51 protein-coding genes, 3 tRNA genes and 3 pseudogenes (1 of these 57 running past the window's edge) are annotated in these 57,671 nt (G+C 27.2%); 28 read left to right on the forward strand and 29 right to left on the reverse strand.

All coding sequences use genetic code 11. The features are described 5' to 3' along the window. Positions 1–202 (forward strand): annotated as a pseudogene (locus EPJ72_RS13040) (hypothetical protein); the annotation flags it as partial. A gap of 51 nt (positions 203–253) precedes the next feature. Here EPJ72_RS13040 and EPJ72_RS07130 read toward each other — a convergent pair. Then, positions 254–1,108 (reverse strand): DUF368 domain-containing protein, encoded by an 855-nt coding sequence (locus tag EPJ72_RS07130; protein WP_147731506.1) that lies wholly within the window; start codon positions 1,106–1,108, stop codon positions 254–256. Between the two features lie 453 nt (positions 1,109–1,561). On the opposite strand from EPJ72_RS07130, the gene EPJ72_RS07135 reads away from it, so the two are divergent. From EPJ72_RS07135 to EPJ72_RS07155, 6 genes and pseudogenes are all read left to right on the forward strand, one after another. Next, positions 1,562–2,071 (forward strand): hypothetical protein, encoded by a 510-nt coding sequence (locus EPJ72_RS07135; protein ID WP_147731507.1) that lies wholly within the window; start codon positions 1,562–1,564, stop codon positions 2,069–2,071. 46 nt (positions 2,072–2,117) lie between these two features. Beyond that, positions 2,118–2,576: pseudogene (locus EPJ72_RS13760) on the forward strand (efflux RND transporter permease subunit); the annotation flags it as partial. Positions 2,577–2,597: 21 nt separating this feature from the next. Continuing rightward, entirely contained in the window at positions 2,598–2,981 is a 384-nt protein-coding gene (locus tag EPJ72_RS13765; protein ID WP_439897266.1) for an efflux RND transporter permease subunit, read from the forward strand. Between the two features lie 96 nt (positions 2,982–3,077). Then, a complete protein-coding gene (locus EPJ72_RS07145) occupies positions 3,078–4,001 on the forward strand; it encodes a tyrosine-type recombinase/integrase (protein WP_147731508.1) in 924 nt (307 codons plus the stop codon). A 95-nt stretch (positions 4,002–4,096) separates the two neighbouring features. Continuing rightward, positions 4,097–5,560 carry a SurA N-terminal domain-containing protein gene (locus EPJ72_RS07150; protein WP_147731509.1) on the forward strand — a complete coding sequence of 488 codons (1,464 nt, stop codon included), beginning with the start codon at positions 4,097–4,099 and terminating at the stop codon, positions 5,558–5,560. Between the two features lie 15 nt (positions 5,561–5,575). Next, a complete protein-coding gene (locus EPJ72_RS07155) occupies positions 5,576–5,896 on the forward strand; it encodes a hypothetical protein (protein ID WP_147731510.1) in 321 nt (106 codons plus the stop codon). A gap of 339 nt (positions 5,897–6,235) precedes the next feature. Here the strand turns inward: EPJ72_RS07155 and EPJ72_RS07160 are convergent, their stop codons facing one another. Further along, a complete protein-coding gene (locus EPJ72_RS07160; RefSeq protein WP_147731511.1) occupies positions 6,236–8,773 on the reverse strand; it encodes a helicase C-terminal domain-containing protein in 2,538 nt (845 codons plus the stop codon). Between the two features lie 114 nt (positions 8,774–8,887). Here EPJ72_RS07160 and EPJ72_RS07165 point away from each other — a divergent pair, with 114 nt between their 5' ends. Beyond that, on the forward strand, positions 8,888–9,841 hold the full coding sequence (locus tag EPJ72_RS07165; RefSeq protein ID WP_147731512.1) for a dipeptidase: 954 nt from the start codon (positions 8,888–8,890) through the stop codon (positions 9,839–9,841). 272 nt (positions 9,842–10,113) lie between these two features. On the opposite strand, the gene mnmE is transcribed toward EPJ72_RS07165, so the two are convergent. The 3 genes from mnmE to tsaE are packed head-to-tail and all read right to left on the reverse strand — an operon-like array spanning position 10,114 to position 12,930. Beyond that, positions 10,114–11,502 carry a tRNA uridine-5-carboxymethylaminomethyl(34) synthesis GTPase MnmE gene (gene mnmE / locus EPJ72_RS07170; RefSeq protein WP_147731513.1) on the reverse strand — a complete coding sequence of 463 codons (1,389 nt, stop codon included), beginning with the start codon at positions 11,500–11,502 and terminating at the stop codon, positions 10,114–10,116. Between the two features lie 19 nt (positions 11,503–11,521). Next, on the reverse strand, positions 11,522–12,487 hold the full coding sequence (locus EPJ72_RS07175) for a hypothetical protein (RefSeq protein WP_147731514.1): 966 nt from the start codon (positions 12,485–12,487) through the stop codon (positions 11,522–11,524). Beyond that, on the reverse strand, positions 12,484–12,930 hold the full coding sequence (gene tsaE / locus EPJ72_RS07180) for a tRNA (adenosine(37)-N6)-threonylcarbamoyltransferase complex ATPase subunit type 1 TsaE (RefSeq protein ID WP_147731515.1): 447 nt from the start codon (positions 12,928–12,930) through the stop codon (positions 12,484–12,486). The genes EPJ72_RS07175 and tsaE overlap by 4 nt, the downstream gene beginning before the upstream one ends. 150 nt (positions 12,931–13,080) lie before the next feature. On the opposite strand from tsaE, the gene EPJ72_RS07185 reads away from it, so the two are divergent. After that, a complete protein-coding gene (locus EPJ72_RS07185; RefSeq protein WP_147731516.1) occupies positions 13,081–13,767 on the forward strand; it encodes a YggS family pyridoxal phosphate-dependent enzyme in 687 nt (228 codons plus the stop codon). Between the two features lie 2 nt (positions 13,768–13,769). Here EPJ72_RS07185 and EPJ72_RS07190 read toward each other — a convergent pair whose 3' ends face one another. The 4 genes from EPJ72_RS07190 to EPJ72_RS07205 all read right to left on the reverse strand — a co-directional run bounded on the left by EPJ72_RS07190 (position 13,770) and on the right by EPJ72_RS07205 (position 16,654). Beyond that, positions 13,770–14,303 (reverse strand): hypothetical protein, encoded by a 534-nt coding sequence (locus EPJ72_RS07190; protein ID WP_147731517.1) that lies wholly within the window; start codon positions 14,301–14,303, stop codon positions 13,770–13,772. Positions 14,304–14,730: 427 nt separating this feature from the next. Beyond that, positions 14,731–15,783, reverse strand: coding sequence for an S-methyl-5-thioribose-1-phosphate isomerase (locus EPJ72_RS07195; protein WP_147731518.1), 1,053 nt, complete (start codon positions 15,781–15,783; stop codon positions 14,731–14,733). 55 nt (positions 15,784–15,838) lie between these two features. Then, positions 15,839–16,555, reverse strand: coding sequence for an RluA family pseudouridine synthase (locus EPJ72_RS07200; RefSeq protein ID WP_147731519.1), 717 nt, complete (start codon positions 16,553–16,555; stop codon positions 15,839–15,841). A gap of 26 nt (positions 16,556–16,581) precedes the next feature. Continuing rightward, positions 16,582–16,654 (reverse strand) — tRNA-Phe (locus EPJ72_RS07205). Positions 16,655–17,032: 378 nt separating this feature from the next. On the opposite strand from EPJ72_RS07205, the gene rpmH reads away from it, so the two are divergent. The 6 genes from rpmH to EPJ72_RS07235 all read left to right on the forward strand — a co-directional run bounded on the left by rpmH (position 17,033) and on the right by EPJ72_RS07235 (position 20,994). Continuing rightward, positions 17,033–17,176, forward strand: a complete 144-nt coding sequence (gene rpmH, locus EPJ72_RS07210) for a 50S ribosomal protein L34 (RefSeq protein WP_014933193.1) — start codon at positions 17,033–17,035, stop codon at positions 17,174–17,176. Next, positions 17,169–17,579 carry a ribonuclease P protein component gene (gene rnpA, locus EPJ72_RS07215; protein WP_147731520.1) on the forward strand — a complete coding sequence of 137 codons (411 nt, stop codon included), beginning with the start codon at positions 17,169–17,171 and terminating at the stop codon, positions 17,577–17,579. Before rpmH ends, rnpA begins: the two co-directional genes overlap by 8 nt. Before the next feature lie 15 nt (positions 17,580–17,594). After that, positions 17,595–17,807, forward strand: coding sequence for a membrane protein insertion efficiency factor YidD (gene yidD / locus EPJ72_RS07220; protein WP_147731521.1), 213 nt, complete (start codon positions 17,595–17,597; stop codon positions 17,805–17,807). A gap of 26 nt (positions 17,808–17,833) precedes the next feature. Continuing rightward, positions 17,834–19,693, forward strand: a complete 1,860-nt coding sequence (gene yidC, locus EPJ72_RS07225; protein WP_199749272.1) for a membrane protein insertase YidC — start codon at positions 17,834–17,836, stop codon at positions 19,691–19,693. 26 nt (positions 19,694–19,719) lie between these two features. Further along, positions 19,720–20,424, forward strand: coding sequence for an RNA-binding cell elongation regulator Jag/EloR (gene jag / locus EPJ72_RS07230; protein WP_147731522.1), 705 nt, complete (start codon positions 19,720–19,722; stop codon positions 20,422–20,424). Positions 20,425–20,529: 105 nt separating this feature from the next. Then, positions 20,530–20,994 carry a hypothetical protein gene (locus tag EPJ72_RS07235; RefSeq protein WP_242004957.1) on the forward strand — a complete coding sequence of 155 codons (465 nt, stop codon included), beginning with the start codon at positions 20,530–20,532 and terminating at the stop codon, positions 20,992–20,994. Here the strand turns inward: EPJ72_RS07235 and EPJ72_RS07240 are convergent. Beyond that, positions 20,978–22,816, reverse strand: coding sequence for a GerMN domain-containing protein (locus tag EPJ72_RS07240; protein WP_147731523.1), 1,839 nt, complete (start codon positions 22,814–22,816; stop codon positions 20,978–20,980). The genes EPJ72_RS07235 and EPJ72_RS07240 overlap by 17 nt on opposite strands. Before the next feature lie 145 nt (positions 22,817–22,961). Here EPJ72_RS07240 and EPJ72_RS07245 point away from each other — a divergent pair, with 145 nt between their 5' ends. From EPJ72_RS07245 to mnmH, 5 genes are all read left to right on the forward strand, one after another. After that, positions 22,962–24,560 carry a peptide ABC transporter substrate-binding protein gene (locus EPJ72_RS07245; protein WP_147731524.1) on the forward strand — a complete coding sequence of 533 codons (1,599 nt, stop codon included), beginning with the start codon at positions 22,962–22,964 and terminating at the stop codon, positions 24,558–24,560. Between the two features lie 148 nt (positions 24,561–24,708). Further along, positions 24,709–25,119, forward strand: coding sequence for an META domain-containing protein (locus EPJ72_RS07250; protein ID WP_147731525.1), 411 nt, complete (start codon positions 24,709–24,711; stop codon positions 25,117–25,119). Continuing rightward, positions 25,116–25,538, forward strand: coding sequence for an META domain-containing protein (locus EPJ72_RS07255; protein ID WP_147731526.1), 423 nt, complete (start codon positions 25,116–25,118; stop codon positions 25,536–25,538). The genes EPJ72_RS07250 and EPJ72_RS07255 overlap by 4 nt, the downstream gene beginning before the upstream one ends. A 441-nt stretch (positions 25,539–25,979) precedes the next feature. Further along, positions 25,980–26,762 carry a class I SAM-dependent methyltransferase gene (locus tag EPJ72_RS07260; protein ID WP_147731527.1) on the forward strand — a complete coding sequence of 261 codons (783 nt, stop codon included), beginning with the start codon at positions 25,980–25,982 and terminating at the stop codon, positions 26,760–26,762. A gap of 21 nt (positions 26,763–26,783) precedes the next feature. After that, positions 26,784–27,803 carry a tRNA 2-selenouridine(34) synthase MnmH gene (mnmH, locus tag EPJ72_RS07265; RefSeq protein ID WP_147731528.1) on the forward strand — a complete coding sequence of 340 codons (1,020 nt, stop codon included), beginning with the start codon at positions 26,784–26,786 and terminating at the stop codon, positions 27,801–27,803. A 75-nt stretch (positions 27,804–27,878) separates the two neighbouring features. Here mnmH and EPJ72_RS07270 read toward each other — a convergent pair whose 3' ends face one another. The 3 genes from EPJ72_RS07270 to EPJ72_RS07280 all read right to left on the reverse strand — a co-directional run bounded on the left by EPJ72_RS07270 (position 27,879) and on the right by EPJ72_RS07280 (position 31,286). Continuing rightward, complete coding sequence (locus EPJ72_RS07270) at positions 27,879–30,041, reverse strand: methyl-accepting chemotaxis protein (RefSeq protein WP_199749273.1); 2,163 nt, start codon at positions 30,039–30,041, stop codon at positions 27,879–27,881. Positions 30,042–30,132: 91 nt separating this feature from the next. Continuing rightward, complete coding sequence (gene tsaB / locus EPJ72_RS07275) at positions 30,133–30,843, reverse strand: tRNA (adenosine(37)-N6)-threonylcarbamoyltransferase complex dimerization subunit type 1 TsaB (protein WP_147731530.1); 711 nt, start codon at positions 30,841–30,843, stop codon at positions 30,133–30,135. Further along, a complete protein-coding gene (locus tag EPJ72_RS07280; RefSeq protein ID WP_147731531.1) occupies positions 30,840–31,286 on the reverse strand; it encodes a YaaR family protein in 447 nt (148 codons plus the stop codon). Before EPJ72_RS07280 ends, tsaB begins: the two co-directional genes overlap by 4 nt. A gap of 207 nt (positions 31,287–31,493) precedes the next feature. Here EPJ72_RS07280 and EPJ72_RS07285 point away from each other — a divergent pair, with 207 nt between their 5' ends. The 4 genes from EPJ72_RS07285 (at position 31,494) to EPJ72_RS07300 (ending at position 36,491) form a co-directional block, all read left to right on the forward strand. Continuing rightward, positions 31,494–32,876 (forward strand): sodium-dependent transporter, encoded by a 1,383-nt coding sequence (locus EPJ72_RS07285; protein WP_147731532.1) that lies wholly within the window; start codon positions 31,494–31,496, stop codon positions 32,874–32,876. A gap of 159 nt (positions 32,877–33,035) precedes the next feature. Continuing rightward, entirely contained in the window at positions 33,036–33,428 is a 393-nt protein-coding gene (locus tag EPJ72_RS07290; RefSeq protein WP_147731533.1) for an ArsR/SmtB family transcription factor, read from the forward strand. Beyond that, positions 33,415–35,358 (forward strand): heavy metal translocating P-type ATPase, encoded by a 1,944-nt coding sequence (locus tag EPJ72_RS07295; RefSeq protein ID WP_147731534.1) that lies wholly within the window; start codon positions 33,415–33,417, stop codon positions 35,356–35,358. Before EPJ72_RS07290 ends, EPJ72_RS07295 begins: the two co-directional genes overlap by 14 nt. Positions 35,359–35,453: 95 nt before the next feature. Next, complete coding sequence (locus EPJ72_RS07300) at positions 35,454–36,491, forward strand: mechanosensitive ion channel family protein (protein WP_147731535.1); 1,038 nt, start codon at positions 35,454–35,456, stop codon at positions 36,489–36,491. Between the two features lie 3 nt (positions 36,492–36,494). Here EPJ72_RS07300 and EPJ72_RS07305 read toward each other — a convergent pair. The 5 genes and pseudogenes from EPJ72_RS07305 to EPJ72_RS07325 form a co-directional block, all read right to left on the reverse strand. Then, positions 36,495–37,849: pseudogene (locus EPJ72_RS07305) on the reverse strand (methyl-accepting chemotaxis protein). 61 nt (positions 37,850–37,910) lie between these two features. Continuing rightward, the gene (locus EPJ72_RS07310) at positions 37,911–39,104 is read right to left on the reverse strand and encodes a DUF4384 domain-containing protein (protein ID WP_147731536.1); all 1,194 of its coding nucleotides are present in this window, start codon (positions 39,102–39,104) and stop codon (positions 37,911–37,913) included. A gap of 10 nt (positions 39,105–39,114) precedes the next feature. Then, complete coding sequence (locus EPJ72_RS07315; protein WP_147731537.1) at positions 39,115–40,065, reverse strand: ParB/RepB/Spo0J family partition protein; 951 nt, start codon at positions 40,063–40,065, stop codon at positions 39,115–39,117. A gap of 37 nt (positions 40,066–40,102) precedes the next feature. Further along, positions 40,103–40,609 (reverse strand): GNAT family N-acetyltransferase, encoded by a 507-nt coding sequence (locus tag EPJ72_RS07320; RefSeq protein WP_147731538.1) that lies wholly within the window; start codon positions 40,607–40,609, stop codon positions 40,103–40,105. A 29-nt stretch (positions 40,610–40,638) separates the two neighbouring features. Next, positions 40,639–41,403 (reverse strand): ParA family protein, encoded by a 765-nt coding sequence (locus tag EPJ72_RS07325; RefSeq protein ID WP_147731539.1) that lies wholly within the window; start codon positions 41,401–41,403, stop codon positions 40,639–40,641. 157 nt (positions 41,404–41,560) lie between these two features. Here EPJ72_RS07325 and EPJ72_RS07330 point away from each other — a divergent pair, with 157 nt between their 5' ends. The 3 genes from EPJ72_RS07330 (at position 41,561) to EPJ72_RS07340 (ending at position 46,178) form a co-directional block, all read left to right on the forward strand. Then, entirely contained in the window at positions 41,561–42,127 is a 567-nt protein-coding gene (locus EPJ72_RS07330; protein ID WP_147731540.1) for a hypothetical protein, read from the forward strand. Positions 42,128–42,386: 259 nt separating this feature from the next. Further along, complete coding sequence (glmM, locus tag EPJ72_RS07335) at positions 42,387–43,751, forward strand: phosphoglucosamine mutase (RefSeq protein WP_147731541.1); 1,365 nt, start codon at positions 42,387–42,389, stop codon at positions 43,749–43,751. A gap of 192 nt (positions 43,752–43,943) precedes the next feature. After that, positions 43,944–46,178 carry a transglycosylase SLT domain-containing protein gene (locus EPJ72_RS07340; RefSeq protein WP_147731542.1) on the forward strand — a complete coding sequence of 745 codons (2,235 nt, stop codon included), beginning with the start codon at positions 43,944–43,946 and terminating at the stop codon, positions 46,176–46,178. Here the strand turns inward: EPJ72_RS07340 and EPJ72_RS07345 are convergent, their stop codons facing one another. From EPJ72_RS07345 to trpB, 7 genes are all read right to left on the reverse strand, one after another. Further along, positions 46,179–47,198 (reverse strand): hypothetical protein, encoded by a 1,020-nt coding sequence (locus EPJ72_RS07345; RefSeq protein ID WP_147731543.1) that lies wholly within the window; start codon positions 47,196–47,198, stop codon positions 46,179–46,181. It abuts the gene before it with no gap. A gap of 9 nt (positions 47,199–47,207) precedes the next feature. Next, positions 47,208–48,491 (reverse strand): LptA/OstA family protein, encoded by a 1,284-nt coding sequence (locus EPJ72_RS07350; RefSeq protein WP_147731566.1) that lies wholly within the window; start codon positions 48,489–48,491, stop codon positions 47,208–47,210. 46 nt (positions 48,492–48,537) lie between these two features. Beyond that, entirely contained in the window at positions 48,538–49,104 is a 567-nt protein-coding gene (gene lptC / locus EPJ72_RS07355) for an LPS export ABC transporter periplasmic protein LptC (RefSeq protein WP_147731544.1), read from the reverse strand. Further along, entirely contained in the window at positions 49,070–49,630 is a 561-nt protein-coding gene (locus EPJ72_RS07360) for a KdsC family phosphatase (protein WP_147731545.1), read from the reverse strand. Before EPJ72_RS07360 ends, lptC begins: the two co-directional genes overlap by 35 nt. Positions 49,631–49,644: 14 nt before the next feature. Then, positions 49,645–49,717 (reverse strand) — tRNA-Arg (locus EPJ72_RS07365). Positions 49,718–49,742: 25 nt separating this feature from the next. After that, a tRNA-Ser gene (locus EPJ72_RS07370) sits at positions 49,743–49,825 on the reverse strand. Between the two features lie 204 nt (positions 49,826–50,029). Continuing rightward, positions 50,030–51,286: a tryptophan synthase subunit beta gene (gene trpB / locus EPJ72_RS07375; protein ID WP_147731546.1), complete on the reverse strand. Its 1,257-nt coding sequence runs from the start codon at positions 51,284–51,286 to the stop codon at positions 50,030–50,032. Positions 51,287–51,449: 163 nt separating this feature from the next. Between trpB and EPJ72_RS07380 the strand changes: the two genes are divergently transcribed. Next, positions 51,450–52,826, forward strand: coding sequence for an MATE family efflux transporter (locus EPJ72_RS07380; protein WP_147731547.1), 1,377 nt, complete (start codon positions 51,450–51,452; stop codon positions 52,824–52,826). 198 nt (positions 52,827–53,024) lie between these two features. Here the strand turns inward: EPJ72_RS07380 and nhaC are convergent, their stop codons facing one another. From nhaC to EPJ72_RS07400, 4 genes are all read right to left on the reverse strand, one after another. Then, complete coding sequence (gene nhaC / locus EPJ72_RS07385; RefSeq protein WP_147731548.1) at positions 53,025–54,458, reverse strand: Na+/H+ antiporter NhaC; 1,434 nt, start codon at positions 54,456–54,458, stop codon at positions 53,025–53,027. Positions 54,459–54,479: 21 nt separating this feature from the next. Beyond that, entirely contained in the window at positions 54,480–55,658 is a 1,179-nt protein-coding gene (locus tag EPJ72_RS07390; protein WP_147731549.1) for a trans-sulfuration enzyme family protein, read from the reverse strand. 60 nt (positions 55,659–55,718) lie between these two features. Then, on the reverse strand, positions 55,719–57,032 hold the full coding sequence (gene xylA, locus EPJ72_RS07395) for a xylose isomerase (protein WP_147731550.1): 1,314 nt from the start codon (positions 57,030–57,032) through the stop codon (positions 55,719–55,721). Positions 57,033–57,192: 160 nt separating this feature from the next. Further along, on the reverse strand, positions 57,193–57,671 hold the final stretch of the coding sequence (locus EPJ72_RS07400) for an ROK family protein (RefSeq protein ID WP_147731551.1). The gene runs 667 nt beyond the window's last position; 479 of the gene's 1,146 nt are visible here — the last part of the coding sequence; its start codon lies off the right edge, out of view — the gene reads right to left on this strand; it ends in the stop codon at positions 57,193–57,195.

A 57,671-nucleotide genomic window follows, 5' to 3' on the forward strand; every position in this document is an offset into this window, starting at 1 on the left:
AAGAGTACACGGCATAGACGAAAGAGAATTTTATTCACGATTAAATAAAAATATCACAGTAGAATTATTGAGAGAAAAATTAAAAGAATATACACATTTTTATAACAATCAAAGATTGATTTCTTCGTTATTGTATATTACAATCAAAGAAAGAATCAAAAATATTATAGCAAGTAAAAGTACAATATCTATGGCTCCATGACAATATATATACGACAAAAATAAAAACAACAAAAAAGAATAGTTATAAAAATTATCTATTATCAGGGTCAAATCTCTGTAAAAGCCTTATTAAAAAGTATGCTGCCAAAAACATTATAGTACATAAAGCCCATTCAATGCCTTTTGGCATACCGGGAAAGACCTGTATAATAGAGCCTAATACAAAACCTGATATTATCAAATAAGAAGATTTCACATAATGCTCCATCCAATATTCAAGCAGTTTTGTAGTAAGCACAACCCCTAAAATGCTTCCTATAGCTAAGGGAATTAAATATGGAAAATACAGATTATGAACGGCGTCAATAGTCTCTTTATATATTCCCAAAAGCAAAAACATATATGACACGCTTATACCCGGAAGTATCATCGCAATTGCTGCAATTAACCCTGCAACTACAAGTATAAAATACATAAATGTTTCACTTCTATTGCCGTTTCCACTAAAAAAGCCTTCTGGTATTATGGATATTAAATATACTACAAGAGCCCCTAATAAAATATATACAATGCTTAAAAAATCGAATTTATAAGATTTGGTTTTGTTATATACTGTATTAAAGCCGCCAAGTGCCGCCCCCATAAAAAAGAAAGAAGAAACTGTATAATATTTTTCGATTAAGTTTGATAAAGGCTTTGAAATTATAACCATTCCCAAAAGAGAACCAACACAAAAAAATATTAAAAATAAAAAGTTGAGTTTATTTTTTGAAAGATAGTTTTCATTCTTTGAAAAAGTTAGTATGCCGCTTAAAGAAGCTATTAATTTATCGTATATTCCAAGTATCATAGCCATAGTGCCGCCGCTGAAACCCGGTACAAGCATTGAAGCCCCTATTATAAAGCCTTTAATAATTGTGTATATATAATTGCCTATAATTTTCATAATTTTTAATAAACCTCTCATCAATTTCTAAATACATAATTTTTATACTTTATTTTGGAAAGTGATAATATATTAACAAACAATTTTAATCAAGTATTTTTATGTAGAGGTGTTGACATAAAATTATAGATTTGCTATAATTTCCTATATGATTAAGATTAAATTATTTAGTATTTCATCAATGAGCTTAACTCTCACAGCTCACAGCTCACAGCTCACAGCTCACAGCTCACAGCTCACAGCTCACAGCTCACAGCTCACAGCATAATTCTCTAAAAAAATATTATCAATTATTAAATACACTTTTATATTTTGTATTGCAATCTTTTGCTAGGTTAATCAATTCTATTAAAACAATTATTCACACTAAAGCATATCACTTTACTTTTTAGTTTCGCAATTAAGCATTAGCAATAATGTTTAAATACACAAATTATTAAAAAGGAGTTCAACATGAACAAAAAGATTTTATCAATATTTGTAATGATAATGGCTTTATCATTATTCGGCGTAAGTTGTAGTAATGAGGATTCTACAGGAACAGGAGGAAACAACTCAGACGGATCAGGTACACCTACACCTACCCCTACACCTACACCGCTAACAAAAGAAGAAGTAGTTAAGTTTCAAGGAAGATGCTCGACGAAGGAAGGAGCAAATAAAGTAAGCGGTGATGCTAGTATGCCAAAATCAACTGGATCAGATTTTACAATTAATGCAGACGGCAGTATCAAAGATAAAGTTACTCAGCAAACAATAAGTTTAGATAAAATTAATAAAGTATCTGATAATGTATTTGAATTTACTTTTGAAGTTACACAAGAAGGAGTAAAAAAGACTTTAAAACATAAAGTTGATTTTACAGATAATAATGCTCCTAAATGTACTTTAGTATTGACTAGGGAAGGTCAAGGGCAATCAGCTTCGGCTACTTATGAAGGAACATTAACGAAAATGAAATAATATATTAATAAAAGCCTGTCTTAATATTTATTAGGGAGGGCTTAAAAAAACTATTTATGTAGATATAAACCTAAACAGATTAAATGCATATTTTATAAATATTAATGATATAATAAAAACTCTCTCTTTAGAAAATCAAAACATAGTTGGGGGCGAAACTTATGAAGGAGTTTATAAATATGGAATAAGAACTAAGGGAGAGTTTAAAAATATAAATGATATAGAAAATGTAGTAGTAGCTTTAAAAAATAATATATATCCTGTAAAAATAAGAGATATAGCAAATGTGTATGAATATTATGATGATGAAGCTGAGATAGTTAGAATTAATGGTCAAAAGGCAGTAAGTGTAGCTATAACTAAAGAATCTGGTGCTAATATCATACAAATATCAAGAGATGTTAATAAAAGATTAGAAACAATGGATTTGCCTTATGGAGTATATTATAAAATATTATTCAATAGCTCTGATACAATAAATAACTCAATAAAAAATGTAATAAGTACAATATGGCAAGGGGCTTTAATATTCCTTTATATCAGTGGGGAAACTTTAAACGTATATAGTGCAATAGGTATTATAATGCTTATTGGTATAGTTGTAAACAATGGAATAGTTTTAATAGATTATATGAATAAAGTTGTACTAGAAGAAAATATTTCTTGGAATGAATCAGCTTTAAGAGCCTGTAAGAGAAGATTAAAACCTGTGCTTATGACTTCTTTAACTACTATTTTGGGTATGCTTCCTATGATGCTAAAAATAGGAAACGGCACAGAGATGTATAAACCATTGGCTACTGCAGTTTGCGGAGGGCTTTTATTTTCTACAGTGTTTACTCTTATAATAATACCAACTGTATATTCAAGTTTTAGAAATAGATTTGATATAAAAAGAAAATACGATTAATAAAAATAAAATTCACTCTAGTTAACATACTTCATCAATTTATAAATAAAACTTTCGATAATTATTAAACTACTATATTATTAAAAGGGTTTGTTTATGGAAAATCAATTAAAAAGAGTAGAGGCTAATGAGCTAGAAAATATATTAGAAGAGTTTGCTGATTATTTACAAACTTTGAATTATGCTGCTCATACAATCAATAGTTATACTAAAGACTTAAAAGAATATATCAAATTTTTGGAAGATAATGATATAGACTTTAATGATGCTACTCACTACACTATAAGAGATTATTTTGCATCATTAAAAAATAAAAAATTAAAAAATGCAACAACTTCAAGACATCTTTCATCTATAAAAAAGTTCTATAAATATTTAATAAGAAACGGCTACTCCGATAAAACAAGAATAATAAATATGAAAAGTCCAAAAAGAGAAGAACATATAGCTAAGTTTTTATCGCTTAATGATATAGATAAAATATTAGAAATAGATGATGATAATGATTTTACTATTATAAGAGATAAAATGATGGCCATATTTATGTATGCTATAGGTTTAAGGGCATCAGAATTAATATCTATTAAACTTAATATGATGCATAAGGGTTCTACAACTTTAAGAATACTTGGTAAAGGTTCGAAGGTGAGAGAGATACCATTAATTCCCATGATATATGATAATTGGGATTTATATATGCAAAAAAGGGCAATTATACAAAGAGAATATGGTTCTGATAATAATTATTTATTTGTAAATAGATTTGGAAAACCTATAAGCGATAGAAGCGTTAGAAATTCAATGAAAAGACTTATGAGAATGGCTAATATTAGTATAGATTTCTCTCCTCACACTTTAAGGCATACATTTGCCACACATCTTTTAAATAATGATGCCGAAATTAGAGGTGTTCAAGAATTACTAGGTCATGAAAGCATATCAACAACTCAAAGATATACTCATGTTACAAATGATAGGCTTTTTGAAGTATACAATAGAGCACATCCGCATTCAAAATAAAATATACAAATATAAAATTACTTGATTTTTTGGAATCTTTTTTATATAATTAACATATTAAAGTTAATTAATAAAAAATCTTTGAGGATAAATAAATGTCATCTAATAAAAAAATAGTAATCAAAAAAAAGAGTCCTGTAGTTAAAACTTTGCAATGGCTTGGAGTATCTGCTGTATCCATTTTACTTATAGTATATTTTTTGGTAATAGATACTAGAGGAAGTCAGAAAACGCCTACTATAGGTTCTGTTAATGGTACTCCTATATACTATACTTCTACAAGTCCTTATGGTAAAGCTTTTAGAGAGATAGAAAATTATTATCAGCAATTTGGAATACCAATGAATGCTGATATATATGCCAATATAGAAGATTTAGCTTTTAGAAGAGCTGTTACTACTATACTTTTAGATGATTTAGCAGCAAAAAATATAACTGTAAGCGATAAAATAATACTTCAATATATGCAAAGCCAATTTATAGACAGCAATGGTAATTATAACCAAATGGCTTATGATGCTTTTATTAAAAATACTCCTCAATCAGAAAAAATTAGAATAGAAAAAGATTTAAAAGAAACTGTTATGGCTCAAACTATAGCTTTAGAGTTATTTAATAGTGTAAAAATTAATTCTTTAGAACTAGAAAGAGAATATATAAAAAATTATACCAAAAGAGATATTGAAATGCTTTATATAGATGCTTCTGAAATAGCAAAAAATGCTGATATACTTGAAGCGGATATTGACAAATATTTTACTGATAATAAAACTAATTTTGTACAGGCTGATATATCTTGGATACTTCTTGCTAATGCTAAAGAAGCAGAAAATGTTTATAAGACACTTAAAAATGACATTAGTTTATTTGATAAAACTGTAGCAGAAAAAAGTATTTATACAAATGACTATCATTTAGGATATGTTACAAGAATGGAAATTGATAAAAATATAGCAGATAGAGTATTTACAAACACACAAACTAATATTTTACTTTCTCCTATTAATGTTAATGGCGTTTATTATGTTGTATTAGTTAATGATATAAGACTTCCTGAAAAATATACAGATGTTAATTCTGGTGTTTTAAGAGACAGTTATTTAAATGACAATCTTAAAATATTAGTTGAAGCAGAAAAATCTAAACAAGTAGAAGTATTAAAAAATGCTGTTTCAAACAACAATAATTTTGCTGCTTTAAATAATAATGGTAATATTAAATACTATAAATCTTCAGCACCATTTTCTTATGCTCAAGGTTTAGTAAATGCGACTGATGGAAATATTATACCGGATTCATCTACTCCTATATTTAATAGTACAGTATTTTCTTTGAATGTTGGCGATAAAAGTGAGGTTATAAAATTAAATAATGGCGCTGCTGTTATAAAAGTTTTATCAGAAGAGAAGGCAGATTTAAATAGGCTAGCATCATTAGATACAGCTCAAAAAAATACTGCCAAAAGAGAATTATTAAATGCAACTGTTGCTAATATTTCAATAGAATGGGAAAATAGAAGTATAGAAGATGCAAGAATAAAAAGGCACAAAATAAGATAAAATAGGGGGGATTTTATGTTTGATAATAACGTTCATTATATAAGAAAAGAATTAGAATCTATATACAATGTTGTAGTAGAGAATTTGGGCAAAGAGTTATTAAGCAAAGAGATAAAAAAACTTGAATACGAGCCAAAATTAGACAGAATTAATATAAATGATTTTATTTTTATAAGACTTACATTTGAAAATAAAGAAGACCATAAAGAATTATTTTATGAGATATATATAGAAGATGAAAACGGCAATGCCTTAGAAAACTCAATGATAAATGTAGAGCGTCCTTTCTCTAATCTTGTAGATAAAATTGATTATCTTATAAAACTAGATTATTAATTATTTTAAGTATAGATTTTCAAATATTGTACTTGTTTCAATAGTATATTAATAAACATTTATAGTATTTTTATTTATAATTATAGCTAGTTAGTTAAGTAAGTAATAAAAAATATTTTTAATTGAAAGTTAAGTCTTTTGCTTCTTTGCGGCATAAAAAGAAGTGAGTGAAAATCCATTCAAATATTTCAAATTAAAAAAATTAATAGAATATAGTTGTTTAGATATCTAATAATACGATTAATTATTTAATATATAAAAAATTATTTATATAATTAAAAGTAATAAAACATTTCTTAATAATTTAATCTATATGTTTTAGTGTAGTATCAATAGCTTTTATTGCTCAAAGAAATTATTCATATCTTTAAAAATTTCTTTTATGCTTGCTCTTAATATGCTTGCATTCGGAAGTGAGTTTATAAATTGCATGCCGTAATTTTTGGTATATAGTCTTTTATCTAATACAAATACTATGCCTCTGTCTTCTTTGCTTCTTATAAGCCTTCCAAAACCTTGTTTAAACTTTATAACAGCAAAAGGCAGAGCATAATCCAAAAATGCATTTCCTCCATTTTCTTCAATATATTTGTACCTTCCTTCACTTATTGGGTCTGTAGGAACGGCAAATGGAAGTTTTGGTATAATTACAGCTTCAAGATTCTTTCCTGCAACATCAACACCCTCCCAAAAAGAATCCACTCCAAATAAAACATTATTTTCTGATGCCTTAAACATATCAAGTAAAGTATGCCTATGTATTGAAGAAGTTTGTGCGAGGGCATTAATATTTTTTTCTTTTAGCTTTTCAACAGTAGTTTCATAAACTTTCATTAAAGAAGAGAATGCCGTAAAAAGTATAAATGCACGCCCACCTGTAATGTCGCATACATTAAGAAGAACTTTTGATGTATAATCATTAAAACTATCACTTGCTGGGTCTGGTGAATCGGTTGATATATAGAGCCTTGCATTGTTTCTATAATTAAAAGGAGACTCTAAATATATTTCTATCTTTTTGTTTTTTTCTATATAGTCAAAGCCAAGTCTATTAGAAAAGAAATTAAAACTCTTTGAAACTGTGAGTGTGGCAGAATACATAGCAACAGTATCAAACCTTAAATATAAATAATCATTTAAGTTTTTAGCTACTGTAACAGGAGTAAGATGCCAATTAAGTATAAGATTGCCTTTTTTAGTCATTCTTGCTTCAACCCATCTTATATATTCATCTTTTTTATAATCTATTGCGGCATTGAGTGAGATTAATTGTCTTTTAAGTCTTTCAAGATAGGCATTACTCATCTGTGCTATCTCTTCATAATCGAACCCTTTATCTATTGCTATATCAAAGAATTTTTTATAAAGTTTATCGCATGCATTAACTAACGAAGTAATAACTAAAACCATCTCTCTTAAAGGTTTAATTCCTTCTTCTTTCCATTTATTATTAATTATTATTTCTGGGCATATTCTAAATTTAAATCCTAAGCCTTCTTTTGTTTGTATATTTTTGTGGCAGTAGTTTAAAAATTGTTTTGAAGATTCATCTACCACATTTCTTACTCTTGAAGTTGTTTCATGTACACTATTAATTAGCTCTAATAATTCTCTATAATCATCTATTTCTATAGAAGATTTATTTTGATTAACCATATTATTAATAGTTTCTATTACACCAAGCCTTTTATTTTTCTTTATTCTTGATATATAAAAAAGTGCCTTTAATATTCCGTTTTTACTTCCCTCATCTCCAAAATAACTAGAAGCCGAATTTTCAAAATTATGAGCCTCATCAATTATAACTTTTGTATATTTTGGGAGTAGGCTATATCTGCCTGAAGTTTCTGCATGTAAAGACAAATCTGCACATAGTATATGATGATTAACTATTAATAATTGTGCTGCATTAAGCTGTTTACGCATTTTATAAAAATAACAATCTTCTAAATATTCGCATTTTCTATGAGTGCAAGTGTCAGTATCACAGGCAACCATTTCCCATAATTCAGATTTTGGTTTGTAGCCTAAATCTGTAATAGAGCCGTCTTTTGTAATATTAAGCCAATTGTCAATATCTGCAAAAAACTCAATTTGGTCTTCAAAATCTAATTTATCAGTATCATTCAAAGTATCTTTTACTTTTTTAATGCATACATAATTATTACGCCCCTTTACTAAAGCATATTTAACATTTGGAGCTATGGCATCTATTATAGATGGTAAATCTTTATTTATAATTTGTTCCTGCAGATTTATTGTATTTGTTGAAACTACTATTCTTGTTTTATTTTCTTTAAGCCATAATAAAGCAGGTATTAAATATGCAAATGATTTACCTATTCCAGTGCCTGCTTCGGATATTAAATGTTTATTTGTATTAAAGGCTTCTATTGTAGCTTCTACAAGTTCTGTTTGCTCTTGTCTGTATTCATACTTTTTTAATATTTTGCTTAAAAGCCCATTTTCGGTGAACATAAATAATGCATCAGGAGCATCTATATTTTTTACATTTTCTTTTCTAATTGGTCTTACAACTTCATAAAAATCATCAACATCATTATTAACTATATAAAAACCAACTCCAGCATTATTGCCCAATTCGCTTGCTATAGCTAAATCTGCCCTTGAAGGAGTAAGCTGACCTGATGGATGATTATGTATTACAGCATCAAACTCTAATGAAAGCGATATTATAGCAGGTACAGAATCTTTATTTCCCCTTGCCATTACTTCTATATAATCTAATATGCCGAAAGAATTAAAATTGATTCCAAAATATACTTCATTGCCGTAGGAATCAACTATAGATTTCCTCATAAAATTTATTGCTTCTAAAGAAAAGACATTATTTATTTCAACATCATATTCACTCATTATTGAATGATAGTATATTATATTAAAATCTTTGTCAAATTGTTTTTGCTTCTATTGTAAAATAGCTTTTATTGATATATTATTCTTGCAAATTTAATTTTTAAGGAAAATACTATGATTTTTGATGCTCATTCTGATGTTTTATCTGATGTTGCTGTAAAGACTTTGAAAGGCGAGAGTAATATATTAAAAAAGTATCATTATGATAATTTAGTTAAAGGAAAAGTTGGAGGAAGTATATTTGTTGTATGGGTTGAGAGAAAAAATTACGAGAGAGCTTTTGAGAGGGCTAACGAGATACTTGAGTGCTTTAAAAAAGAGCTTAATTATTGCAGCGATATTATAGAAGTTGTAAAAAGTTATGATGAGATGATTAATGCACAAAATAAAAATAAGTTTTATGTTTTTTTAGGTTTTGAGGGTTTAATGCCTATTGAAGATAATATAGATATTCTTGATAGTTATTATAATGATTATGGTATTAGGCATGCTAGTTTAACTTGGAATGAAGAGAATAAGCTTGCTACTGGAGCAAAGGGGGACAGCAGCAGAGGATTAACAGAGCTTGGAAAAAAAGTAATAAAAAAGATGAATGATAAGGGAATGATAGTTGACGTTTCTCATTTGAATGATAAATCTTTTTATGATGTAGCTAATATTACAGACTCTCCTATAATAGCATCGCATTCAAATAGCAGAAAGTTATGCGGCAGTATGAGGAACCTTACAGATGAGCAGTTAAAAGTAATAAGAGATTTAAATGGGGTAGTTGGGTTTAATTCTTATAAAGATTTTGTAGATGAAGATAAAGATAAACAAACAATAGATAGGGCAGTTGATCATATAAAATATATTGCAGACACTATAGGAGTTGATTATATAGGGCTTGGCTTTGACTATAATGAATATTTTGAAGATGAGGGTATTACAGGAGTTAAGGGACTTGAAGATGCTTCAAAGTCTTATACTATATTAGAAAAGCTAAAAGAAGCTGGTTTTAACAGTGATGATATAGAGAAAATAGAATATAAAAACTTTCATAGAATAATAAAAACTGTAATAAAATAAAAAAATATTAAAGTTATTATTGCAACAGACGATATTATATTTAGGTTGATTGGACTACCCCCCAATAACTATATTTGTAATAAGCCGCTTTGTTCATCCCACAAAAGCGGTTTATTTTTTTATATATCTATAAGTTTTTGTTCTATTCAACTTTTTCCCGCCGCAAAAAGTTGCAAAAAGTGCAATTTATTTAATTTATATATCAAAAAACTAGTCCCCGAAAATAATAAAAATATAAAATTAACTTTTAGTATATAATTCTTTTTATATTTCTATTTACCTATACAGAAATTCTCAAATATCTCGTTTATTATCTCTTCTGCTTCAATCTTGCCGCTTACATTGTCTAATATGTTATTTAATATATTTATCTCTTCTGCCACTTCATCTAATAAATGATTATTATTTGACTTTTCTATACACACATTTAACTGCTCTATTGCTCTCTCTAAATATCCTCTCTCTCTGTTGTTTACATAGCTCTCTTTATTAAAAATTGTTATATCAGAATCTTTTATATGATTTTTTAATGCTTCTATTAATTTATCTTTTCCTTGTTTTGTTTTGGTGCTTATCTCTACTGCATCATCTATTTTTTTGTCAAACTTCTTCTCTAAATCTATTTTGTTCAACACATAAATTATATTTTTATTTTTTAATTGTTGTAAAAACTCTATTAAATTAATATCATCATCATTGGCCTTGTCATTATAATCAAAAGCAGCAATTATAATATCAGCCTCATTAGCACATTTTTTAGCCCTCTCAATTCCCTCAAGTTCTATATCGTTATCAGCTTCTTTGTGAAAACCAGCAGTATCCATAAAATAAAATGGTATATTATCTATATAAATATTTTCGCTCAAAAAATCCCTCGTAGTGCCAGCCACATTTGAAACTATTGCACGCTCTCTGTCTAATATCATATTAAATATACTGCTCTTTCCTGCATTAACTCTTCCAAGTATTGACACTTTTATTCCGTTAATGAGATTTTCTGCTCTCTTAGAATTATTTAAAATATTTTCTATATCTTTTTTTATAGTGTAAAAGTTTTCTATTAGTTTGTCATAAGAAAAAGTTTCTGTATCATCTTCTGGAAAATCTAATTCACCATAAATAAGCATAAGAGTATTTTTCACATTCTCTCTAAGTTTATCTATTTCCCTTGTAAGCCTTCCTCTAATTTTGTAAATACTTGCTTCAGCCATCAATCTATTATTAGAATCTATTAAATCATGTATAGCTTCAGCTTCACTTATGCCAATTCTTCCATTAATATAAGCCCTATATGTAAACTCGCCTCTATTTGCTTGTCTTGCTCCGTTTCTTATTATAAGGTTTAATAATGATTCTATAACAACTATACTTCCATGACATATAAACTCCACAGTATCTTCTGAAGTAAATGTGTTTGGAGATAATGTTGTAAGTACTATAAGTTCATCTATAGGAGTATTATCTTCATCTTTAATTAAAGCATAATAACTTTTTCTATGTTCAAATTTTGTAATGTTTTTATTTTCATTGTTGGCATAATAGCATATTTTTGAGGCTATGTTTAGAGAATCTTTTCCAGACATTCTTATTAATGCCAATGCACTTTTTGAATAGGGTGTTGCTAATGCTACTATAGTATCATCTAAATTATAATTAGACATAAATTAATTTCCTGATATATTAATTTTTTACTCTTTTTTTCTTTAATTTTTTATTTAGCTTTTTCTTTTCTTCTTTTTTTAAAGCCGTATATAAGTTTCCATTTGCTATAATATAGTCTTTACAGAAATTATAATCTCTCTCCATTAATTCTATATCTGCAGAAGCCTTTGCAAATTTTATTAAATCTCCTTCAGTAAACATTTTTATTATAGTATCGCTTTCTGTAAACTTATTTTCTTCAAATAACTTTGATATTTCACTGGTTGTCATGTCTTCAATATTAAATCTAAATCTTTTTGTTAAATATCTTTTAAATATAAATGTTAATTCAAAATAATATTCAGCAAATTTATTTTCGTTATAGTAAATGTTATAATCTATATTTTTTAAAGCATTAAGAGCTTCAGTATCTTCTTTTATTGTTAGTCTTTCATTAAACTTCTTCTCAACATATTTTGCCAAAAATAATACAGAGAATATTATTAAAACTATAACTATTAAAAATGCTATTATAATAATCCACACGTATAAAGGCATAGGTATACTAATAGCTTTTTTCATTGGAGGAAGAACATCTCCATCAGAAAAAGGATTAACCAATACATTAATATCTTCACCGTAAAGTTCTCTATATTCATTATTATAATTATAAGATATTTTAAAAGTAGATATTACAAACTGCCCAACATCATAAAATCCTATATTGTATTTAATTATTCTCTCTTTAAAATTTCCTTTATTTTTATTTATATTCTCTACGCTTATTATTCTTGATTGTGAAACTCTATCATCAAAAGAAATATCCTGATAATTATAATCTATATCTTTTTTTGAAATTATATGTACTTCATAAGTAATGCTGTCGCCTATAAATATATTTACAGATGATACACTAGTTTTTGTATAAACAATAGTGTCGCTGTCTATCGTTTTTGAACATGATAAGATTAATGTTGATATAAACAATAATAATATTTTTTTCATTTAATTAAACTAATCCTATATAATCTGCTGTCATTATTAATCATTTCTATTTCAAATAAATAATACGGTTTATCAAAATACTCTATAAACTTCTCTCCCCATTCTATCATAGTAATGCCATCTTCTTTTATTTTGTCTTTAAATCCTATATCATCAAGTTCAGCAACAGAAGAAAGCCTATAAAGGTCAACATGACGAAGTATGGTTTCTTTGTTGTTTAATATAATATCATACTCATTTATTAAAGTAAAAGACGGACTGCTTACTATGTCATCACTTTGAAGCAGTCTTGAAAGAAGTCTTACAAAAGTGGTTTTGCCAAAGCCCAAATCGCCATTCATTATAATTAAATCACCGTCTTTTAGTAATTTATATATATATTGAGCTACTTCTTCTATATTATCTATTGTAATATTATTATATTCTTTTAATATTTCTTTCATACATAGTTTTTTTATTTGTTTGTATTTTTAAAAAAAATATATATTATAGATTATTATTTGTCAAATATAAATTAATTGATTATATATGTAAATATTATTTTTTAGTTGAAAGATTTTTTATTGATTTTATAATATTTAAGAGGTGTAGTGATGGATAGAGATACTATTAAAAATAAATATGATTCTATAACAGAAAATATAGATTCACTTAAAGAGAAATATAAAATAGATTATAATATAGATATTATAGCAGTTAGTAAATATTCTTCAATAGAAACCATAAAAGAGTTTTTGTCTTTGAATATTAATTTGCCGTTAGGAGAATCTAAAGCTCAGAGTTTAAGGGATAGGGCAGAGGAGCTTAATAAAGATTATGATAATATAATATGGCACTTTATAGGAAGAATACAATCAAACAAAGTAAAATATATAGTAAAATATTCTGATTTAATACAAAGCGTAGACAGTATTGAAATTGCTGAATATATAAACAAAGAAGCCATAAAAAATAACAAAATTCAAGACATATTGCTTCAATTTAATATAAGCAATGAAGAGCAAAAAGGCGGATTTAATTTATCTGATTATAATATGGTGTATGATAAAATAAAAAATTTATCGAATGTAAATATAAAAGGACTTATGGGAATATCTTTAAAAGTAAATAATGATTTTGAGATAGAAAAAGAGTTTGAAACTTTAAATGAAGTTTTTATGAAGTTAAAAGATAAAAATATTTCAATACTTTCAATGGGCATGACCAACGATTATCATTTAGCTATAAAGCATGGTTCTAATATGATTAGAATAGGAAGCGGTTTTCTAGGATATTCTTAATTTTATTGGAATCTTCTATCTCTATTTATTGTAATTAAATAATTCCAAACATAATAAAATATAGTATCTTCTGTATTGAAATGAGTAACTGCTTCATCCTGTTTTAACTTGTACATAGAGTTTGAAAATGCTTCTTCTTGTTCAAGTTCTTTTATTTTTAATGACAAATTGTCTGTATGAGTTTTTACTTTTGACATTAATTCTACAGGCAATGCTCTTTCATAATTTCTGCTTGTTAGAGTTTCTAATGCATATTCGATTCTATCTGGAGTTAATCTTGAAGCTATTTCTTTTTCATCTTCAATTTCTTTATTTATAGTATTGCTAGCCCAAGTGTTGAACTCATTAATCCACATCTTGTATTCATTGGAATATTTTGATGAGGTTAAGAGATAATCATCTTTTACTTCTTTAGGCAATATGTTTAAAAAGTTTTTATATCTTTGCTCCATAGCATATATAGAACCGCCCTCATTTTTACAAGAGATAGCGAATATTGATATTAAAGTTATTATACAAAAAATTATTTTTTTCATTTAGAAATCCATTTTATTTTAAGGTTGCTTTATTATAATATAGTTAAACAAAAAATTCAAATATTTAATAAATATACTGAAATAAATATGTTTTGTCAATGTATACTAAAAATTTTTGAGTTTGTCAAAAATTATATTTTTAAGTTTAAAATATTTGCAGGGCTTTGCCACCTGCGAAGCGTGCCCGTAGGGTAGCACCACAGTTCTTTTATTGGCACAAAGAACCAAAAAGACTGCTTTTTAAACTAAAATTTAGGTTTTATGCTATAATTTGATATATATTCCAACATATAGGATAAAATATTTGTACTTTTTGCGGCGGGAAAAAGTTGATGGTACAGTTGTAAAAATTATTTTATTTTAATAAAAGCAAATACGCAACAAATAAAAAATTAAAAAAATCTTTTTGACAAATTTTTAAATTACATCAATAAAAATCTCTAGTCTCTGTTTCAAAATATTCTTCTAAGTTATATGGAGAATATATTCCCTTATCTGTAACAACGGCACTTATTAGTTTTGGAGGAGTAACATCAAAAGATGGGTATATTCCTTTAACGCCTTTTAATGTATTATGTATTCCTCTGTATGATAAAACGAGTTCAGGGTCTCTCTCTTCTATCACTATATCAGAGCCTTTGTTTTTATCCTTATCTGGTATGCCTGTAACATAATAAGGAATTTCAAATTTGTCTGCCAATATTGCAGCTTGAAGAGTTCCTATTTTGTTTGCAATATATCCGTCTCTTGTGATAGTGTCAGCAGCCGAAGTAAATATATTTATAGCACCCTTTTGCATAACATACGCTGCCATATTATCAGTAATAACTGTTACATCTATACCGCTTTCATAAAAACAAGAAGAGGTAAGTCTTGCCCCTTGAAAATATGGACGAGTTTCTAAACAATATGCTCTAAAAGTTTTATTTTCTTTTTTAGCAGCCCTACACATCATTCCTACTATAGTTTCTCCAAAGCATTGTGTTAATATGGAAGCATTATTTTCTACAAGTTTTATTAAATATGTTCCAACCTCTTCCATGATGGAATATCTTCTGTTTAGAGATTCTATTGCATTATTGAAAATAGCTTTTACTGGATTTTTGCATTCTTTTAATGCTTTTTTAGCAGCCTCTAATGCAGATTCTGTTATAATTCTATATCTGTTTGCAGTTGTAGGTCTAGAGTTAGCTAATACATTGGAAGCTTCAGTTAAAAACTCAATTTGTTCTTTTTCTGTTTTCTTTTCAACTTCACTAGCAGCCAAAGCCATACCCATAGCACAAGCTGTATAAGGACCAGCACTCTGAGTAACCATATTATATATAGCCTCAGCCACTTCTTTATAACTATAACATTCCACAAAACTAATTTCTGTAGGGTATATTCTTCTGTCTAATATTCTTACTTTTTTGTTTTCATACCAAGCAACATTTTCGTATCTCAACAAAAAAGGCAAATCATAATCTTTTCTTTCCATTTGTTGTAGTCCATAATATTTAATATATATATTTTATCGTAAAATATAAAAATTATCAATTATTAAAAATATCCCAGGGATTATAATTTGGTATATCAGCCTCAATAAATATTTCTTTATCTTTTGTAGGGTGGGGAAACTTAACACTTTTTGCAAACAAAGCTAAAGGCACATCATCTCTGTCATATTTTATGTATGAGCCATATTTTCTGTCGCCATATATAGCATGTCCAAGATTTGAAAGCTGTACTCTTATCTGATGAAACCTTCCCGTTTCAAGCTCTATTTTTAAAAGACTTAAATTTTTTATATTATCCTCTTTCAATACTTTATAATGAAGAATAGCTTTTTTGGCATTCTTAGTATTTTCAAAAACAACCATTGCAATATTTCCAAGTTTATTTGTTTTTTTTATCAAATAATTTTCTAGAGTATTTTCTTTTTCTAATAATATTCCTTTCACTACGCAATAATAAGTCTTTTGAAAATTTCTATTTCTTATAGCCTCACTTAATCTAGATGCTGCCTTAGAAGTTTTAGCAAACACCATAACACCAGATACAGGTCTGTCAAGTCTATGAACTAATCCTAAAAAAACATTCCCTTGTTTACTATATTTTAATTTGATGTAGTCTTTTATATTTTCAAAAAAAGATGTATCGCCTGTATTATCTGCTTGAGTTGGAATGTTTGGCGGTTTTACAGCTACTATAATGTGATTGTCTTCGTATAGGGGATTTATGAAGTTTGTAATTTGTTCTAAGTTGTTCATATGGATTTTTATGAGAGTAAGAAATGTGCCGAGTCAGGGAATCGAACCCTAGACACAAGGATTTTCAGTCCTTTGCTCTACCTACTGAGCTAACTCGGCAAGTGAAAATTAGTATAACATGTCGTAAAAAAAAGTCAATAGTTATTTTTTTATTTTATTGTTTAATAGTGTAAAATTTTATATTTTTTTGATGTTTTTTTATAAATTATAGTGTTGTATTTTGATTTAATATTAATACAAAAATAGCTATATAATATTTATTGTTTAAAATTAATTATAATAAAATAAGATTTCTATGTCTTAAGATAAAAAAATTACTTTTAAAACTAAAGACTATGTAATATCAATACCTGTAAATAAGTAATAAATGTTTTATGCTTGACAAAAAAATAATTATAAAGTATATTTAAGTATTATAATTTAAATTGCTATTAACTTAATAAATTAATATAAATATAATCTTTTGAAGGAGAAAAAATGAAACGTACTTATCAGCCAAGTAAGTTGCGTCGTGCTAGGAAATTTGGTTTTTTTAAACGTATGGCAACAAAACACGGTAGAGATGTGTTAAAACGTAGAAGAAGAAAAGGTAGATATCGTTTAACTTCTGCCGATGAGTAATCAATCATTAAATGATAATTCTAATCTAATTAATGATCGGGAAAAAAATAAAAGAATATCATTCAAATTATATCGTAAAGAAAAACTTAAAAGTAAAAAAGATATAATTTGTTTTTTTAAAAAGAATGATAATTCTAATTTAATTAAGTATAGTAATTATTTTTTTACTATACTTGCTATAAAAAATAATCGTTCTTATTCTAGGTTTGTTGTAACAATAAAAAAAAACAAAGTTAATGCTGTAAAAAGAAATAGAGCGAAAAGAATTGTTAGAGAAATCTATAGAATAGAAAGAAATAATATTCCTGTAGGGTATGATTATTTTATTATTATTAATAGATATATTTCCCGTTCATTTTTGGATTATAAAAAAGAGTTAATGAAGTTGTTTTATAGGATTTGATGGATTTAGTTTTTTATGCTTAAGAAAATATTATTGTTTTTAATTTTTATATATCAAAAAGCAATATCACCATACATTAGACCTTCTTGCAGGTATATTCCTTCTTGTTCTGAATATGCTAAACAAGCTGTTATAAAATATGGTGCTTTTAAAGGCAGTTTTCTCGCTATAGCAAGAGTACTTAGATGTAATCCGCTTGCCAAAAAAATATATGATCCTGTTCCATAATTATTTTTAAGGAGCTTTTTTGTTTTATGAGTAATAACAAGAGAATGATTTTAGCCGTTGCTCTCTCGGGAGTAATCTTGTTTGCGTATATGTTCTATCAGGCTAAGACAATTAAACCTATACCAAATGAAAATATACAAACTAATAATACAAATCAAATTAATACTGAAAATCAAAACACATTATTAAATACTTCAGAAATACAAAAAATTGATTATATAACTAATGATAATTTGTTACCTACTAATGATACTACTGAAACATTAGAAAATGATTATGTTATAGCTACATTTAAAAACGGTTCTTTGTTTTCATATAAACTTAAAAATTATTATAAACAAGATTCTGAAATAACAAATGAAATAGTTGATATGGTAGAGCAAGTTTATGAAGGTATATATCCTTTTACTTTAACTTTTCAAAACTTATCTAACTCTATAGCTTTACCTAATATTTTTAATTATTATTCTGTAAAAGAAAATAATACTATTATATATGTGGCAGATGCTGCTATAGAAGGTAATCCTATAAGAATAAAAAAGACTTTTGCTTTTGGAGAAGACCCTTATCAATTAACTAATACTGTAACTATAGAAAATCTCGGTGAAAAAGATTTGTCTATGTATTATTCTTATTTTTTAGGTACAGGTATTGGTCCTTATAGAACTGATAAAAATGCTGTAAGAGAGGATGCTACAAAGGCACAATATTTAATAAAGGGTAATGGTAAGTCAAAAGTTTTTCTCACTGGAGATATTGTTAAAGAAAATATATTTTCAAAATTATTTGGTTTTGGCGGAGGAGCTAAAACTAATAATCTTAGATATAATATTTATGAAGGGCAAGATAAATGGGTTGCTTTAAATAACAGATATTTTGCTATTATTTCTAGTCCTGCACAGTCTAATGCTAAATTTGAAACTATGACTTTTTCTAAACCTGTTACTAATGAATATAGAAATGATTTTCATATTGCTAATTTAATATCTGAGCATAATATAAAATCTGGTTCTTCTGTTGTAGATACTTATTCTGTTTATATAGGACCAAAGGTAAGAAGAATATTCTCTAAATATTATCTTGAAGAATCGTATGAATCAATATTCCAAGAATCTTTCTTAGGACTTAACTTAAGACCTTTAACTTATATATTAGATATTATTTTGAATGCTTTATATGGATTTACAAAAAGTTATGCTTGGGCAATAATATTATTTACTTTACTATTTAAAATTGTTACTTATCCGCTTAACCATGCTTCATACAAATCTATGAGAAAGATGCAGCTGGTTAATCCTAAAATAGAACGTATTAGAGAGCAGTATAAAGATAATCCTGAAAAGTTAAATGCTGAAATCATGAATATTTATAAAAGGGAGAAAATTAATCCTTTAGGTGGATGTTTGCCTATGCTTTTACCATTCCCACTTCTTATAGCATTTTTCTATTTGATGCAGTCTATGGTGGAACTAAGAAACACTCCTTTCCTATGGATTACAGATTTATCTTCTCCAGATAGGTTATTTGTATTTCCAGCAGCTATACCTATTTTAGGCGGTTTTAATTTTAATTTATTCCCTATACTTATGGCTATTACAAGTTATGTTAGTATGAAGATACAGCCTTCTTCTTCTGCTGGTGCTTCTGGACAGGCCGCTATGCAGATGAAAATGATGACTACTATATTCCCGCTTATGATGCTTCTTATGTTCTATAATTTTGCTAGTGGTTTGGCTTTGTATTGGACTGCACAAAACGTTTTTGGGGTAATTCAGCAATTTATAACTTCAAGACTTTTAAATAAAAATGATTCTAATAATAATAATGAAACTGTTATTGAGAATAAATATACTAAAAAAGGAAATGCAAAAAAGAAAAGAAAATAGATTTATTCTTTTTTAAGGAGGAAATTATGTTAGTAAAAGAGTTTAGCGGTAAATCTGAGAGGGACGCTATTAATAATGCCCTTACAGAACTTAATCTTACAGAGGACCAAGTTAGAGTAGAAGTAATAGATAAAGGTAAAAGGAGTATTCTTGGTATAGGAGAAGATTCTCCAACTATTATAAGAGTTTTTTATGAAGAGTTAGCTAATGATTTGAATGAATTTCAAGAAATCATGACTACTGTTTTAAAATATATGGGTATCAATGCTGAAGTAACTGTAAAAGAAGAAACTGAGAAAAGAATATATATAGATATTTCTACAGAAGATTCTGGAGTTTTAATTGGTAAGAAAGGAAATACTTTAGAGGCTTTACAATTTGTAATATCATTAATAGCTTCTAAGAAATTTGGCGATAATAATGAAAGACATATTATATTAGATGTTGATGGATATAGAGATAGACGTGAAGAAACTTTAAAGCATATGGCTCGTCAAGCTGCACAGCAAGCTAAAAGAACTAGAAGAACTGTTTCGCTTGAACCTATGTCGCCTTATGAAAGAAGAATAATACACTTAGAATTACAAAACGACCAAGATGTAGAAACAAAAAGTGATGGAGAGGCTCCATATAGAAGTGTTAGAGTTTATTCTAAAAAGAAAGGCGGATACAATAATAAAAGATATAATGATAAAGGTGGATACAATAAGTCTTATTATAGAAATAGATAATAAAAAATATAGGCTGCATTAAGAAAATGCGGCCTTTTTTATTATTGTAAAATATTAAAATTGTTATATTATTATAATCAAGTAATTTATTGGAGGTAGGATAAAATGATAAAAAAGCTGCTATACTTTATTTTTGTTATTTTATTTATTGGCTGTTCCAATAAAGATAAAACTAGTAGTGATACATTTAGTGTTGATTATTCGAAGGGCTTAGAACAATTTAATAAAAGCAGTTATGTTTCTTTTGATAGTTTTGATGCTTCAAGTGTTGATGCTAATTTAAAAAATGCATATTTATGGGTGTCTATAAAATATAATAAATTATCTTCTTCTGTTAACAGCAATAATACTGATGAGCCTGATTATTTATTATATTATGAAGTTGAAGGAAAGGAATTGGATTATACTTTTTCTATACCAAAAGCAAATCAAAAATTCATAGAAGGTTCTTTAACTTTTTCTGAAGATGCATCATCTCTTACAATTAAGTTTACAAAAAATATATTATATCCTGCCCTTGTAGGAAAAGTTTTATATGTAATAAAAAGTAATATTATTCAAATCTTTTAAATGGCATGTTTTCTATAGATCCTTCTGCCCCTATAGTTTCATTTAAATTGCCATCTATTAAAAATATAACATTATCTATACCTTCAAATTGTGTTGCTGTGTATACTAATTGATATATTTGAAGCATAGTGCCTTCATTTCCAAGAGGATTAAATTCAAAGCTTTCATTGAAATTCAAATATACTGTATTACCTTCTACAAATATGTCTAATAATTCTGTATCTTTAGGTATGCAGCTTATGATATTATTTTTGTTTTCATTATCAGTAGCACCCCTTAATAGAGTTTTTATTGTTTCTTCTATTGAATTATTATTTTCTATATTTCTCTTTCTAAATATTAATGTAATAGAGCCTGTATTTTCATCATATTCTACTAAATATACTCCTTCATTGCTTGTGTTTTTTAAGTTTCTTTCATTAGAATAATCTCTTTTTACACTATTATTTGCTTTTGAAGTTTTATATTTTGCTATGTCTTTTTGTGCTTTTTGTATAATTTCTTTTTTATTTGCATTTTCTTTTGTGTTTATTATTTTATTTTCTTCTCTTATTATATTATTATTTATTTGTCTTTCAGTATTGTTAATTATTCTTTCATTGTTATTAATTACTCTATCAGTATTATTAGGATTTACTAAATCATTTATCACTCTATTATAATCATTATTGTTTTTTATTATGTTATTATTGTTTGGGATTACACTTGTTTGAGAGTTTATTATTAAATCTCTTTTTGATGTTGTTTCTTCTCTTATAATGTTATTTTTATTTTCTGTTATATTATTATTAACTAAACTATCTGCTAATCTTTCATAATCTTGTTGAGTGTTATTTTTTATAGTAGTTTTTTCAACTGAATCATTTCCTGAATTTATTACTCTTTCTCTAGAATTATAATCATTCTCTTCTTTTTTATCTCCTCTAAAATAATAATTATAATTGTTCGTATTATATTTTTCTTTAGGTTCATTATTATTTCTCATATAGCTTGGAGGAGTTGAACTATATGTTGTAGTTGCAGGACGCATTGTTTTTATATCTCTTGTGGTATTTTCTTTGGGTTTTAGTATATCATAAAATATACTTGAAGAGATGTTGCTATTATTTGTTGCAGCAGTATTTTTATTTTCTTGAGTGGTTTTATTATTTATTGAATTAGTTACTTTTTCTAGATAGTTCTTTTCTTCTACTTGGGTTTTATTTTCTAAATTATTATTTTCGTTTATTGGGTTATTGTTATTCAAATTTCTGTTTTGCTGTATCATCTCTTGTATGTAATTATATGAATCATTAACTATATTATTTTGATTTTCTTCTTCTATTGTATTTTCTATGTTATTTTTTTTCTCTTCCATATAATTTTGATTAGCATCCTGATTATTTTTATTATTATTGAAAAATACAGATAAAGATTCTCTTGTAATTGTAGAGTTATTCTGGAGCATATTTGTATTTATAGAAGTTTCAAGCATAGAATTTGTTTCGTATGCCATAATAGATAAAGTTTCATTTGTATTAGATTTTATAAAGAAATTAAATAGAGGCACATTATCCAAGAAACTTATTTTATTTTCATTTTCACTTCCTGTTGTTTCTAATGTGAGAGCTTCTCTATGATTAATACTAAAAAAGTCTTTTACGGCAATATCAACCATAGGTGAATATTTTTTTATAACAGTAAATAGTATAGATACAAGTAATATAAATGAAACTGATATAATTATAGGTTTTTTAAAATTGAATTCTTTATCTTCATTTCTTGTTCTTCTTGTATATGATATACCTTTAGATTTAGCTTTTAATTGCTCATATCTTGGCACTTTACAACTCCAATTTTTAGTGTATCGTTATAATTATCGAAAAAATATAAAATAGTGTTAGAATTTTATCATATATATAAGTAATTAATTGCATTATATTTCTAAATATAGTATTATTAAATAATTATTATAGAAGGGGAGAATTATGTTAAAAAGAATATTACTATTTTTTTGTATTTTTGTTTTAATTTTTTCATGTAATAATAATCTAAATCGTTCTTCAAAAGAGTTATTTATTAATGCGGGTGAAGAACCTAAAACTATAGACCCTACATTATCTGGAAATGACTTTGTTTATCCAAGGCATGTGTTTGAAACTTTGATAATTAAGGATAAAAATGGAAATTTACAAGGCGGTGCTTGTGAGAATTGGGATGTTTCAGATGATGGTCTTACATATACTTTTCATTTGAGAGAGAATGCTAAGTGGTCTGATGGATTCAATGTAACGGCAAATGATTTTGTTTATGCTTTGCAAAGAGCTGCTAACCCTGATAGTGCAGCAGAGTATACTTCATTTGTAGAATATATAAAAAATGCTATAAAGATACTTTCTAGTGAACTTCCTGTAGAAGAGCTTGGAGTAAAAGCTATAGATGATTATACTTTAGAAATAACTTTAGAAGCTCCTACGGGGTATTTTTTAGATATACTTACTTATCCTATATTTGCTCCTGTTAGAAAAGATATAATAGAAAAATACGGAGATAAATGGTCATTAAGCCCAGAAAGTTATATTGGTAATGGGGCATTTGTTATGACAGAGAGAAATCCTGATGAAAAAATAGTTGTAGTAAAAAATACTAACTATTGGAATAAAGATAATATTGTTCCTGAGAAGATTACATTTGTGATGATGAAAGATGCCACTTTAGCACTTGCTGGTATAAAAGATGGTTCATTAGATTTTTCTGTTAATATTGTGGAGCAGGATTTAGAGAAATTTAAAGAAGAGGGCATAATTAATATAGCTCCATATTTTTCTACTGTTGCTTTCGGTATAAATGCTACAAATGAGGTTTTAAAAGATGTAAGAATAAGAAAGTCATTATCTTTAGCAATAGATAGAAATTACATAGTTGAAAATGTTGTACCTACTGCAAAATCACCTACTAGTGCTTGGGTTCCTGTGGGAGCTTATGATGTTAGCGGAGATTTTAGAGAAAATGGTGGGGAGTATATTGATTTATCTAAAGAGGCTTATTCTAATAATGTTGAAATGGCTAAAAAATTATTGGCTGAAGCTGGTTATCCTAATGGTGAAAATTTCCCTGTATTAGAATATAAAACTACTTCAGATTTAGTTTATATGCAGGTAGCAGAGGCTGTGCAGCAGATGTGGAAAGAAAATTTAGGTATTGATTTACAGATAACTTCTTTAGAATGGGCTGCTTATCAGCAAATGAGAAGCGAAAAAGATTATCAGCTTATAAGAACTTTATGGATTGGTGATTATAGTGACCCTATGACTTTTTTAGAAAATTATTTAAGTTATAGAAGCCAAAACTCTACAGGATACAGCAATATTATGTTTGATAAATATATAGAAACTGCTAGGTCTACTGCTAATCAAAATATAAGAATGGATGCTATGCATAAGGCTGAAAAATTATTAGTAGCAGAAGATAATTTGCTTATTCCGATATATAATCCATCAAATCCAACTTTAGTAAGTAAAAGATTAAAAGATTATGTTTTAACTCCATTGCAAGAATATCAATTCCATTATGCTTATTTAGAATAAATTATTAAATTGTATTTTATAATCCCTTATCTTTTTTTGATAAGGGATTTTTATTTTTAATAACATCTATTATTATAAAAAATAATTCTATTAATACCGATAATTATAACAATTTAATTATTTAAAATAATTTATTATTGGGACGTTTATGAAAAAATTGTTAGTTTTTATATTATTATTAATATGTTCATGTTCTACTATAGATAAAAATAAAATTGTAGAAAACAATATAACAGACAAAAAAGATATATTAGACGGCAGAAAGTTCAAATTGATTAGCATATATCCAGATATGAATATTACAATAGAATTTAATGAAAATAAAATAAATGGTTTTTCGGCAGTGAATAGATATTCATCTTTATATGAAATAGATGGAGATATCTTTAATGTTTATAATTTAATAACAACATTAATGTCTGGTCCAAAAGATAAGATGAAAGCAGAAGATGAATATTTAACCCTTTTAAAAGATGTTACATCATATAGAATTGAAAATAGAAAATTAACTTTGTATACAGTGCTTTCTAGCAATCATTTAATTTTTGAAGAGATATGATAAGAAATAATTTAAAAAAAAGACTTATAATATTATCTATTATATTTTTGATAGTATTTTCTTGTTCTTCTACTAAAAAGTCATTATCTGTATCAACTAGTACACTTACAGGTAAAACTTATAAACTTATGAATATGTTTGAAGATTATGGCATTACAATATCTTTTTATAATACGGAGTTTTATGGTTATGGAGGAGCTAATACCTATTTTGGAGAATATGAGCTTAGAAGGGGAAATATTTTGTTTATAAAAAATATAGAAGTAACTAAAATATCTGAAGAAGAAGATGCTTTAACAAAAGAAAAAGAGTATTTAAAATATCTAAATACTGCTTCCTCTATAGAGTTTAATGGTGAAGAATTAATTATAAACACTTTAGATAAAGATATTAAACTTATTTTTAAGAGACTTTATTAAAAATAATATATTAAAAAATTGTTTATAAATCCCGCCCTTTCTTTCTTTTTGTTATATTTTGATAATTTAATTTTTATTATATTTATTGCATGATTAGAAATTATAGTACCCGCCCTAAATTTCTTAAAATTTAAAATCTATGTACCGCACGGTAAATTTAATAAAAAATCTAAATTAATTTGAAATACAATTTAAATTATAATATAAGCTTATTTAACGTGCGGAAAACAGGGTTTATAATATTATTAAAGCTTGGGTGGGAGTGCTTCTTTTAATTTGTTTTAAATATATGTAAAAACAAAAATTCCATATAAAAGCATAAAGCCTAATAGGGTGGGGGATTAAAAAAGATTAAAAACTTAGTAAAATAATGTATTGACAATTTATAATATAAAAAATAAAATACAATGGATAAAAATGGAGGGTTAAAGAAATTATATAATGAAGCTTAAAGTTGATAAAAAGACAATTAGCATAAGAGATAATGATGATAACAATAGAGAAGTTTTAAGAGATATTTTAATTAATGATGATAATAAAGAAAAGTCGGATTTACATAAGTATTTTATAGAGAATAGAGAAGAAGCCGTTTATAAGCATTTATCTTACTTTGATGTTTATGAGAGATATTTTTCAAAGTTTAGAGGAAGAGATATTAATTTGCTTGAAATAGGGGTAGGATATGGCGGCTCTTTAAAGATGTGGAAAAATTATTTTTCTATAGATGGTGCTAAAGTAAATATTTATGGTATTGATAAAAAGGAGAAATGCAAACGTTTTGAAGATGATAATATAAAAATATATATAGGCTCTCAAAATGATAGAGATTTTTTAAGAGAGGTAAAAAAAGAAATACCAAAATTGGATATACTAATTGATGATGGCAGTCATATAATGGAAGATCAGATAATTAGTTTTGAAGAGATGTATGATCATATTAAAGATGATGGTATTTATTTATGTGAAGATGTTTATACTTCTTATTGGACTAATTGTAATGGCGGATATAAAAATCCTAATTCATTTATAGAATATACAAAAAACTTGATTGATTATTTGAATGCATATTCTGCTATAGAAGGAGACAGTTTAGAGGCTAATAATTTTACTAATACTGCTTATTCTATCTCTTATTATGAGAGTTTAATTGTAATTGAAAAACGCATAAGAGATAGTAGGTATAATAGTTTTTGTCAGCAGGCTTCTATAGGAAAGACGATGTAATTATTTTGGAGTTATAATTGTATGGTAAAAAGAATAAATATAGAAGAGTTTTTAAGATTACAAAAAGAAGAGAAATTGCCTGTTATAGATGTTCGTTCACCTTCAGAATTTAATCATGCTCATATACCAAATGCTAAAAATGTTTATTTATTTGATGATGAAGAGAGAAGGGTAGTTGGTACTATATATAAAAAAGAGGGTAGAGAAGCTGCTATATTGAAGGGACTTGAATATGTTGGAAGCAGAATGGCTGATATATTACGAAAAGTTGAAAAAATCGCTAAGGATAATATTATATTAATGCATTGTTTTAGAGGTGGAATGAGAAGTGAATCAGTTGCTTGGCTGTGTTCTAATTATAAATATGATGTTTATGTATTAGATAAGGGATATAAGAGTTATAGACGATATGTTTTAGAATCATTTAATAATAAGAAGTATAAAATTAACTTGGTTACAGGAAGAACAGGAAGCAAAAAAACTTTGATATTAAATAGATTAAAAGAATTAGAGTATAATGTTTTAGATTTGGAATGTATTGCTAAGCATAAAGGATCTGCTTTTGGTTGGATTAATGAAGGCGAGCAGCCTAGTCAGGAGCAATTTGAAAATAATTTATGCTATGAATTGTGTAAATATAATAATGGTTGTTCTTTATGGGTTGAAGATGAAAGTTTATTAATAGGAAAAAGAGCTATACCAAGAGGTTTTTTTGATAATATGAAAAAGCCTGAGAATATCATATATTTAAATGTTCCTATAGAAGAGAGAGCTAAATATATAACTGACACCTATGGAAAATATAGCATTGATGATTTAAAAGAATCTATAATAAAAATAAAAAAACGTCTTGGTGATGAGCGAATGAGAGAGGCTTTATCTTTACTAGAAGAAGGTAAAATATATGAATGTGTTTTAGTTTTATTATACTATTATGATAAGGCTTATAGATTAAGTATTCAAAAAGAAGATAAAATAATTAATGTAGAATGCGGTGCTTTAAGTATAGATGATATAGTATCTGTAATTTCAAAAATTTAATTTTATTATTATTTTATATAAAAAAAGGATTAACCATTTTGGCTAATCCTTTTATTTTTCTTATTCTATTATTTATTAGAATGATTCAAACTCGTCATCGTCATTTGCAGGAGCATTAAAAGTAGAACCAAATTCTTTATCAGAAGAAACACTTGCAGGTTTAGTTTCCTCATAAGGTTTTTTAGCAGGTTCTGATGATTTTTTTAACGGGCTTTTTAATTCTGGTTTTTTATACATAGTATAGTCTTTTTTAGGTTCTTCTTTTTTTACTATAGTATTAGACTTTTTATCTTCTTTCTTTTCTTGATTATTTGCTTTTACAGGTATTTCACACTCTGCATTTCTCAACTTAAAGAATGCCATAGCAGTTAATAACTCTTTAGATTGAGAGAATAAAGTTTCAGAAGAAGCACTAACTTGTTCTACTAAAGCAGCATTTTGCTGAGTAGCCGTATCCATTTGAGCTATAGCTATATTAACCTGATCAACTCCAGCCTGCTGTTCCATAGCAGTAGAGCTTAAATCCTGCATAATCTTAGCAGTCTCTTCAATTTGTTCTTTTAAGTTTTTGAATATCTCTGTTGATTCTCTAGCTGTTTCTGTAGCAGTAGCAATTTTCTCTTCAGAGTCAGAAACTAAAGTAGTAATATCTTTAACAGAAGCCTGAGTAGTTTGAGCTAAGTTTCTAACCTCAGAAGCAACAACTGCAAATCCTCTTCCCTGTTCACCCGCACGAGCAGCCTCAACAGCAGCATTCAAAGCAAGTATGTTTGTTTGGAATGCAATAGATTCAATTATTTTTGTAATAGCACTGATTTTTGAGCTTGATTCATAAACAGCTTCAATGTTTTTAGTAGTCTCTTCAATAATTCTTCCAGCCTCATCTATAGCATTACGGGAATTAATCATCATGTTATTTCCTTCAACAGTATGTTCTGCGGAAGTTTTTATTGTAGAAGCAATCTCTTCCATAGAAGAAGCAGTTTCCTCAAGACCAGAAGCCTGATTTTCTGTTCTATTTGATAATTCTATGTTTTGCTGAGCTACTTCCTGAGCAGAAGCTTTTACTATGTCAGCACTGCAATATACAGTTTTTACTTTTTCATTAAGAGTATTTAATGTACTTGCTATAGAACCTGCTACTATAGCAAATTCATCTTTTCTATTAAGCACAGGTTCTGGTACATACCAGTCTAAATCACCCTCAGATAATCTTGTCAAATCTTTAGCTAATAATTTTAATGTAGTTGTAATGCCTCTTATATACATAAATATTATGAAACATGTAATTATTAATATAACGACAGTACCAATTCTTGAATAAAGCCTCATAGAATAAGTATGGGCAAATAATTCTTTTGATGCTATACTCATTACTATAGACCAACCAGAAATAGGCTCTCTATAGAAAGCTGAGAAAGAATCTTCGCCATTAAATGGAGATTTGAACTCATAAGTACCAGACTCATTTTCAGAAGCATAAATAATATAATCAGCATTTTTAAGAGTTTCATTTCTAACATGTTCAGGAATAGGGTCTGCTATAACATTTCTGTCTGTATCTATAACAAAAGGGTGTCCAGTATTTCCAAACTTAACTAACTCTAATTCATCATCTATAAACCCTAACCAATCTACTAATATAGCAACACTTCCTATTATAGTTCCTAATGAGTTTTTTATAGGACTAAATACTACTACTAAATATAGCCCATCAGTAATAGAAGAAGGTATTACAGTTTTATACATAGCTGTTTGTCCGGCTTTTACTTTTCCCCATGCTTCTGTAGTATTTAACCTAACCATAGTAGGAGAATTAATGATTTTTCCATCAGCACTGTCTAATACTATGTTGCCATTAACATCATATAAAGCTAATCCCTTTAATTGGTAATTATTGTTAGCGAGTTTTTTTAATACATTTTGAGCTGCAAGAGCAGTTTCAGGAGTGTTTAAAGCTAAATATTTAGTTAATTCTGTATGACTTTTAGATATTGAATCAGCTAAAACCATAGCCTGTTTTAACCACACGTTAACCATTCTTGAATATATCTTAGTAGATGACTCTAAACCAAATATAGCCCCTTGCCTTATCCCTTGAGTACCTATATTTAAAATTATAACAACTAATATTGTTGTCATTATTGTTATAATAGCTGTAACAAATAAAGGTACTTTTACCGACAAAGATTGCAACTTTTTCACTTTTAAACTCCATTTTCTATTTATTAACTGCATAATAATAACTACTATTTTTAATCAAGTCAAGTAGTTTCAACTTGTTTTTTATACTTTTTTATGCTATTTAATATTATCGTAAAATATGTATTTAATTTTTAATATGGAGTTTATTTTCTGCTTCACTTTTTCTTATATATAGAGGATTTAATGAAAATATGTTATCGAATTGTTTTTTATTGTAACGTTCTTCTGATATTAAAATTGATTTTGATGCTTTTATAATATTATAAGAATTATCTAATATATTTAATTTGTATTCTTGCAAATTCTCTTTAAAATAAGTTTCATTTTTTGAAAAACCATCTCCGCATAATGTGATAGAATTATCTTTTGTTGATATATCTTTTATTAAATTTATTACTTCTTTATAAGTTAAATCTAGATTTTCTCTTATTTTTGTATTATCTTTGTATATATTAGCATAAATACTTCCTTTTCTTGCATCTATCATGGATAATTTTATACCATTAAATGAGGCTATATTTTGATATAATGTATCTAAACTTGATACCCCTATAATCGGTATGTTTTTTGCGTAACATATTGTCTTTATTGTAGAAAATGCTATTCTAATTGCTGTAAATGAGCCTGGACCTATGCCCATTACTATACAATTAATTTCGTTTAGAGATGTTTTATTATCTTCTAAAAAATTGCTTAATATTGGAAGTAATTCTTCATTATGATTCTTTATATTTTCTTTATTTATTTCTACTATATCATTTATATCATTATCTTTTTTTAATGCTATAGAAAAGCTTGATGATACTGTGTCGAATGATAATATATTATTACTCATGACATTAAATTTATTACTAAACCTTTAAGTCTCATCATTTTATTTGCTATTGCTATATGATTTTTTTGTTCTTTCATAATTTCTCTGTATAGAGAATCTAATTCTTCATTTATTTTTGATACTACTTGGAATTTCTTTAGGTTTGAGAATACAGTTCTTATCTTATATGCATCTTTTATTACTTTTTCTGTTAGCGATGTTATTAAATCTCTGAATTTCTGAAAATCTTTAATATTAGCACTTTTTTCCAACACATTTCCAGCATCATAAATTTGTCTTTTTAATTCATCTAATTCTAATGAATATTTTCTAATTTCTCTTTCTTCTTCGAGCATTGCCGCAAAAGAAGAAGATGATGTTGCAACTTTCATAGATGTGGTTTCAGGATGCATTAATATATTATTTAAGTTTATATCAGTATTTCTTCTTTCTTGTACTCTCATAGCGGAATCCTTTGAGTTATGTTAACTAGAATAATATTATGTTAACCTAACATATATCGCAAAAAATAGCAACATAATAAATGTCGTATTTTTAAAAAAATGCTTTATTTATTTTTAATTTTCGTTAAAAATGTTATATTACTACTTGAAGTAATTATATAATATTGTATAATAGCACTCAATATTTTATTAAAAAGGAGTTTTTTTATGGATATTAAAAGGGAGAGATTATCAAGTAGATTAGGTTTTTTACTTGTATCAGCTGGATGTGCTATAGGGCTTGGCAACATATGGCGATTTCCCTACATTACTGGAAAATACGGCGGAGCTGCTTTTGTTATAATATATATAATATCATTATTAGTAGTAGGCATACCAATACTTATAATGGAGTTTAGCATAGGACGTGCTGGGCAAAGAGATATTGCGGGTTCTTATAAAGTATTAGAAAAGAAGGGGTATAAATGGCATATAATTGGTTATGTGCAAATAATTGGCTGTTTGATACTTATGATGTTTTATACTACGGTTGCGGGTTGGAGTATAATATATGCTTTTTATATGTTAGTTGGAAAGGTAGATAATCTTAGTGCTGAAGGGGTAGGTGAGCTTTTTGGAGCTACTCTTGCTAGTCCTTATATTAGTGTTATTGGTTTATTTGTTACGGTTTTATTAGCCACTATAATATGTTTTATTGGACTTCAGAAGGGGGTTGAGAAATACTCTAAGTTTATGATGTCTTCTTTATTTGTAATAGTAGTTATACTTATAATAAGGTCTGTTACTTTGCCTAATGCTATTGAGGGAGTTAAATTCTACTTGCTTCCAGACTTGGGAAAAATGTTTGATGGTGGAATAAAAAACTTTTTTGAAGTAGTTTATGCTGCTGTTGGGCAGGCATTTTTTACTTTAGGCATTGGTATAGGAAGCATGACTATTTTTGGAAGCTATATAGGAAAAGAGAGAACTATAACAAATGAAACTCTTATAATAGTAGTGTTAGATACTTTAATTGCTTTTTTGTCTGGGCTTGTTATATTTCCTGCAAGTTTTGCTTTTGGGGTTAATCCTGGAGAGGGGCCTGGACTTGCTTTTGTTACTTTACCTAATATATTTAATTCTATGCCTTTATCTAGATTTTGGGGAGTATTGTTCTTCGTGTTTTTATCTATGGCAGCACTTACTACGGTTATAACTGTATTTGAGAATTTAATTGCTTTTACTATGTCTGAGTTTAATTTAAAAAGAAATATCTCTTCAGTAATAGTTGGTATTGTAGTCTTTGTTTTAGGTTCTACTACTGCATTAGGTTTTAATGTATTATCTTTTATACAACCTATGGGAAAGGGCAGCAGTTTTTTAGATTTATATGACTTTATTGTTACATATAATTTAGTTGAGCTTGGAGGAATATATATAATAGTATTTTGTGTTTCTAAATATGGCTGGGGATGGAATAATTTTATAAAGGAAGCTGATATGGGAATGGGAATTAAATTTCCTCAATTTACAAGAGTTTATATAACATATATTCTTCCTCTAATTATATTTATAATATTTATAATTAATTATGTTGTTAAGTTTTCTTAAACAAATTAGTTTATAAATATTAAATAAGCTGATACATAAAAACAATAGACAATTTTTTGGAGAGTATTATACTCTCCTTTTTTTATATATTAGGTATTGACATTTTTTTATATAAGTATATCATTATATTATAATATAGTTATATAGAGATGAATATTTATGAAAAAAAATAATAAAAATAATAAACAACAAAACATCATAGAAAGCTATGAAGATAATTGTGAAATCAACACGAAAGAAGAGAATATATCTTCATATATACCAAAACTTCCAAATGATGATGAGTTTTCGGTTTTAGCTAATTTCTTTTCTGTGTTTTCTGACCCAACTAGATTAAAAATAATATCTGTTTTAAGTGAAAAGGAATTATGCGTTCATGAATTGGTATCTTTTCTTGATATGAAGCAGCCTTCTGTATCACAGCATTTAAAGATGTTATGGCAGGCTAGGGTAGTGAAGAAAAGAAAAGTTGGGCTTCACGTTTTTTATAGGCTTGATGATGAACATATAGAAAAAATTTATGCTTGGGGGTATGAGCATGTTAAAGAATAAAGAAAAAGTTTTATTTATTAGTGAAATTAGTATTTCTTTAATTGTTTTAATTTTAATGCATTTTTTGCATGATAGGATTCATGGTTTAATAGAATATATAATATTTTTTATACCTTATTTTATTTTAGGCATAGATGTTTTTAAGAATGCTGTATTAGATTTTGTGCATGGCAAGTTTATGAGAGAGAGTTTTCTTATGAGCATTGCTACAGTTGGAGCTATAATACTTCATCAATTACCAGAGGCTTTAGCAGTACTTCTTTTCTACAGAATAGGTGAATATTTTGAAGATATGGCTGTTGATAAATCTAAAAGAACAATAGCAGCACTTATGTCTATAAGAGCAGATTTTGCTAATATCATAAAAGAAGACGGTACTATAGAAAAAGTTGATATTTCTAAAGTTAATATAAATGATAATATATTAATTAATCCTTTTGAAAAAGTGCCTTTAGATGCTGTTATTTATGAAGGGGAGAGCTGGCTTGATACTAAAGCTTTAACAGGAGAGAGTATGCCAAAAGATGTAAAGGTTAATGATGAAATTTTAGCAGGTACTATAAACGGTGAAAGCAGTATAAAAGCAAAAGTAATTAGAGTTTATGCAGAGTCTTCAATAGTAAAAATACTAAAATTAGTTAGAGAATCTCAAAACAGAAAGGCAAATATAGAACAATTCATTACAAAGTTTGCAGGAATATATACTCCTATAGTTGTATTTGGTGCTATTTTACTTACTGTAATACCAACTATAATATACGGCAAAGAGTTTTTTAATGATTGGTTTTCACGTTCACTTACATTGCTTGTAGTTTCTTGTCCTTGTGCTTTTATGGTTGGCATTCCTTTAACATATTTTGCTTCTATAGGAAGAGCTTCAAAGTTTGGAATAATGGTTAAAGGCGGAGTATTTTTAGATTTGCTTGCTCAAACTAAAAAAGTAATATTTGACAAAACAGGAACTCTCACCAAAGGTAAGTTTTATATAAGAGAGATAGAAAATGCTGGTATATATGATGATGATACATTAATTAAATATGCGGCTTTGGCAGAAATAGGCTCTTCTCACCCTATAGGAATATCTATAGTAGAGCATTACAAAAAAAATCATGATATAAATGAAAGTTTAATAACATCACATAAAGATATTAGAGGTAAAGGCTCATCATCAATTATTGAAGGAAAAAATATTTTAATAGGAAAGCTTGATTTATTAAAACAAAATAATATAAATCTTCCAGAAAATATTAATAACAAGTTTAATGTTTATATTTCAATAGACGGTGAATATGCTGGAGCTTTTTATATTGATGATATTGTAAAAGAAGATACTAAAGAGGCTATTAATTTGTTAAACTCTATCAATATAGAAACTGCTTTAATTAGCGGAGATAATATAGAACGCGTTAGTTCATTTGCAAAAGAGAATAATATACAATCATTTAATGGAGGATGCTTACCAGAAGAAAAAGTAAATGTATTAGAAGGTATGATGAAAGAGAGTAAAGTATCAATATTTGTAGGCGATGGAATAAATGATGCTCCTTCTTTGGCACGTGCTGATATTGGTATTGCTATGGGAGGGCTTGGTTCTGATGCTGCTATAGAAAATGCTGATGTTATTATAATGGACGATAAGCCTTCAAAAGTTGCTGCTATTATTAAGCTTGCTAAAAAGAATCATATTGTTGTTTTAGAAAATATATTGCTTGCTTTAGTGATTAAATTTGGAGCTATAATACTTGGAGCTTTGGGGCTTGCTTCTATAACACTTGCAATATTTGCTGATACTGGTGTTACTGTTATAGTTGTACTTAATGCTTTAAGACTTCTTTATCCAATAGGTGAGAAATCAAATATTGAAAATGTAAGTGCTAAAAATATAGATATAAAAGTAACAAGTTGTGATTGCGGACATCATCATAGTTAATTTTTATAGTTATTAAATTATATTTTTTATATTTTAATATTTAAATATTTAAAAAAATATATATAATAATGAAAACAAATTAGTTTGGAGTTTTAATGGAATACCTAAAAGAGACCGTTTTTTATGGAAACAGCTTATTTAAATATTTAATTGCTTTAGTATTATTTATTTCAAGTTTTGCTATTATGAGGATTAGTCTTCTGATTTTAGTAAGACTATTAGTAAAGGTAAATGTTAGATTTCAGAATTCGTTTTTTTTCGCTTTATCAAAGAGTGTAAAAAGAAGAAGTTTGCCTGTTATATTTGTAGCTTCTTTAGCTATAGCAAAATCTACATTAGTATTGCCTAAGGTATTAGGGGGATATTGGGGTAAAATATTAGCTGTATGTATAATTGTTTTCTCTGTATTATTTATATGTGATGTTATAACCAACTTTACAGATAATTATTTATCACAGAAAAAAAATGTTATTTTATCTGACGGTATAATTACTTTAATAAAAGTATTAGTATGGATAATTGGTATTTTAACTATACTTTCAAATGTTGGTGTTAATGTTACTACACTTATTACTGGTCTTGGTATTGGCGGTGTTGCCGTTGCATTTGCTGCTCAGAGTATAATAGCCGATTTATTCAATTATTTTGTTATTGTTTTTGATAAGCCTTTTTTTAAAGGAGATTTTATACAGATTGATCAAGATTTAGGTACTGTTGAATATATAGGAATAAAATCTACTCGTATAAGAAGAAATACAGGCGAACAGCTTTTAATTTCTAATACTAATTTACTTGCTTCAAGGATAAAAAACTATAGAGTATTAGAGAGAAGAAGAAAATATATGGTTTTAGGAGTAGAATATTCCACTCCGTTAGAAACACTTAAAAAAATACCTGATTTAGTTAAAACTATTATAGAAAGTGAAAGTTCTACTACATTCTCTAGTGCAAGATTTGTAGAGTTTGCCGATTCTTCATTAAATTTTGAAGTGATATATTATGTTAATGTTTCAGATTATACTGAATTTGTTACTGTAGTAGAAAAGATTAACTATAAGATAGTAGAAGAGTTTGCTAAGATTAATGCTAACTTTGCATTCCCTTCAACAACAGTTTATCTCAGTAAAGAGTAAAAATTAAGGTTTTAACTTAAAATACTCTAACTTATTATGTACATTTAAAGTATCATCTGCTACTTCTTTACCCAAAATAGAACTTTGATGAACAAGCTCTGAGTTTTCTTGTGTTATAGTATTTAATTCATTCATAGCTAAATTAATTTCTTTTACACTATTTTCTTCTGTAGATACAGAATTATATACTTCCAAAAGAAGATTAGATACTTCATTAGCTGAGTTTTCTATTTTAGAAAGTATCTCTAAAGAGTGTGTAACAGATTCATATCCTACATCTATTTTTGATAAAGTTTTCTCTATAATACTAGTTATATTTCCTGCTGCATCATTAACATTATTAGCTAAGTTTCTAATTTCTAAAGCAACTACAGCAAATCCTTTACCTTGTTCACCAGCACGAGCAGCTTCTACTGCAGCATTTAATGATAAAATATTTGTTTGTAATGCAATATCCTGTATAAGTTTTGTAATATTTGAAATCTCTTTACTTGAAGATGATATATCATGCATATTATTAGATATTTTATTAACTGCTTCAACTCCGCTTTTTGAATAATCTGCTACTTCTATACCCATATCTTTTGCTAAATTACTATGTTTTGATGTTTCAGATATTGAGCTAAAAAGACTTTCTATTTGTATATCTTTATTTCATTAAAATGTGAAGAAAAATTGTCTTTAAAATTTGCAAATAATGTGTCTGTAAATAAATTATTGTCTTTATTTAATAAATACTTCTTGTCATCATGTGTTATATAAATCCCTTCTTTTGATACTATATTACATTCGCCATCAAAATTACTTTTTGCATTTTCAATTATTCCATTAATATCTGTAAAATCTATAGAAAATACACCAAGCAAAGAATTATTAGTATAAGCAGCCTTACTAAATGTAACAGTAAGTTCATTTACTATAAAATCTATATAAGGCTCACTTATATAAACATCATTTGTCATAACAGCACTTTTATACCAATCTCTTGAAGTTTGGTCATAAGAGCGGTCATATTCTGTTAATGTATTAATAAAAATACCGCCTTGAGAATATGGAACAGTTTCACCATAATATACATTTAAATAACCTGTATGTGATTTAGCAATATTGGTAAAAAAGTTTCCTATGGTTTCTATATTAGGGTTTGCTTCAAGGTTATTTACTACTGTGTTTACTGTGTTTTTTATTTCGTTAATTTGTCCTTCGGTTATATTTTTTAAGTTTAGTGTTTGAAAATGTTTTTCTTTTAAGAATTTATTTATATATATTGGTTTATAAATAATATATATTAATATAAATGATGTAAACAAAAATATTGAAAAAGTTAGAATAAACTTAAACATTAAACCTTTTTTCATTGCAAATCCTAAAATTTAAAATACTATGAAATTATAATACAAATATGAAAAAAATGCAAATTTATTGAATTTCAGGTTTAGAAGTAATATATATTTTAGATATTTGCCAATTATTAGAAAGTTGTAATTTGAGAGAGGATTTTAATTTTATTACCATTTCAGCGAGCCTAGTTTTATTTCCAGATTTAAATCCTTCTCCGCTAAAATATTGTTCTTCTAACCATATAGCTTCATTTTTTAAAAATATTGCATAGAAACTGTCTAATCCGAACGGAGCAGAAACTACCATTTTAAAAATAGAGCCTTCTGGAGAAATGGTATACTCTATATTAGAATCTATATTGTTTTTTTGAATATTATTGTTTTCTACATAATTATTAAAATCATTAGGATGCATTAAAATAATATTGCCGTCATTTTGTAAGGCTAATATATATAAATAACCATCTTCTGTTGAATTAAATTTTATTTTAAATGTTTCATTTTCTATTATTTCACCGCTATTTTTTATAATAATACTTTCATTGCTTGATGTAATTCTCTCTATTTCAAAGTTTAAATTAATATCACTATTTTCATTAGTAAGAGAATCTAATAAACTTTTTGCAAAATAAAATTCTAAATAAGTGCCAATTTCATTAACTTTAGAGTTAGCCTGATTTGAAGCTATAGATTTATATTCTTTAAGAGTTTCATTTTTTATTATATCTATCACTGTAAAGTTATAAAAAAGTTCATATTCATTTGTCGCAGCTGTATTATTAGTGTTTGAAGGTTCTCCTAATTTTTCTTCTATTATATCATTTAATTCTTTTTTTTCTTGAGTATAGTTATTTAATTTATCTAATGCATTTGATATTTCATTAGAGTAAGATTGAATAATTTCATTGGTAAGCAAAATATTTGTTATATTGTTTGTTTGCAAATTATTAGTTGATATATTATTAGTATTTTTTAGTTTAAATTCGCTGTCCATTATAATTGCAACATTGGCTTTTAAATTTGATGCTACTGTTAATCCTTGTTCAAATGTTAATTCATCTGTTTTAAATAAACGTTTTTTCATTCTGTCTACTGTTATAGTATTAGGATGTTTTAGATATGCAAAACGATTTATAGTTCTTACAATATCTTTTCTTAAAGGAGAATTATTTTTTAATTCATAATTCAAATCTACTATAGATATTTTTAATTGTTCTCTTGAATATAGACAAAATATATTTAACAGCAATATGATTAGAACTTTTAATTTCAAAAAATATCTCCTAATATTCTATTGTATGTTTAACAGAGTTAGTATTAATATTATGAACATTATCAAGTATATCCATTATTCTAGATAAATCATCAGCACTATAATATTCTATTATAATCTTACCTTCTTTACCTTCTTTATCTATTACATTAACTTTTGTAGAAAATATTTTTTCTAAATCGTTTTCTAATTTTTTTATATTAGGGTCTTTTTTATGTTCTTTTTTTATATTTTTATTTTGTGTATCATTATTATTATCTTTTACTATTTCTTTTTTTTCTTTTACTATTTTTTCACATTCTCTTACAGAATAGCCTTTTTCTATTATTTCTTTTGCAAATAAATCTCTCTCTTCATCATTGTCGCTAAAAGAAAGTATTGTTCTAGCATGTCCTTCTGTAAGTTTGTTTTCTAATATTAAATTTTGTATATTTTCATTTAACTCTAATATTCTCATAGAGTTTGAAATAGTGCTTCTGCTTTTACCAACTCTGTTAGCTAATTCTTCTTGTTTAATATTTAAATCATATATTAATTTTTTGTAGCTTCTTGCTATTTCTATTGCGTTTAAATCTGCTCTTTGAATATTTTCTACAAGTGTAAGTTCGAGCATTTTAGAGTCTGGTATATTTTTTAATACTAATGCTGGTACTTTATCTTTGTTTAAATATTTAAATGCTCTAAATCTTCTCTCGCCTGATATTATTTGATATTTACCGTCTTTTTCTCTTAATGTAACAGGGTTTATAAGTCCATTTTCTTTTATAGATTCAGCAAGCCCTCTAATTTCTTCTTCATTAAAAACTTTTCTAGGCTGATCTGGATTAACATCTATAAGTGATATATCTATTTCTAATATTCCATTTTTTTCAGCTTCTTCAACAGCTTTTTTTATTTCTTTATCGGTAGATTTAATTAAGGCATTCATACCCTGACCGCCAAGTCCGCCTTTTCTGCTCATATAAATCCTTTTAATTTTATTTAACTAATAAATTATATTAGTTATTTACAGCTTTTTCAAATTTAAAAAACTCTTCAGGTCCGCTGTTTATTCCTTCAAGTTTGTTATATTGATTATAAAAAGCAACTATATGAAAGCCGCATTTATTTACATAAAAATTAATATTGCGTTTTTCAAAATATGGAGTATAACATGTCCAAGTTTTTGTATGCGGATATTTATTTTCTATAGCTTTCCAAGATAAATATCCTATCTTTTTATTTTGATGTTCTGGATATATAAAAAAGAAATGAAGTTCATTATGATTAGTTTTATTATTTATTTCTACTATTGCTCCTCCAATTTTTTCATTATCAAGAACTAAATGATAAGAATGTACTCCATCTAAATTTAAAGATTCATCAATATCTTTCTCTTCTGGAATCTTATCTGATATATTTTCTCCAAAATATTTTTTAGCACCAAATATAAAAGATTCCTGTAATTTATTTTTAAACATACAAATATCTTCTTTTTTTAAATTTTCCAAAACAATATCATTCATATAGTAATTCCTAATACTAAAAAATATAATTATTTAGCTCTTTCTATAAACTCTTTTGCAAACTCTTTATAACTTCTAGCACCAATGCACTCTTTATCATAATCTGTAATAGCCTTTCCGTAAGAAGGAGCCTCACTTAAACGTACATTTCTTGGTATCATAGTTTTATAAGTTTTGTCTTTAAAATAGTTAACAACCTCTCTGACTACATCGTTACTAAGATTAGTTCTGCCGTCATACATTGTTAATAATACGCCTTCTATTTCTAGATTTTGGTTTAAATTCTCTTTGACTAAAGATATAGTATTATTAAGCTCTCCAACTCCGTCTAAAGCATAAAACTCGCATTGTATTGGTATAAGCACAGAATCACAAGCAGTTAAAGCATTTAAAGTGAGAATACCTAGGGTAGGGGGACAATCAATAAATATATAATCATAATTATTTTTTATTTTTTCTAAAGCTTTTTTTAATTTGTATTCTCTTCCTATTTCACTTACTAATTCTATCTGAGCACCTACCAAATCAGAATCCGATGGTATGAGATAAAGATTTTCTTGATATGTTTTTATTATTACTTGTTCTATATCAGCTCCTCCAATTAAAATATCATATATACCATATTCCATTTTATCTCTTGTAACACCTATACCCAAACATGCATTAGCTTGCGGGTCTATGTCGATTAATAAAGTTTTATATCCCATAGATGCTACTATAGAACTTAAATTAACAGCTGTTGTTGTTTTTCCAACACCGCCTTTTTGATTTACTATTGATATAATTTTAGACATATAAAATAACCCTTAAAATTATTATATTATAACAAAAGTATATATTTTATCAAGGTTTTTACAAAATTATAATATTAATAAAAATATATAATTTTATTTGCTTTAAATATATAATATATTATACTAATTGTAATTAAATTTTATGTAATTTCTAATTATGCTAAAAAAGATAATAATATACTCAGTTTTTACTGTTTTAATTTACAGCACATCTAGCCATAAGTTATTTTCATATTTTCCAACAGGTACAGCATTTGGTTTTTCTTTAAGATTTAGTTTTCCGCTTCAAGCTTCATTAGCAGTAACAGGTAAATTTGAAGGAATACCTTTTATGTTTGGAGGTACATTAAATCTTGGCATATCTAGTCAAGGAGCATCTTGGTTTGGTTTTAGTGCTAGTGCAGATTGGTGGGTATATACAACTAGATTAGGTCAATTAGGTAATTCTGATGTAATGCTATATCTAGGACCAGGAATAGAAGCCATTTTTAATTTTGGAAATAAGTATATAAATATAGAAGCTGATTTTAGAATACCAGTTGGAGTATCATTTATAGTAGAAAAAGATTGGGAAATATTTTTGCAATTAACTCCAGCTTTAAATGTTATATCTGTAGGAAATAGAGGGTTTGCTACATTTGGGTGGTATCCAGAAGATAGCGGTTGGGCTTTTGCTGATTTCTTTAGGTTTTATGGAGATTTTGGTTTTAGGTATTGGTTTTAGAGTATGGTATTAAATGTTAAAATAAGTAGATAGTAAAAAATATATTACAGTTTTTTTAAGAATATGCTTTAGTTAACATAATATACATTATCGGAAGTTATGTGTTTTTTTATTTCTATAAAAACTTTAATTATATACCTTAACTACATAAACTACATATCTTCCGCTCTTTCTTATATCTTTCTTGACAAAAGATTATTAATAAATTATCATATTTAAAAAATCAATAAATAAAAATAAATTATCGGAGTTCAATAAAATGCCAACTTTAAAAACAAGCATATCAGGAATTAGAGGAATTATTGGTGACGGTTTAGATATAAGCACTATAGTAGATTATACATCTGCATTTGCATCTCTTTTTCCAAAGAAAGCAAAAGTTTTAGTAGCAAGAGATACAAGAATAACAGGAGAATCTATATTGAATGCTGTTGCAGCTACATTGATGGCATCTGGAATAAATGTAATAGATATAGGAATAACACCAACACCAACTGCATTATATATGGTAGAAAAATTAAAAATACATGGCGGAATAATGATATCAGCAAGTCATAATCCTATAGAATGGAATGCATTAAAGCTTATAGGTAAAGGCGGACATTTTTTAGATGAAAAGGCAGTTAATGAGCTTATGAAGCTTTATGATAAAAAGGCTAAAAGATTTGTTAAGGCATTAGAGACTGGAACTTATCAAAAAATAGATAATGCCATAGAAGAACATATAAAACGTATTTTAAGATTTATAAATGTTGAAAAGATTAAAAAAGCAAATTTCAAAGTTGCTTGTGATTATGTTAATGGAACAGGATTATTTGCTACTCCTCCATTACTTAAAGCTTTAGGAGTTAAAGAAGTTTCTATAAACAAAGAACATACTGGTAAATTTGCCCATGTTGCTGAGCCTTCTGCTACAAGCATGAAAAGTTTATCTGAGTTAGTAAAGAAAAACAAAGTAAATATAGGATTCACTCAAGACCCTGATGCTGATAGACTTGCTTTAGTATTAGATGACGGTACTATAATAAGTGAAGAGTATACTTTAGCTTTATGTGCTAAATATTTATGGTTGTCTGGAAAAGGAAATGCTGCTGTAAATTTATCTACTTCTAGAATGATAGATGATTTAGCTAAAGAGAAAGGATATTCAGTTGACCGTACAAAGATAGGTGAAATAAATGTTTCTTCTCATATTGTAAAAAATAAATTATATTTTGGAGGCGAAGGAAACGGTGGTATAATAGTACCTGCTGTAACTCCTGGAAGAGATTCGCTTTTAGGTATTGCTTTAATATTAGAATTGATGGCTACTACTGGAAAAACTATAAAAGAATTAGTAAATGAAATACCAAAATATGAGATAGTAAAAGAAAAATTGGAAGTTTCAAAAATTGATGAAAATAATTTCTTAAAACAAATAAAAGAAAAATATCCTAAATCTAAAATAACAACTATAGATGGAATAAAAATAGATTTAGAAAACTCTTGGCTTCATGTTCGCTCATCAAATACAGAGCCTATAGTTCGTATTATTGCTGAGGCAAAAACTAAAAAAGAAGCTAAGGAGTTAATTTCTATAGCTGTTAGTATGATAAATAATAATAAGTCTAAAAAAAGCAAATAAAAAATTACAGCTGCCCTACTCTATTTTATTATTATGGCTAAATAAATGTATTGCAATTTTTATATTGTTTTAACAAGAAATAATTTTTAAAAAGTATTTAATAGTTATAAATAAATATTTTAAATAATATTTGCAAAAAGATAGAAAAAATACTAAAATACTATAGTTAATATAATATTTTAGTAGGTGTTTATGAAAAAGAATATTATTATTTTTGTTATACTTTTTGAATTAATTATTATAATAATGACTTCCGGATTAGGAGCCCAAGGAAAAGCAGAAATACCAGATATTGTATCAAAAAATAAAATAAATTATGGAAATGCATTAAAGCTACATAATGATAAACAATATAAAAAAGCATACACACAATTTACAAATCTAATTAACAGCAGCAATGACTTATTAATAAGAGATTATATTATATATTATGGTGCAAAAAGTGCTTTAAATACTAATATGTATGATGAGGCAATAGATTTCTACTCTAAACTTATGGAAGAATATCCAAGGTCATCATTATACCCTTTTGCTGAACAATATAAAGCATTAGCAGAGTTTTACAAAGATGATTATCCTATAAGCAATTTTTTTAATGGCAATAAACAAAAATGGATAAAAGAATTCGTTGGCTTAAGAGCAATGAGAGAAACTGATGATACTAATAAAGCCAAATTAATAGCATTAGAATTAACTAAAAAATATATAAATAGAGAAGCTTTAATATATTTAAATAATAATTTTGAAGAGGAAATATATAATTTTAATAATAATATAAAATATAAATCAGCAGTAGAGTTATATGATGCTGGGTATAGAACTGCTGCTTTAAAATATTTTGATAATCTTATAGAGCTCAATGCTTATAAAAATAATTCAATATATTATAAAGCAAGGATAAATCAATTAGCAGGAAACAGAGAAAGTGCTTCTACATTGTTTAATGAATATCTTGCTAATACTAACAATAAAGAATATAGAAAATTAGCAATTTATTGGAATGCAAATAATTATGAAAAGTTAAAGAATTATACTAAAGCAAGAGAGTTGTATAATACTTTTTTGAGAAATTATCCAAAGGATAGTTATGTACCAAGGATTTATAATAGTTTTATTAATATAAGTTTGAACAGCAATAATTTACCAGAAGCTAAAAAATATTTAACAAACGCCCTAAAAAATTTCCACAACAATAGATATACAGAACTTTCATTAAAGAGTTATTTAAGAAAGGCATTAAAATTAAAAAATAAAACAGAAACATATTATTCAATTAATGAATTAGACAAAATATATCCAAAATATAGACATGATTTTGTATTATCATGGTATATGTGGGCTGCTGAGGAATTGGGAGATACTGAAATAAGAGATAAGTATATAATGAAAAGCCTATTAGAAAGTAAAAATCCTTTTTATGTAAAAGGAGCTTTAAGTTTAGCAACGCCTGAAATGGTAAATTATATTTCTCAAAGCAATACTTACTATTTAAACGAAGCTAAAAAATATTATACTGATTCAAATTATACAAAAACTATGCAGATGCTTAATAATATTCAGTTTATAGATTATATAGTAACGAAAAAAGAAGATAATTTAGTAAAAGAAGCAAGAGCAATAGCAAAAAATATATTTATGCAAAACAAATTCGTTCAGGATTTTTATTCTAATAAAAAAGAAAATGAAATATTTAATGAATTATCTTTGCAGACAAGACAGGATGTTAATAAACCTATATTATTATATTATTATGGGGATATGGATAATGCATATAGAGAGTTTAATGGTATTTATCAAAAGACTCAGGTAACTTATCCATTATTTTATTATGCTGAGAAGATATATAAATCATCATTAAATACAAAGAGATTTATGCAGATTTGTGCTAATATAGGAAAGTATTTTGGATATAACTATTATGACAATGTGGATTTGCTTCCAGATGAGTTTAGAAAATATGTTTATCCTAGATATTTTGACGAATATGTTGTACCTGAAGCAAGATATTATAAAATAGAGCCAAATTTTGTATATTCTATAATGAGAGAAGAGAGTTTATTTGATGTAAAAGCAAAATCTTATGTTGGAGCAATGGGGCTTATGCAATTAATGCCTACAACTGCTGCTGCTGAAAACAAAAAAGCAAGATACAGATATAACCCTCTATACCTAACAGATGCTAAACAAAATATTAATATTGGTATCTCTCATTTAAGCTGGTTATTTCAAAGTCAAAATGCTAGTAATTATGCATTAGTTGCTGCTAGTTATAATGCTGGTTCTGGAAGGGGAAACAGATGGAAAAGAGAATATGGTACAAATAACATGTATCGTACTGCAAGATTTATAGATATAGAAGAAACAGAGTTTTATGTTGAGAGAGTAATGAGAAGTTATGAGTATTATAGTAGGTATTATAAAAATTAATTAATATTTTATACTGTCTTTATAATATTTTAGTCCTTTATATGGAGCTCTTAATTCATAATTTACAATATTATTGTACCAATCAATATAATTAAATTTTTCAACTTCCGACATAATGGAATGCTTTTCTTCTGTATGTATATCATATTTATTAAACATCATAGCAATAGTTTGAAGTATATAATAAGAAAATATATCGTTTAAAGTTTTGCTGTCAATTTTTACAACACCTCTTTGTGAAGAAAAAAGTTTATTATTAGAAAGAAACGGATAAGTGCTAATTACAGCTAAAGATTTAGTATTTTCAATGTTTTCATTTTCAAGTACTAACCTATCTACTACCCCACCCTCAGATATAGTCTTAGCATTAGCTCCTTTATAGTTTGCTGTTATAGGCATATTTATTATTATAAGATGTGAATCTATTTTAGAATCTTTCAAAGCACTCCCTATCACTCTCCAATACTGTGCCGTATACATAGCTACAATATCATCTCTTAGTAATTTTTTTCTATCTAGCAAAGGAGTGTTCCATAATGTTAATATATTTTGTTTAAAAGTAGGTGCAATGTTTGAGGCTAATTCTTCTAATGAAGTTGTTGAATTATCATAATCGAATAAAGTATTTAGACTGCTATAAGTTTCATTAGAGAGAGAATAATAAAGAATATTTCTAGCTAGAATACTATTACTTGTTTTTTTTATATCAATATAATCTTTTTTAAAAAGTTCAATATTCTTATTTAAAAGTTTTCTATTATTTTTATAAAAATCTTCAGCATTAATTCCTTCTTTTAATACATACTTTATTTTATAGCCTAATAAATTATAACTTAATAATGGAAGTTTTGAATTAAAAATATAGAAAAAATCGGATGGATTTAATGATATTATATCATTATCTTTAACATATGTAATATTTACAGTATATTCTTTATTTTTATTTAATGGTTTTATATTTTTATTACAAGAGAAAAATATAAATAGTAAAAACAATGTAAATAAGAATATTTTTTTCATAATTATTAATTACTCAGACATAGAACCGCTAACACCATATGCTTCTATTCTTTCTGTATCTATATAATATCTAATTTCTCTTCCTCTAACAATACTATTTTCTTGTGAAAGGTAAGGATTTTCTCCCCATAACCTTAAATATTTAGCCTTATCAAAATATGTAGCCCAAGCACTTTTTGAGTTCATATCCTTCATTTCAACATTAACATTACCATTAGCTCTTAATTTTTCATCGTCATTAAATATCTGCATAGTAACTGAAGTTATCTTCATGCTTCTATTTTCTAAATAAGCATGCGGAGCTCCGCTAATAGTAGCCACCTTAGTATCTGGATCAAGATGAAGTAAATCTCCCTCTAATGATATACTTTCATCATAATCTACCATAACAACATCATTGTGAAATATAATATCCCTAAACTTATCATCTCTTTTATATTCTATCCACTCTCCAAAAGATATTATTCCTCTATCTGGTATTCTAACTGAAGGCTCTTGATACATATATATATGCTCATTATCCATATCATATATAATGTATCCTCCTCTAAGTATCATATTCTCTTCAAAGAAATAAGCATTAACATTTCCATAAGCATATAAAAATCTATTAGTCTGATTTGCACCGCCCTTTTCATCTAAAAAAAGTCTATCTGCTGTTACAATATTATAATTACTCACCTTGCTGTTTTTATTTTCATTAGTATCATCACCCTGAACATAATCATTAGTTTGAAGTATATATATCTTGCTTCTGCCCATAACATTTGCAGTGGAAGTTTTGGCATTATACTCTAATATCTCTCCCTCTATTCTATCATTTCCTTGATAAAGTCTTGGATTTCCTTTTAATACAGAAATTTGTGTATCCATATCATAAGTTAGTTCATCAGAATATCCATCGGTTCTTCTATCGTTTTCTTTGTCTATATGTATAAGATGAACATTGCTTATGGCTTTTGCAACTGGCGTATTAAAATCTCTTTCCATAAGAGTGCTTTTTATTGTCATATTATTTGTAGATGAACGAAGTATTGGATTATTTCTAGCATATGCATATCTAGTTTTACCATTATAGCTTGCATATCCTGCATCTATTGTAGAGCCATTAGTTTTACTTAAAAGCCTTACTTTTCCTGTAAATGTAGCAAGTTCTGTTTCTTTATAAAAAGTCATCTTATAGCTTGTTATTAAAGCAGATTTATCTTCTAATCTGGAATTTCCAGTATATTGAAACACTTGATTTTTATTATCGTAAGTAAATTTATCAGCACTTCTTTGAGATTGAGGCATTAATGGAGATATTAAGATAAATAAAATTATCAATGAATAAAAAACTTTACTCTTCAGCAATTGGTACTCCTATAGCATCGCCTTCATCTTTTTCATTATATACAGTTATATTTTCCATAGATAAATCGCCCTCCATACTGCTTCCTGTAAGCCAGCTTCCATCTTCCTGCTCTACTCTAATTGGTACAGGGCTTTTGAAATGTCTTTTCTCATGATCATATTGTACATATTCTGTATATAGAGTGCTGTTATTAGAAGATTTTGCTACAACATTAGTAAATATTTCTGTATACAAAGTATTTTTATTTATTTTAGCAAACTCTCCTGATACTTTAGCAGCAACGGTACCATCAGCATCATAAGTATAATTACGAGAATCATACAACTCTATTAAAGCTTTACTATCGTAGAACTTAGCATTAGTTGCAAACATGTCCATTTGTTTGAAATTCGTAACATAACTTTCTCTTTTAAAACCATAAAATTCCATCTCAGGAGGACGTTCAAAATTATTATCTCCAGTATCTTGCCCTATCTTGCTGAAATCAGTGCAAGATATTATAGAAAATATCATTATATTAAAAAGAATAAAACTCTTTGAGAATCTTTTCATAATCTCCCCTAGCCTTTAATACCATATCTATAGCAACCCTTGCAGCACCATTTCCACCTTCTTTATCTAATACTATATTAGTAATTTTCTTTACTTCATTGATGGCATTTTTTGGTGCGAAAGAAAACCCAACATATTTTATTGGTGCTAAATCTATGATATCATCACCCATATAAGCAACTTCTTCATTTTTTAAACCATATTTTTCTATTAATGTCAAAAGAGGAGGCATTTTATATTCTTCACCCTGTATTAAATCTTCAAAGCCATGTATTTTAAACTTATCAAATCTGTTTTTCACACAAGCAGCCTTACTTCCAGTAATAATAGCAATTTTTATACCAGCTTTTAATGCCATTACTATGCCCATACCATCTAAAGTATTGAAAAACTTGCTTTCTATTCCATTATCATCAAATATAAGTTTTCCATCAGTCATAACACCGTCTATATCAAAAACAAATAATTTGATTTTTCTAAGTTTTTTAAGATTAATATAGTAGGAAAAAAAAAGTTTTAAATTCATGATTGTAATGTAATTGGGGCTTACAGGACTCGAACCTGCCCACCCGGTTTAGGAAACCAGTGCTCTATCCTGATGAGCTAAAGCCCCTTGTTTAAGGAAGCTAAAACTAAATCGGAGAGTGTGGGACTCGAACCCACATGGGTGTTAGCCCGGCGGTTTTCAAGACCGCTGCTCTACCAATTGAACGAACTCTCCAAAATTAAATATGAAGTGTATTATAACATATTAAAAATAAATTTCAAGTTTTATATATAAAAAATTATGTTTATAACATAAAACAAACATACTAATAAATAATAATATTTTATTTTTTAACTAATTTTTATATATTAACTATAATATATTTCTAATAAGTTATAATAATACCATATAAAAAATATTGCATATTAAAAATAATTTTTATTTAAAATTATGTATATCAATATTATTTTCTAGTCTATTTAATTCATCTTGTAAAAACTCTTTCCATCTCTTAGCTCTAAATATAGGAGAAGTTATAAAAATATCTTTATCTCCCCTTCCTGACATATTAACTATTATAATATCATCTTTAGAGCATTCCTTAGCATATTCTATAGCTTTAGCTCCTGCATGGGCACTCTCTAATGCAAATATAACTCCCTCATGTTTAGCAAATTCTCTAACAGCATTAATAGCTTCCATGTCTGTAGCACTTAAAAATTTAATTCTGCCTGTATCTCCTAAATATGCTAATTGAGGTCCAATTCCAGGATAATCAAGTCCTGCCGATATAGACATAGTATTTGATATTTCTCCATCCTCTTTTAATATAAACTTAGTTTTATATCCTTGAGCAATATGGTCTTTAGCATATTTATTATTCATCCTTACAGCATTCTCTCCAAGATTTGTTCCTATTCCGCCCGCCTCAACAGCTATTAATTCTATATCTGTTTTTTCTATAAATGGCTCAAAAAAACCTATTGCATTAGAACCTCCTCCAACACAAGCAATCATAGACTTTACTTTTAACTTCTTTTCTTCTATTTGTTTAGCTAATTCTCTTCCTACTATTGATTGAAAAGTTCTCACTATATCTGGATAAGGACTAGGTCCAACAGCACTTCCAAGCAAATAATGAGTGTCATCCAAATTTTTTATCCATTCTTCTAAAGCCTCATCAACTGCATCTTTTAATCCTCTAGCTCCTCTTTTAACAGATACAACATTAGCCCCATATAATTCCATAGATGCTACATTAGGCTGCTGCCTGCGTACATCTATATTACCCATATATATGGAGCATTCTAATCCTAATTTAGCACAAGCTGCAGCGGTGGCAATACCATGTTGCCCCGCACCTGTTTCTGCTATTATCTTTTTCTTTCCCATTCTTTTTGCTAATAATGCCTGACCTATAGAATTATTAATCTTATGTGCACCAGTATGAGCAAAACCTTCTAATTTTACATATATCTTAGCCCCGCCTATACTTTCTGATATGTTCTTGGCATACATCAATGGTGTAGGTCTTCCCAAAAAATCACTTCTAAGCTCTTCTAACTCATTTAAAAAATCTTTATCTTTTATATAAAAATTAAAAGCCTCTTCTAATTCTATTAATTTCTTTTCAAGTTTCTCATCTACAAATCTTCCGCCAAACTTACCAAAGAAACCGTTTTTACTTTTTGTCATTATGAACCCCTTTTATTGATTACTATATATAGTATTTTACCATATGTAGTAATTTTGTCAATAGTAATTATATAAATTTATATAAAAATTAATAATTTTAATAATTTAAATTATTAAAAAAATATAATATAATAAAAAATATCTAATTTTATTCGGATTTTGTATGCATAACGAAGTGACTTCTAACCCATTATATTATGAAAAAATACATAAACTTCTTTTTAAATTCGCCACACCAAGTATAATATCACTGCTCGTTGGGGCATTATATAACATAGTAGATCAAATGTTTATAGGGCAAGGAGTTGGTATAAGAGGTAATGCCGCTACAAATGTCGCCTTTCCGCTAACAACAATATGTGTATCAATATCTTTGTTTTTGGGTTTAGGAGGGGCTTCTTCATATAGCTTGCTTCTTGGAAGAGGAGAAAAAGAAAAAGCAGCAATTATTATAGGAAATACTGTATCTTTAGCATTTATTTTTAGTATAATACTTACAATAATAGTAAAAATATTTGTAAAAAATATAATGTATATGTTTGGTTCTACTGAAGAAGTATTAAGTTATGCAATAGAATATAGTTCAATAACTTCTACAGGATTTTTGCCGTTTATATTTTCAAGTATGATGAGTCATATAATAAGAGCAGATGGAAACCCTAGATATTCAATGATGTCTGTATTAAGCGGGGCTATTGCTAACACTATATTAGACCCTATATTTATATTTTATTTTAACATGGGAATATCTGGAGCTGCTTTGGCTACTATAATAGGTCAGTTTATATCTTTTGCTTTAACTTTTAAATATATATTTAAAATGAAAAATGTTACACTTAATAAAAAAAGTTTTATTTTAAAAAAAAGCAATGTTATTAAAGTTTTTGCTTTGGGTTTATCCGGAGGTTTTAATCAATTAGCTATGATGGCTGTTCAAATTACTATGAACAACACATTGAGCTATTATGGAAATCAATCCATATATGGAGGAGATATTCCTCTTGCTGTATCTGGAATTATAGCAAAAATAAATATGATTGTTATGGCTTTTATAATAGGTACAGGTCAAGGTTCGCAGCCTATAATAGGTTTTAATTATGGGGCAAGAAATTATAAAAGAGTAATAGACACATATAAGTTAAGTATATTTATAACTACAAGCATGGCTATTACAGCTTTTTTAATGTTTCAATTATTCCCAAGACAAATAGTTTCTATGTTTGGAGATGGAAGTGAATTATATTTTTCTTTTGCTGAAGAGTATATGAGAATATATATGCTATTTATGGTGGTTAATGGTGTTCAGCCTGTTACAGGTTCATTTTTTACTTCTATAGGCAAAGCATTTAAAGGAGTATTTATTGCTATGACTGGACAAATAATTTTCTTACTCCCTCTTATAATTATACTGCCTAAAATATTTGGTATAGATGGGGTAATGTATGCTGGTCCAATAGCAGATGCAATGGCTTTAATAGTTACTATTTTATTTATTACAAAAGAAATAAAAAATATTAAAAAATTAGAAGAGGATAAATAATAATTCTAATATTATTATAAAAAATATTTAAATTGTAATATAGATTTAATATCAAATAAAAGAATTTTATAACAATTAATAGTTAATATAATTACATTATTATACTTTAAATATTCAATTAATCGATTTTATTTTACAAAAATAAAAAAGAGCAGACATATATATCTAAAATGCCTGCTCCAATAAAATAGACCTAAATTAATTATTATTATCTTTTTCTTCTTTCAAAACAGGAACAGCAAATTTTAATTTAGGGAAAGTAAGTATATATATAAACATCACCACTATACTAACCAAATTAAAGAATGAGTAAGGCAAATACTGTAAAGTAGCTACACCTAAAGTAGATGCCATATAAACTCCTGTTACTGTCCATGGTACTATAGGTTCTGTTAAAGTTCCTCCCTCTTCCATAGTTCTTGATAATGCTGAAGGGTGTAATTTATATTTTTTATATATATCTTGGAATATAGGACCTAAAGTTAAAAAAGTAAATTGTGTGCTATTAACACTTGAATTAACTACAAGAGTAGTAAACCATGTAACTATCATCAAGCTTTTTACACCTTTTATAACTTTCAATAATAAATCCAATATAGTTTGCAAAGTACCTATTAATTGAAGCATAGAACCAAAAGTTAAAGCAGTTATCAAAAATAATACTGTAGGCATCATATTAACCATACCGCCTCTGTTTAATAAGTTGTTTAAATTGGCAGGTATTTGGTCTGCTGGTAAATTTGACATAGAAACATTAAATCCTGAAACAAATGCTTTTATTGAATTTAAAAAGCCAAAATCCTGAAATATAGCTCCTAATATCAAAGCTAAAAAACTTCCTAAAAACATAGTTATTATAGGAGATAAACCCTTAAAACTTCCTACAAAAACCACAACAGCAGGAAGCAATAATAATATATTAAAATTAAACATAGAATCTAAAGAATCTAATATCTCTTTAGTTTCTTTTACTGTTGAAATATCTATATTAGAAGAAGCAGTAAAACCTAAAGCAATAAATATAATGCTGGATATTATTACAGAAGGTATAGTTACTATTAGCATAGATTTTATGTGATCTATTAATTGAGCACCAGAACCCATAGCAGATAAAACAGTAGTATCAGATATAGGAGAGTTTTTATCTCCAACATAAGCACCGCTTATTATAGCACCAGCTATTAAAGGCAAAGGTACTCCTGTTGCATGAGCTACCCCTATAAAAGCAACTCCAGAAGTAGCAGCAGCTCCCCAAGAAGTACCAGTAAATATAGCAACAAAAGCTGTAACAACAAATGCTGTAAAAGGTATAAAAGAAGGGTTAATCCATTTTATACCATAATATATAAGCATAGGAACTGCACCGCTATATATCCAAGTACCAACTATAGCACCTATCAATATCAATATAAGAACCCCAAGCCAAGTATCAGCTATTTTCTTTACAAAAGCTTTTTCCATTTCTTCCCATTTATATCCTGCTGCAAAAGCTATAATACAGCATATAACAGTATCTAATATTAATAAAAACTCTATTGATATGCCATAATGCACTGTACCTATAAGAACTCCAACTAATATAAATACTAGCGGAAATATTTTTAAAAAAGTATTTATTTGTTTTTTTTCCATTTTATCATACTCCAATAAGAATTATTTTATATTTTTTAATGCCTCATCTAAATCAGCTATAAGGTCATTATAATCTTCTAATCCCACTGATATTCTCATAACTCCCAAAGATATACCCATGGCATCAAATTGTTCTTTAGGCATTTCTTTTAAATAACTTATAGCAGGAGCATATATGAGACTTTCATGTCCTCCCCAACTTACACCTATTCTAAAGCACTTCAAGCTATTAAAGAACTTCTTTATATCATCTAAATTATCAGAATTAATAACAAAACCCATAAGACCGGAAAAACCTTTCATTTGTTCTTTTGCTAATTCATATTGGTCAAAACTTTCAAGTCCAGGATACATAACTTTTTTAACTTTAGGATGATTATTCAAATATTTAGCAACAGCTAAAGCATTTTCCTGATGCTGCATCATTCTTACTTTTAAAGTTCTCAAACTTCTTAATATAAGCCAAGCCTCAAAAGGAGACATCTTAGCACCTAAAAATGCATGTTCTCTATCAAATATGGATTTAACATCTTTCTCTTTACCAACTACAACACCAGCAACTATATCACTATGTCCTCCAAAATACTTAGAACATGAATGAACTTCCAAGTCTATTCCCATTTCTAAAGGTCTTTGAAATATAGGAGTAGCCCAAGTATTATCTATTATAGTTTTAATATTATGTTTTTTTGATAAGGCAACAACCTGTTTTATATTTTGTAAGCTAAATACTGCAGATGAAGGGCTTTCTAAATATATTAATTTTGTATTTTTTCTAATAGCATTTTCAAAATCTTCTATTTTTTTACCCTCTACAAAAGTAGTTTCTATATTGCATTTTTCTTTTAAATATACATTCATAAAATTATTAGCAGGACCATAAACATTTTTTATAGATATTATATGATCTCCGCAATTAACATAATGAAGTATTGATGATGATATAGCTCCCATACCTGAAGCAAATAATTTAGCTCTCTCCCCACCGCATAAACAGGCTATTTTTTCTTCTACCAATGATACAGAAGGGTTATTTCCTCTTGTATATATAGAATTATTGAAAGGATCGTCAAATGCCTTATCTATTGCTTCCCAACTTTCAAAAGTAAATAAACTGCTTTGATATATTGGCGGTACAACAGGACCATTTCCTCCTTCCTTGTGATGAATTAATTTTGTTTGGTAAGATTGTTCACCCATAAAAATTCTCCTAAATTTATAATATTATTAATTTAAGTCTTAAATATTAATAAATAAAAATTATAGATTATAAATAAATTGATTTAATTTAGCCTCAAGTAATTCTTGATTTCCGCTTGGAAGTTCTTTTTCTTCTAAAGCAAGTGCATAATTATATAATTCTTCTAATGAAGTTGATTTGCTTTCTATTTTTGCTCCTATGCCGCTGTTGTAAGAACTGTATCTCTCTTCTATAAATTTATCGAAACATCCATCTTTAACTATTTTGTCAGCTATTCTTAATCCCCAAGCTAAAGTATCCATTCCCGCAATATAAGCATACATTAAATCATCCATAGTATGGGATGGTCTTCTTACTTTAGCATCAAAATTAAATCCTCCGTTTTTTAGCCCGCCATTTCTTATAATCTCTACCATCATTAAAACTGCATCATAAACATTAGTGAGGAACATATCTGTATCCCAACCTAAGAAAGTATCTCCATAGTTAATATCAACAGAGCCTAACTTTCCATGATTTCTAGCTACCTGCATTTCATGCTGCATAGTATGTCCTGCCAAAGTTGCATGGTTTACTTCCAAATTAAGCTCAAAATATTTGTCTAAATTATAATGATATAAAAACTCTAAAGTAGTAGCAGCATCAAAATCATATTGATGTTTTGTTGGTTCTTTTGGTTTTGGCTCTATAAAGAATTGTCCTTTAAATCCTATTTTCTCTTTATATTCAACAGCCATGGATAAGAAATAAGCTAAATGGTCTAACTCTCTTTTCATATCTGTATTAAGTAAAGTTTCATAACCCTCTCTTCCGCCCCAAAATACATAACCTTTAGCATCCAATCTCTTAGCTATATCCATAGTCTTTTTAGTTTGAGCAGCAGCAAATGCATATACATCAGCATATGGACTTGTAGCAGCACCATGCATATATCTAGAATTTGTGAATAAAGATGAAGTTGCCCATAAAAGTTTTTTACCTGTTTTAGACATATTTTCTTGTAGTAAATCTACTATCATATCTAATTTTTCATTTGTTTCTTTTAGAGTTTTATATTCAGGGGCTAAATCTCTATCATGAAAGCAGAAATAATTTATTCCCAATTTTTGCATAAGTTCAAATCCAGCCTCTACTCTCATTTTAGAAGCTTCTAAAGGCTCTTTGCCATTCCAAGGTCTAGTTGCAGCGGCTGCACCAAAAGGATCAGCACTTCCAGCTGCTAATGTATGCCACCAGCTCATTGCAAAAGGCATCCACTCTTCCATAGTTTTTCCTGATATAACTTCTGAAGCGTTATATTGTTTGAATGAAAAAGCATCTTTACTATCTTTTCCTTTGTATGACACTTTATCAACATTTTTAAAATATTCCATATTGCTATTAACTCCAAATTTAAAAAGTATTTAGTAAAATGAATTTACTTAAATAATAAAAAAATATTAGATAATAAAATCATTTTACTAAATACTAGTTTAGTAAAAAATATTAATTTGTCAAGAAAAAATAGACTTTTTTAAGAAAAAAGAATTTTTTTTAAGAAAAAATATCTTTCTCATATAATAAATCAAAGAAATTTATAAGCCCTACACCAACTAATGATGATTTATCTCCAAATTTTGATTTAATAATCATAATATTAAATTTTGAATAAAAATTATTATTTTCAAATATTTCTTTTTGTATATAAGGATATATTCTACTCCAATAATCAGTTATTTTTCCGCTTAAAATAATTTTATTAGAATCATATATAGCAAGCAAACTTCTTATACCCCTCCCTAAAAATTTACAATATTCTTTTATAACTTTTTCTGCCTTTTTATCAGAACTTTCAAAAAGCTTATTAATATCATCAAAATCAAGTTTATGTTTTTTTATTATATTTTTAAGCCCATCATAAGAAGCATATCTCTCAAAACAACCCTTGTTGCCGCAAGTGCAAGGCTCTCCGTCCATAATTATAGTAAAATGTCCAATCTCTCCAGCAAGTCTATGAGTCCCTTTTAATAATT

This window comes from Brachyspira pilosicoli (assembly GCF_008016535.1).
In the GTDB taxonomy this organism is placed as follows: Bacteria; Spirochaetota; Brachyspiria; order Brachyspirales; family Brachyspiraceae; genus Brachyspira; species Brachyspira pilosicoli_A.

What these genes read in the sequence shown, in the direction of transcription:
- EPJ72_RS07130 (WP_147731506.1), bottom strand. Translation starts at nt 1,108, where the DNA reads ATGAAAATTATAGGCAATTATATATACACAATTATTAAAGGCTTTATA.
- EPJ72_RS07135 (WP_147731507.1), top strand. Translation starts at nt 1,562, where the DNA reads ATGAACAAAAAGATTTTATCAATATTTGTAATGATAATGGCTTTATCA.
- EPJ72_RS07145 (WP_147731508.1), top strand. Translation starts at nt 3,078, where the DNA reads ATGGAAAATCAATTAAAAAGAGTAGAGGCTAATGAGCTAGAAAATATA.
- EPJ72_RS07150 (WP_147731509.1), top strand. Translation starts at nt 4,097, where the DNA reads ATGTCATCTAATAAAAAAATAGTAATCAAAAAAAAGAGTCCTGTAGTT.
- EPJ72_RS07155 (WP_147731510.1), top strand. Translation starts at nt 5,576, where the DNA reads ATGTTTGATAATAACGTTCATTATATAAGAAAAGAATTAGAATCTATA.
- EPJ72_RS07160 (WP_147731511.1), bottom strand. Translation starts at nt 8,773, where the DNA reads ATGAGTGAATATGATGTTGAAATAAATAATGTCTTTTCTTTAGAAGCA.
- EPJ72_RS07165 (WP_147731512.1), top strand. Translation starts at nt 8,888, where the DNA reads ATGATTTTTGATGCTCATTCTGATGTTTTATCTGATGTTGCTGTAAAG.
- mnmE (WP_147731513.1), bottom strand. Translation starts at nt 11,502, where the DNA reads ATGTCTAATTATAATTTAGATGATACTATAGTAGCATTAGCAACACCC.
- EPJ72_RS07175 (WP_147731514.1), bottom strand. Translation starts at nt 12,487, where the DNA reads ATGAAAAAAATATTATTATTGTTTATATCAACATTAATCTTATCATGT.
- tsaE (WP_147731515.1), bottom strand. Translation starts at nt 12,930, where the DNA reads ATGAAAGAAATATTAAAAGAATATAATAATATTACAATAGATAATATA.
- EPJ72_RS07185 (WP_147731516.1), top strand. Translation starts at nt 13,081, where the DNA reads ATGGATAGAGATACTATTAAAAATAAATATGATTCTATAACAGAAAAT.
- EPJ72_RS07190 (WP_147731517.1), bottom strand. Translation starts at nt 14,303, where the DNA reads ATGAAAAAAATAATTTTTTGTATAATAACTTTAATATCAATATTCGCT.
- EPJ72_RS07195 (WP_147731518.1), bottom strand. Translation starts at nt 15,783, where the DNA reads ATGGAAAGAAAAGATTATGATTTGCCTTTTTTGTTGAGATACGAAAAT.
- EPJ72_RS07200 (WP_147731519.1), bottom strand. Translation starts at nt 16,555, where the DNA reads ATGAACAACTTAGAACAAATTACAAACTTCATAAATCCCCTATACGAA.
- rpmH (WP_014933193.1), top strand. Translation starts at nt 17,033, where the DNA reads ATGAAACGTACTTATCAGCCAAGTAAGTTGCGTCGTGCTAGGAAATTT.
- rnpA (WP_147731520.1), top strand. Translation starts at nt 17,169, where the DNA reads ATGAGTAATCAATCATTAAATGATAATTCTAATCTAATTAATGATCGG.
- yidD (WP_147731521.1), top strand. Translation starts at nt 17,595, where the DNA reads ATGCTTAAGAAAATATTATTGTTTTTAATTTTTATATATCAAAAAGCA.
- yidC (WP_199749272.1), top strand. Translation starts at nt 17,834, where the DNA reads ATGAGTAATAACAAGAGAATGATTTTAGCCGTTGCTCTCTCGGGAGTA.
- jag (WP_147731522.1), top strand. Translation starts at nt 19,720, where the DNA reads ATGTTAGTAAAAGAGTTTAGCGGTAAATCTGAGAGGGACGCTATTAAT.
- EPJ72_RS07235 (WP_242004957.1), top strand. Translation starts at nt 20,530, where the DNA reads ATGATAAAAAAGCTGCTATACTTTATTTTTGTTATTTTATTTATTGGC.
- EPJ72_RS07245 (WP_147731524.1), top strand. Translation starts at nt 22,962, where the DNA reads ATGTTAAAAAGAATATTACTATTTTTTTGTATTTTTGTTTTAATTTTT.
- EPJ72_RS07250 (WP_147731525.1), top strand. Translation starts at nt 24,709, where the DNA reads ATGAAAAAATTGTTAGTTTTTATATTATTATTAATATGTTCATGTTCT.
- EPJ72_RS07255 (WP_147731526.1), top strand. Translation starts at nt 25,116, where the DNA reads ATGATAAGAAATAATTTAAAAAAAAGACTTATAATATTATCTATTATA.
- EPJ72_RS07260 (WP_147731527.1), top strand. Translation starts at nt 25,980, where the DNA reads ATGAAGCTTAAAGTTGATAAAAAGACAATTAGCATAAGAGATAATGAT.
- mnmH (WP_147731528.1), top strand. Translation starts at nt 26,784, where the DNA reads ATGGTAAAAAGAATAAATATAGAAGAGTTTTTAAGATTACAAAAAGAA.
- EPJ72_RS07270 (WP_199749273.1), bottom strand. Translation starts at nt 30,041, where the DNA reads ATGCAGTTAATAAATAGAAAATGGAGTTTAAAAGTGAAAAAGTTGCAA.
- tsaB (WP_147731530.1), bottom strand. Translation starts at nt 30,843, where the DNA reads ATGAGTAATAATATATTATCATTCGACACAGTATCATCAAGCTTTTCT.
- EPJ72_RS07280 (WP_147731531.1), bottom strand. Translation starts at nt 31,286, where the DNA reads ATGAGAGTACAAGAAAGAAGAAATACTGATATAAACTTAAATAATATA.
- EPJ72_RS07285 (WP_147731532.1), top strand. Translation starts at nt 31,494, where the DNA reads ATGGATATTAAAAGGGAGAGATTATCAAGTAGATTAGGTTTTTTACTT.
- EPJ72_RS07290 (WP_147731533.1), top strand. Translation starts at nt 33,036, where the DNA reads ATGAAAAAAAATAATAAAAATAATAAACAACAAAACATCATAGAAAGC.
- EPJ72_RS07295 (WP_147731534.1), top strand. Translation starts at nt 33,415, where the DNA reads ATGTTAAAGAATAAAGAAAAAGTTTTATTTATTAGTGAAATTAGTATT.
- EPJ72_RS07300 (WP_147731535.1), top strand. Translation starts at nt 35,454, where the DNA reads ATGGAATACCTAAAAGAGACCGTTTTTTATGGAAACAGCTTATTTAAA.
- EPJ72_RS07315 (WP_147731537.1), bottom strand. Translation starts at nt 40,065, where the DNA reads ATGAGCAGAAAAGGCGGACTTGGCGGTCAGGGTATGAATGCCTTAATT.
- EPJ72_RS07320 (WP_147731538.1), bottom strand. Translation starts at nt 40,609, where the DNA reads ATGAATGATATTGTTTTGGAAAATTTAAAAAAAGAAGATATTTGTATG.
- EPJ72_RS07325 (WP_147731539.1), bottom strand. Translation starts at nt 41,403, where the DNA reads ATGTCTAAAATTATATCAATAGTAAATCAAAAAGGCGGTGTTGGAAAA.
- EPJ72_RS07330 (WP_147731540.1), top strand. Translation starts at nt 41,561, where the DNA reads ATGCTAAAAAAGATAATAATATACTCAGTTTTTACTGTTTTAATTTAC.
- glmM (WP_147731541.1), top strand. Translation starts at nt 42,387, where the DNA reads ATGCCAACTTTAAAAACAAGCATATCAGGAATTAGAGGAATTATTGGT.
- EPJ72_RS07340 (WP_147731542.1), top strand. Translation starts at nt 43,944, where the DNA reads ATGAAAAAGAATATTATTATTTTTGTTATACTTTTTGAATTAATTATT.
- EPJ72_RS07345 (WP_147731543.1), bottom strand. Translation starts at nt 47,198, where the DNA reads ATGAAAAAAATATTCTTATTTACATTGTTTTTACTATTTATATTTTTC.
- EPJ72_RS07350 (WP_147731566.1), bottom strand. Translation starts at nt 48,491, where the DNA reads ATGCCTCAATCTCAAAGAAGTGCTGATAAATTTACTTACGATAATAAA.
- lptC (WP_147731544.1), bottom strand. Translation starts at nt 49,104, where the DNA reads ATGAAAAGATTCTCAAAGAGTTTTATTCTTTTTAATATAATGATATTT.
- EPJ72_RS07360 (WP_147731545.1), bottom strand. Translation starts at nt 49,630, where the DNA reads ATGAATTTAAAACTTTTTTTTTCCTACTATATTAATCTTAAAAAACTT.
- trpB (WP_147731546.1), bottom strand. Translation starts at nt 51,286, where the DNA reads ATGACAAAAAGTAAAAACGGTTTCTTTGGTAAGTTTGGCGGAAGATTT.
- EPJ72_RS07380 (WP_147731547.1), top strand. Translation starts at nt 51,450, where the DNA reads ATGCATAACGAAGTGACTTCTAACCCATTATATTATGAAAAAATACAT.
- nhaC (WP_147731548.1), bottom strand. Translation starts at nt 54,458, where the DNA reads ATGGAAAAAAAACAAATAAATACTTTTTTAAAAATATTTCCGCTAGTA.
- EPJ72_RS07390 (WP_147731549.1), bottom strand. Translation starts at nt 55,658, where the DNA reads ATGGGTGAACAATCTTACCAAACAAAATTAATTCATCACAAGGAAGGA.
- xylA (WP_147731550.1), bottom strand. Translation starts at nt 57,032, where the DNA reads ATGGAATATTTTAAAAATGTTGATAAAGTGTCATACAAAGGAAAAGAT.